Here is a 57,671-nt window from a genome sequence, read left to right as displayed (position 1 = left end):
TAACGTTTCAGGCAAAAACGAATATTCGCGTTCATTCAGCATTTTTTCGGAAATTTGCAGCAGCTGCTCGATCGAATAGTCCGGAAAATGAACCTGGATCGGGAAACGCGACGGAAGACCCGGGTTCGTCATCAGAAAGTTCTCGATTTCATCCGTATATCCCGCAAGAATTAAAATAAAGTCGTGCTTGTAATCCTCCATTCCTTTGACGAGGCAGTCGATGCATTCTTTCCCGAAATCTTTCTCCCCGCCTCTCGCAAGGCTGTACGCCTCGTCGACGAATAAAATGCCGCCCATCGCCTTCTTCATCATTTCCCGCGTTTTTAACGCCGTATGCCCGATATATTCGCCTACCAAATCCGCCCGCTCCACTTCGATTAAATGCCCTTTGCTCAGGATGCCCATCGATTTGAGAAGCTTGGCGATAATCCGCGCCACGGTCGTTTTGCCGGTACCCGGATTTCCTTTGAAAATCATGTGAAAAACATGCGAACCTCCCTGCAATCCGGCCTCCTCGCGAAATTGCTTCACCTGCAGCATCGCATAAATTTGAAAGACGAGCTCTTTAATTTCTTCCAAACCGATCATGCTGTCCAATTCCTTGAAAATATCCGAAAACGCCTGGTTATGGGTGAATTTCATTTTCGCTTCTTCCGGCAACGGCTTGGCAGCTGCATCCTGGGTTCGAAATACAACGCTGATTTGATGATCTTTTTGCGTTATTTTACGGTTTTCCGTGCCAAACATCGGATCACTCATGCTCTTCACCTCCGTTGCAACTGTTACACGAAGCGATTGCGCAGTCAGTTGGCAACCCATTAATCCATCATATGCGGCGATGGGCTCCATTCATGCCGTTCCAAATCCGTTCCATCGATTGAAAACATCCCCCGAGGAAACGCAGCCTGTACACATCCGGATTGGACAAACGCTTCCACTCGTCAAAGCCGAAACCGGGTTCAAAACGGTTCAACAGGAGCGCCATGAGATTGCCGTGCGTCACGGCCGCATAACCGGAATGCCCCAGCGCCAGCAGATTATGGATCGCCGAAACGGCACGATTGGCGGCGGTTAAGCTTGACTCTCCCCCCGGATAGCAAAGCTCCGGATCGGCAAACGTCCGTTCCAGACAGGTCAGCCAATCCTCCATCGGCTTCGCGCTCAAAACCCGCTCCGACAGTCTGTCGTCTGTATGAACGTACAGCTTGGCGGCTGCCGCAAACGGCACAATCGTCTGCTGCGCGCACAAACGGACTGGATACGATATATCGAATCGGATAACGGCTTAGCTCGTCCGCAAGCATGTCCGCCTGTTGTCGGCCTTCCGCGGTTAATGCGGCGTCAGCCGCCTGGCCTTCCGCCCGGCAATGACGGATTACATATACGTTTTGCACAGCTCGGGTCAACCTGCCCTTCCATATCATTTATGTATCGCTATAATTTGGTCAGCGCATCCTCCGGTATCATCCCCTCGACGAGCACTTCCTTCGTGCGAATGACGTCGAGCAAAGCCTGCCATTCCTTCTCCGACAGTTCCTTATGATCCTTGGCCATTTTTTGCGAGGACGGCCCGGACTTTTTCTGCTCCTGCTCCGCTTTGCCGACGGCGTCTTTACGATCGCCCTCGAACACATCGAGCATAAAATAACGCATGCCGAGCGACGTGTAAATAGCGGAAATATTTTCGGGATCGATATACGACAGATCGATCAAATACGTGGCGAGCGCATCGAATTCCTTCCCCTGCGGGTTCTTGGCATTGCCGGTGTCGGCCGTGACCGATAAATAATCGGACGGCTTGTGGCCCTGCACATGATGCATTTCCGGGCTCTCGTTTTTGATCTTGTTGCTGCCTGTGCCGCGCGCCTGCTGCTTGTCTCTGGCTCGCGGAAAAGGACTAAGATTGGAAGGATACATTCCGCGTTCCTCATCGTGCTTATCCCCCTTTATTTCATCCCGGTTGTGGCTGGAAACATTACGACGCGTAAACCTCCGGACGAGCTGACCTAGCTTGTCCAGCACAAATTCGTCATTGACGCCGTTGACCGTAATGACATATTGCTTGCCGTTATTTTTGGAGCCCGCATATTTGATATCGTCGCGGGCCAGCGTATCCTGGCGGGCTTTTGCTTCCAGTTCCAGCCGCTCGGCGAGATTCTTCGGCCTGTCGAACGTTTCGTCCGAGCGCTTGGCGGGTTTCTCGCTGCTCTCATCCGCTTCATATTGGCTGAAATCGAGATCGAAATCCCCGCGCTGCCTGCGCAACGCCAGCTTCGCCTCCCGAAGCAGCTGGCCCAGCTCCCGCAGAGCTTTGAAGGTGGCTTGCGAAGTCGGATCATTTTCGCGCATTTTGAGATAGCTTTTCTTCGCTTTGCCGATCCCGAAAGTATCCAGAGTTTCCAGCTCGGCAAGCTCGGATTCACGTTCATTTATAAAGCTCTCGTCGACCTTCCTCACATTCGCTTCGTTTTGCTCCCTGATTTTCTGTCTGCGCGCTTCCTGTTTCTTCTGGTCCGCTTCGGCCCGACGCCCGGAAACGAGCTTGCTCGTATTCGGTCCGGCTCCGGCCGAGTCGCCGAAGACAAGCAGCTCCTGAATGCTTTCGTCAATGGCGTCGTCCGACAGTCCGTCAGCGACCAGCTTGCGCATCCCCTGAATACCCTTTTGCAGCTTCTCTTCGCTCTTTCGAACCCCGTTATGGTGAATCAGCAGCATCGACTCGAACAAACAGTCGCCTGATTTCGACGTCTTGAGCCACTCGGACTCTCCCCCTTTTTTCGTTCCGTCCTGTACGCCGCGGACCACCTCGTAATGGTTGCCCAAGTGAACGAGCGCGAGGCTGCCGACCCCTTTATACGCGGCGCCGACCTGCGTCACCAGACGAAACGTTCCTTTACTGATCACAAATATGGGAGCGTTTATATGCATAATTTCGGCCATCTTCTCCGCTTCCGCCTCGCCTGCCCAGGTGCCCATCCGCTTCATGTCGTCGCGGTAGCCCTGGCGGTCGCCAGGACTTACCTGCATATTCAATTCGGCAGGCGCGTGCTGTTCCGCACCTTTTCCACCCAGCTTGGCCAATTCGCGTGTGAGCGAGAAAATGACGTCGCGGTAAATTTGCACGGACGGATTATTACCGTTTTGATCCATGACCGATTGGGCTTCGGCCAGCTCCAGCTCGATTTTTTTAAGACCGGCGCTGTCTTCCTCGCTGTAGCTGTCCGGAGTTTTGTCCCGCAGCTTCGCGATTTGCGCGCTCAATTCGAACAAATGTTCGAGTTTGTCCTCATCTTTAATGGGAGCCGCTCCCCATTCCTTCAAAATAGCATCCAACAGCGCTTCGTTTCCTTCGGACTGCAGATCGATTACAAGCGCATTGCGCTCGGAAAGGCTCAGCTTGGACGTCTCGATAATGCTCTCCGGGCTATCCTTTTCATTTGCTCTTCGATGGACGTTATCCTTGACGATCGGCATCCGCCGGATCGGCGAATTGCCGCCGGCATGAAGCGACACGGACACAGGCCGGCTCTGCAGCAGCTTGGCCGCCGCGCGATTGCCGATTGTACGCTGAAGCTGTATACCCATATGAGGGGAGAATCCGCCTCCCGCTCCCGCCGCTGCAGCGGTGATGTCCGACTGCCCTGCGCCGGCGTTTGACCTGGCGGCACCGCCGGGCCAGGTCTGTTTGGGGACAGATTTATGTGACGGCTCTGGTGCTGATCTGGACACTAAAACCCCCTCTTTCGACATCAAAATTTCGGATTTTCGGCAATCCGGATCCATCAGCCAAGTCGGGCAGCTTTGGCAATCGTTTCTGACAACGGCATATCGCTCATGGCGGACAGCCGCAGGTCATGCTCTCCGAAGACAAGCGTCGCAGTGACGTCGTTCGGTACGATGACGCAGTACATGCCGGCTGTTTTGGCGGCCAGCGATCCGTTGGGCGAATCCTCGAACGCTACCGCCTCCTCCGGCTGTACCCCCAAACACGATAATGCCTGTATATAAAGAGCAGGATCCGGCTTCACCTTGGCTACATGCTCCTTCGTCCGGATACATTTGAAATAATCAAGCAGGCCGTATTGCTTCAAGTATCCGGTTACCCATGCCTGCGACGAGCTGGACGCCAGCCCGATCTGTAAGCCGAGCGTCTGTGCTTCCTTTAAATAATCCGTAACTCCGGGCCTCGGCTGTACTTCGCGCATACGCTCGGCATATCGCAGCCTGCGCAGGCTGCGGGCCGCTTCACGGTCGTAGGGAGACCCGAGACACTGCTCCAAATGCGTATACGGTTCGAATAAGGAGCCGTCCGTTCCTACACATTGCCCCCATACGTCCAACGTCAGCTCCATGCCGTAATCCGCATACATCGCACGAAACGACTCGTACTCCGGCGTTTCCGTATCGATGATTAATCCGTCAAAATCAAAAACAATCGCTTTGATCAATTCCAGTACACCCCCAACGTATTAATCGCAAGTCTCTCTAAAGCTTCGGCAAAACTTATATAAAATGCCTACCATAAAATGGTACAACGGGATCGCAGAAAAAGGAACACTTATTTGAAAAACGGATCGGCTGTCAGGAAAATATAAGGAAAAGGTAAATTTTGATAAAAGAATTGTATTTTAATGCATTATAATGTATATTTATTCAAATTTATAAATCATAATTTCATCATTAATGAAATGGAAGGTGTCCCCTTATGAATGTCAATCTCCCCTTCGCCGCGGTATCGGCAGCCGAGCTCATTATTCAACTCGAGCGCCTTGCTCTGCATACATGGCCGGCCTCTTCGACTGTTGTCTCCGGCCCCTGGATGTATCGGGTCTCCGGCGGCATTACCAAGCGGGCCAACAGCGTATGGACGGCTGCAGGCCCATCGTTCCCGGACGGAGACTGGCTTGCCGAGGCGGAGCAATATTACCGTGAACGCGAGCAGCCTGTCCTGTTTCACATTAGCGACGCCTCGCCGAGGGCGTTGGACGAGGCGTTAGCCGCGAACGGCTATGCAAAAGAGGTGCCTTGTTCCGTTCTGGTCGCCCGGACCGATACGGTCGTCGCGAATACCGGCACGGACGATGCACATCCTTTTCGGGTAACCGTCCGTCCGCAATATGATGAGGCGTGGTTGTCCAGCTTTTTGCGGATGGAAGGATTCGGCGAGGAACGCCGCGCATTTTACCGCCAGCTGTTCGCGCAGCTTACCCCCTTGGCCGGATTTTTCATGCTGGAGCTGGATGGGCGCAGCGCCGCTGTCGGCACCTCCGTCGTCGAAGAAGGCTGGGCCGGATTTATTAATATTGCCGTCGACGCTTCGCTGCGCGGTCAAGGCATCGGCCGGAGGCTGCTGAACGAAATGGCCGTATGGAGCCGGTGCAGCGGTGCGGAGGGGCTGTATTTGCAGGTGGCGGATGACAATGAGGCTGCGCTCAGGTTATATGCCAAAGCCGGGTATACGAGGCTGTACCGTTACCATTACCGCTGCAAGAATATTTAATGGCCCTTGTCGCATCCTATTGGGGAACGAAACATTTTCCTCAAAAGGAGCGATTATGAATGAGCCCAACGACCCTTACGCCCCAAACGTTTCCGCCGCAGCATCAGGCGCAGAAGCCGGGGATCGAATCGCAAATGAATCCGCTGCCTGCCTTCGAGGACGGACGTTATAAGCCGGCAGGCAAACTAAAAGACAAGGTAGCCATCATTACGGGAGGCGACAGCGGAATCGGCAGAGCCGTGGCTGTAACTTATGCCAAAGAAGGTGCGGACGTCGTCATCGTATATTTAAACGAGCATCGGGATGCGGAGGATACGAAGCGTCAAGTCGAAGAGGAAGGCCGCAAATGCGTGACCGTTGCCGGCGATCTCGGTTCGGAGTCGTTTTGCAGGCAGGTTGTGGAAGAAACCGTGAAGCAGTTCGGCAAGCTGGATATTCTCGTCAACAATGCGGGAGAGCAGCATCCGCAAAAATCATTGGAGGATATCACTGCCGAACAGCTGGAACGAACGTTCCGCACGAACATTTTCGCGATGTTTTATTTGACGAAAGCGGCGCTCCCCCAATTGAAGCTGGGCAGTGCGATCATTAATACGGCATCCATCACCGCCTATGAAGGCAGCGAGCAGCTGCTCGATTATTCGGCGACCAAGGGCGCCGTCGTTTCTTTTACGCGCTCGCTGTCGCAATCGCTTGTTGCGCAGGGCATTCGCGTAAACGGCGTAGCTCCGGGCCCGATCTGGACGCCGCTCATCCCTTCGACCTTCGACGAGCAAAAGGTCGCCAAATTCGGCGGCGATGTGCCGATGAAGCGGGCCGGGCAGCCGGAGGAGCTGGCGCCGGGTTATGTATTCCTCGCCTGCGGCGATTCCTCCTATATGACCGGTCAAATCATTCATATCAACGGGGGCGTCATTGTCAACGGTTAATCCTTATCGACTGCAATTTGTCGCCGCGAAAATCGGGGGCGATGACGCTGCGCGGCACCGCAGAGAGGAAATAGGGTCCGATTACTTTTAGGAGAGCCCCCGGTTATCCACAGAAATGAGTTGCACAGCAATTCTTGACAATAAGAAACCGGCCTGACAATGTCGTCCAGTCCATCGAACGCCACCATGTAGCTCTAACGGACATTATGAGCCCTTAACTGCAGTCAAACGAATAACTTTCAAATATAACGGACCCGGGAGACTCTATTCCGCAGCAAATGGGGCAAATGAACTTCCCGCGCGCCATCATAAGGCTCTCCGGTCCGTTAAAATTTAAAAAGCCCGAAATCAAGGTGAATAACGTCGCTTATGTCCGTTACGCCCTATTTCGAATCGAGCGGCATCTGGGCCCATTACTCCCTGGTTCGAACAAGCGGCATCTGAGTTCGTTGCGCCGCGAATCGGCGGTGTACCTCAGTGTTTTGAGCTTCCGTACCAAAGTATTTTATGACTTAATTCTGTAACAGCTTTACACATTCATACATGTTAAAAAAAAGGGATTGTCCCAAAAGGATATCAGCGAATGAGCCAGTTCCAAACAATCAAGGATAAACGGCTTCGCCATCCCTTAAGGGACGAGCGCGTTTGTCAAGGTTGTGAGAAGCCAAGTATGAGAAACTTATACTTTCGATTCAATGTACAAAGACGCCTCCAAAATCACTATACAAGTGGGATGGAAGCGTCTTTTTGCATGTAGATTCATGTCAAGAGTGGGAGGCAGGAAAAATACGAAAATCGGCTATTGGGACAGCCCCTTTTTCCCGTTTAGCGTCTATATGCCCGAGCTGCAATCAGCTTACCGCCAGTCTTTCATGCGCTCGGCAAGAGTTCCCGTGAACAGCTCCAGCTGGATGCCGTCCGGGTCCAAAAAATTCACGCTCCAGCCTCCCCCGCGTAAGACGGGCCCGCGCACGATCGGCACTTGGAACTGCTTCAGCCTTTCCACGGCATCCGAAAAATCCGCATAGGCGATGGTAAAGGCAGCATGATCCAGGCCCGGACCGTCTGCCGCCGCAGCGTCATGACCGGAACCGTATACCCCGGTTTCAGCATTCTCGCCGCCGGAGCCGGAATGCGGCGAGCTCAAGGCGGAGTTTGCCGCGTCATCAGATGAATTCGATGCCGCCAAAGCGGCTGCGGACGGAGCAGCGGACCGTTCCAGCAAACAGATCCAAGCCGACCCCCATTCCAAATAACTGTCCGTCCTTCCCCGGTGTACCAGCGTCATGCCCAAAATGTCCGTATAGAACGGCAACGAGCGGTTCAAGCTGGTTACGCGCAGCGTCAAATGATTAAATCCGCTAACGTTCATCATGCTTGTATAAGAAGCGCTCCACCGAGTCAAACAGCTCGGGCGCCTCCGCCTCCAGACAGATCATATGCCGCGTGTCACGGAAAAGGTGAAGCTCCTTCTCCCCCCGGAGCTGGCTGTACAGGAACCGGGCGCTCTTGGGGTGTATAATATGATCCTGTTCCCCCTGCGCAATATATGTGGGTACGGTAACGTGCGGAATCTCATGGCGCATCCGTTTGTTGAGAGCGATAAATTGCAAGGTCGCTTTCCACGGCGTCTTCTTCATTTTACCGTTCCATTTATACCAATCGTTGCTGCGCGCTCTTCGCGCGACGTCCTTGATGAGCCGCAGCGGACTCGGATAATAAACGGCCGCATTCAGCAGCACAAGCTTGCGTACCGGAAACCGGTTCGCTATGTACGCGGACAGTAGTCCTCCCATCGAGAAGCCGATCAGATCGATTGCGCCGTAACGTCGGGTCAAGTCGTCAGCAGCCTCCGAAGCCGCGCTCAGCCAGTCGTCCCATTGAACCTGCCCCAACGTCAGCAGCTCGGGATCATGTCCCGGCAGCTCGGGAACGTGACAGACGGTGCCGCGTTTGGATAAATGCTCTGCGAGTGGAGTCAGCTCGTAAGGCCCTCCGGTAAAGCCGTGAAGCATCAAGCAATGTCGTTCATCCACAGCGCGTCACCTCTCCGGCCGCCTGCAGCAGCCGGTCAGCCGTTTCTTCCAGATAACTCCGCAGCGATAGAGCGGCCAACCAATGCTGGGGAATGGCGTTCACTCCGTAATAGGCTCCGGCCAACTGTCCGTAGATCGCTGCCGTCGTATCGGCGTCATCGCCCAAATTAGCGGCCAGCAGGCAGCCTTCTTCAAAGTCGGAGCTCCGGTAAAACGCCCACAGCGCCGCTTCCAGCGCTTGAACCACATAGCCGGAGCCTTTAATGTCCGGCGGCTGCAGCCGTTTGAACGACCCGCGGGCAACCTCCTCGACTTCGGAAACCAGCACGTGCTTTTCCCAGAAGGCTGCGGACGGCGAAAAGCGTTCGGCCAGCAGCTGCTCTTTGGTCGAGCCCTGCAGTGCGCCAATGATCAGCCCTCCGTAATAGCGGCAGGCGTCCACGCTCAAGATTGATCCGTGCGTAGTGAGCGAGCTGTCACCGGACCGGATCATCGCTTCGCGCGGATTGTCCGCAAAATAAAGAGGAACCGGGGCAAGCCGCATGAGCGCGCCGTTTCCCGATGCGCGTCGGCTGATCGAGCCGCTGAACGGTTCGCCCGTCCGCTCGAATCGCTCCAAAGCGTCGCGGACCGTATTGCCGATGTCGAAGCAGACGCCGGTGCTGCTCAAATAGCCTTCCCTGTACCATTTGACATAGCGGCGCATCTGGTCCAGCGGGTGAAACTTGCCGCATTCGAGCAAGCTTTCAGCCAAACATAGCGCCATCGAAGTATCGTCCGTCCATTGTCCCGGCTCCAATTGAAACGGTCCCCCGCTCGCGAGCCCGCGAACCGGTTCAAACGAGCCCGGCGGCTGAAACTCCACCGTCGTACCTACCGCATCCCCGGCCGCCAAGCCGAGCAGACTGCCGCGGTATCTTTCCTTAGCCGATAGTTGAAGAGCCATGCGAACCTCCTCCTGATGACAACCGGATTACTTCTCCTTGATCGTTACCGATTGTATCGATATTTTTTCTTTCGGCGACTCGCCGTTTACAGGCGTATTGGCGATTTTGAGAACGACATCCATCCCCTCGGACACTTTGCCGAAAATGGAGTAGTTCGGCGTTTTGTTCAGACCGACGCTGTCCTCGCCCGTGCAAATAAAAAACTGGCTGCCGTTCGTATTCGGTCCCGCATTCGCCATCGCGACGATTCCCGGCTCGTATTTATGCGGGCTTTTCAACTCATCCTCGAATTTATAGCCCGGACCGCCGCGCCCTGTTCCCGTCGGGTCGCCGGTTTGCACCATAAAAGTAGATATGACGCGATGGAAAATAATATCCTTATAAAAGCCCTCTTTGGCTAAAAACACAAAATTGTTAACCGTTTTGGGCGCATCCTTGGCGAATAAATCGATCTTGAACGTACCCAGCGTCGTAGCGACCGTCGCTTGATACGTTTTGTTGGCGTCGATTTTCATGGCAGGCGGCGAGCTCCAGCTTTTCGGGGCGGCCGGCTGTTGCGCCGTATCGTTTGCCGGCTGCTGCGCCGGCTGACCTGCGGGCGTCTGACCGGCGCTCCCCGAAGTGCCCTGCTGACCGGATAAGGCCGAGCCCTTATCCGCATATTTCGTTCCGCAAGCTGAAAGCAGAAGCGTACAAACAGCGGCGATAGCTGCCCATTTCGCGATTGTTGCCGTTTTGGTTGCTCTCATGATCCACTCTTCAACTCCATTTTTTGTATTTTATGGACTAGCCATATCCCATATTATACTACGTCCGGCTAAAATATAACAAAACGTCCGGATTCGCATTATCCGGACGTCCCGATGAAGGCCCGGCTTCCGCCGCTGTGCGCGGGCGGGGGCCGGGCCGGATAGTTGCGGCTGTGCGACGCAACCTGGCCAGCGCCAGGCCGGGCATGCGCCCCGGCCTAGCGCCCGCCGGAGCCCGGCTTCGCCGCGGACTCCGGCGTTCCGGTGCCGGCGCTCTGCCCGGCACCGGCGGCGGCGCCACCGGTACCCGCTGTGGCGCCGCCGCTGCCGCTGCCCGTTCCGGCAGCGGACGTTCCGCCGGGGGACGATGTCCCCGGCGCGGTTGTGCCCGGCTGGCCGCCCGTTCCCGGTGCGGTCGTGCCGCTGCCCTGTCCCGGCGTCGCAGAGCCGGGACTTCCGCCGCCGGGCTGCCGGTTGCCCCCCGGTGTCTGCCCTTGACCTTGACCCGACGTCTGGACCTGCCCCGGCGTCTGCCCTTGACCTTGACCCGGCGTCTGGCCTTGGCCCTGTCCCGGCGCCTGGCCTTGGCCCGGCGTCTGCCCTTGGCCCTGTCCCGGCGTTTGGCCTTGGCCCTGCCCAGGCGTCAGGCCTTGACCCTGTCCCGGCGTCTGGCCTTGGCCCTGCCCCGGCGTCTGGCCCTGGCCCTGACCCGGCGTCTGGCCTTGGCCTTGCCCCGGCGTTTGGCCTTGACCCTGTCCCGGCGTTTGGCCTTGGCCCTGACCGGGCATTTGCCCTTGGCCTTGACCCGGGAGCTGTCCTTCGCCTTGCCCCGTTCCCGGCAGCCCGTTATCCAGCGGTATGGAGACCGTCACGGCAGCGGACATGCCGCCGGAAGCCCCGCTGCCCGGATTGACGGAGGCGACGGCATATTGATAAGTTGCGCCCGGGGTCACCGTAATGTCTCTAACCTCCGACACGGTGGTCGACAGAAGCGGTTCGGCCGGGAAATCTTTGTCTTTATCCTCTTTGCGGAACACCTGGTACGAGACGCCTTCTCCAGCCGCCGTCCAGTTAACAATTACGGCCCGGCTGTCCTTCACGTATTCGGCCTTCAAATCGGCCACGCCTTTAGGCGGGGCGACCGGATCTTCGACCCCGTCCGGCTTGTTGAATTTCGTCATCGTCCGTTTGGCCAGCGCTTTCTGCATGACCTCTTTAAATATAATTGCCGGCGCGCCGCTGCTCATCGTCACATAATGCTTGGCATCCGGCTTGTCGAAGCCGAGCCATACCGCAGCGCTCCATTCCGGCGTATAGCCTGTGAACCAAAGGTCGCGGTTGTATTTTTCAAGCCCTTTGATCACATTTTGCGTCGATCCGGTTTTGCCGGCGAGCGGCCGCTCGAACTTGGCCGCCGCCCCGGTTCCGCCCGGCTCGACAACCGACTGCATGAGCAGCGTCATGTAATACGCGGTTTTGGCGCTCATCACGGGCGCATTTCTCTCCTGCTTAAACGCCGCTACCTGCGTTCCCTGATCGTTGATGATTTTCACGATGGAATGCGTCGTATTCAAGTAGCCGTTATTGGCAAACGCGCCGTATGCCGCCGCCATTTGAACCGGCGTCGCCCCGTTTGTCATGCCTCCGAGCGAGATCGCCAAATTCGCATCCTTGACCGGATCGAGCGGAATCCCCATATTTTCGGCGAATTTCATACTGTATTTCAGCCCGTTCTCCTTCAGCAACCAGACGGCCGGGGCGTTAATCGACCTTTTGACCGCCTCGAACATGTTGACCTGTCCGCGGTACACGCCGTCGTAATTTCGCGGCGTATAGCCGTTGTAATTGGCCTCTTTGTCCTCCAGCATGCTGTACGGCGTAAACTTGCCGCTTTCAAGCGCGGGCGCATAAACCAGGATCGGCTTGATGGAAGAGCCCGGCTGCTGCATAACGGTCGCCCGGTTTAAGCCGCGCACCACATAGTCGCGTCCTCCGGAGATGCCAACCAGACCGCCGTCTTTATGATTGATAATCGCCATGGCGCCCTGCATTTTTTGCTCGGGGCCGTCCTTTTGAAAAAATTTATCGTTGGCGAACGTTTGCTCGATCAATTTTTGCGCGTTTGCGTCCATGGTCGTATAAATTTTATAGCCGTTGCGCAGCAGATCGTCCTCAGACATGCCGTACAGGTCGTTCGCCTCATTAATGACGTAATCCAGAAACGCCAAATAATCTTTGGAGCCCGCCGTCTCCTTCGGAGGCACATACTCCACCGCATCCGCCTTTGCTCTTTCTTCGGCGGTAATATATTTTTGCTCCTCCATCAGCTTCAGCACGACAGACCGGCGCTCCTTCGACCGTTCCGGGTTGGAAATCGGATTATACGCGGTCGGCGCTTTAGGTATCGCGGCCAGCGTCGCCATCTGCCACAGCTCCAGCTTTTTCAAATCCGATACGCCGAAATATTTTTTGGCGGCCGCCTTGACTCCGTAAACCCGGTTCCCGAAAAAGATCCGATTCAAATATTTCGTCAATATATCGTCCTTGCCGTAATTATTTTCCAAAGCAACCGCGATGGACATTTCCGTCGCTTTGCGGAAAAACGTTTTGTTCGAGCTTAAGAAAACGTTTTTCGCCAGCTGTTGGGTAATCGTACTACCGCCCTCCACGGCGCTCCTCGCCACGATATCCTTGACCAGCGCCCGACCGATCCCGAGAAAATCAATTCCCGAATGCTCGCCAAACCTTTTATCCTCCGTAGCAATGAAAGCTTGCTTCAGCTTGTCGGGTATATCCTCGGGCTGTACAATTTCCCGGTTTTCCCGGTAAAGCACCGCCACTTCGTTTTCGTTCACGTCGTACACGTGCGACGCTTCGTCCATATCCAGCTTGTCGATGTTTTCTTTAAGAATTTTATCCCCGTTAATAATAATGAAAATATAAACGCCCAATGCGCATATAAGTGCGAGTACTGCCGATACGAACGCAAACATCAAAGCTTTGCCGACGCTAAATTTTTGCTTTTTCTTTTTTGGCTTTGTTTTTCCTGCAGTCGTTTTTTTGTTGGTCGCCATCTCTTTGTCACCCCTAGTCCTATCCTGCTAAGCTCAGAATTGTTAAAGTCCGGTGAACCCGTGCCCGGGCGGGAGAATCGTTCAACCGATCTCCATGCCGAAAAGGCTTCGACAATAAAAGAACAACCCTGACGAACAAGGTTGCTCTTATCGTACTTATTCTTCTAAACGCAGCCTGATCCGAAAAAGTTGCATATGCCGATGCCGTTCATCCTTGAACTTAATTGTCCGCGCCGTTCTCCTGCTGCATTAACGAGACGGAACGCTGCGGCGTAAAGGTCGAGATCGCATGCTTGTAAACCATTTGCTGACGGCCTTCGCTGTCAATGATGATAGTGAAATTATCGAACGCACGGATGACACCGCGGATTTGAAACCCATTTGTAAGATAAACGGTCACCGGAATATTTTCCTTGCGCAGCTGGTTCAAAAATGTGTCCTGAATATTAATCGACTTGTTCATCGTGGGCCCCCTCAAATGAGTTTAACGTCCAATTTTAATCTATCTGCTATTATAGCATGAACCTGGTCCAAATGGGCAGAAAAATTTCCCATTTCGCTCACATCCACCCAATGAATATCCTTCATATGGCGAAACCAGGAGAGCTGGCGTTTGGCGAATCGGCGGGTATCCCTTTTCAACAGTTCCACGGCGGCTTCCCAGGACAAATTGCCCTGCAAATAATCGATTATTTCCTTGTAGCCAAGTCCCTGCATCGATATGTATTGTTTGCCGTAGCCTTGCTTCAGCAGCCCCTCGACCTCATCGACCAATCCTTCCGCAATCATCTGATCGACCCGCTCTTCAATACGTTTATATAGTAAAGCTCTGTCCATTGTCAACCCGACGATACATAGTTCGTAAGGCGACTGCTTTTTTTGTACCTTCAGCATGTCGGATAATCGTTCACCCGTCAAGTGGTAGATTTCAAGCGCCCGAATAATGCGCCGTTGGTCGTTGGCATGCAGCCGCTCTGCGCTGTCCGGATCGATCTGCCGCAGCCGCTCCAGCAGCGCTTCGGCACCGTATTCGGCGGCATATGCAGCTTGCTCGCTGCGAAAGGCTTCGTCCGAGCCGCTCTCGCTGAATTGAAAACTGTAGCAAACCGACTCGACGTAAAGACCCGTGCCTCCCACTATAAAAGGCAGCTTGCCTCGCCCATGGATGTCAAAGATCAACGCGGTGGCCCGTTCCTGAAATTCGGCTACGGAAAAAGGGTGATCCGGATCATGAATATCGATCAAATGATGCGGGACGAGCTGCCGCTCCTGCGGCGTCGCTTTGGCCGTCCCGACATCCATGCCGCGATAAACCTGCATGGAATCCCCGGAAATAATTTCAGCCCCGTATTCGGCGGCGAGCCTTAAGCTCAGCCTCGTTTTACCTACTGCGGTCGGTCCGACCAGCACAAGCAGGCATGGCTTATCGTCAGCCTGTGTCACAATCGTATCACTCCGTAAGCTATTTTCGTGGTGGAACGGTGTATCTCGCAAAAGCCCAGACGGTCAAATTCCTTGCTCCCGCGATGCTCCTTCAAAATGACGCATCTGCGGGCCGCCCGCACCGCTTCGGCGATCGCGTCCGGAGTCACCGCCCGCGGATCGGCCAAATCCCGAATAGCGCCGATCGAGCTGGATTCGCGAATCGGCCTGCGAAACATCGGATCGAAGTACACCACGTCGAACGACTTGTCCGGCAGGCTCTTCAAATAATTGTAATGATCCGTCTGGCGTACCCGAATCCGGCGCATCGCCTCGTCCATTCCCGGAATTTCCGAGCGGTAAGACTTGAGCCCTTCGCTTAGCAGCAGGTAAGGCAGCGCCTTGCTTTCCAACGCGGTTACCTCTCCATTACCCGCCAGTGCAAAAGAATAAACAATCGCGTCCGAGCCCAGTCCGGCGGTACAGTCAAGTATCCGGTCGCCGGGCATCACGGCGGAAAGCTGCATCAACGTGTCCGGTTCGCCGTTCATAAGCCGCTTTACGCGGATGGCCGCGGTGCTCGGATGAAAAAACATAACCGGCTGTTGATCATGATAATACTCCAACCGTTCGCGCGATACAAGCAGCACATCCTGGCTTCCGTATCGTTTGCGCAGCTGCGGAATGGAAAACTGCCTGCGGGATACGATGCGAACCGGCTCTGCCAAGCCGGAAAGCTCTTGAAGCTTCTCTGTCACATGAGCTGCCAATTCGAGCTGTTCGGTCTGTGGATCGTATGAGGTCGTAATCAGCAACTGCATCACCCGTTTAACTCATGAATTTTATAAAACAACCGGAACAACTGAATTTTAACAGTTTTTTTTCGCTGCGTCCATGTATCGTTCAATTGGCAAGAAAAGCCTCCCGAATATCATTTAAATGTGCTGCGAGCATTACGACGCAACCAAGGATAAACGGCTCCGCCGTCCTTAAAGGACAGGCGCGTTTGTCATGGTTGTGCAAAGCAAAGTATAAAACTTATACTTCTAATCAACAAAAAAAGACCGTCCTCGCTTCTTCCCGCAGCCAAGCGCAGGAGAGCACAGGGACGATCCGGTTATGACATGGAACAAGCAGCCTCTCGACTAATAACGAAAAACTCGAATAAGTACGTTGGCAACGAATGAGCCTGCATCGGCTACATAACCCGTTTGAACATTTTTTCCAGCTCGTAAGTGGAAAAGCTGATGATGATTGGCCGTCCGTGAGGGCATGTATACGGGTTGCGGCATATACCGAGCCGGTCGAGCAAGGCTTCGATTTCCACCGTGCTCAGACTTTGATTCGCTTTGATGGATGCCTTGCAGGAGCACATAATGGCCGCCTTTTCACGCAGCTTGCTCAGATCGATCGCCTTTCGCTCGGTCAGGAGCCACTCCGTCATTTCCTCGACCAGCGCTTTTTCATCGCCTTTAGGAAACCAGTGCGGGTATGCCCGGACCAGAAACGAATTGCCCCCGAAAGGCTCGATATAGACGCCCGCCTGCTCCAATACGGGCAGCTTGTCCTTTAACCGTTCCGCTTCCGACGGCGTGAATTCGAGGGTGATCGGCAGCAGCAGCTCCTGGCTCGCCTCCGCCGGCTTGCCGAACTTCTCGTAATAATACTCGTAATTTATCCGTTCATGGGCCGCGTGCTGATCGATTAAAAACAAGCCTTCCTCGTTTTGCGCGACGATGTAGGTGCCGTGCATTTGACCGATCGGCGACAGTCTTGGAAAAGCGGGCAGCGCAGGCGCTTCCTGATGCCCTCCCGCAGCAAGCGCGCGCAGCAGAGCTTGACTCGAAGCGGTCTGATCCGCTGCGCTCCGCTCCGGCGCCTCCTGCATGCCCGAAGCTCCTGCGCCGCGTTGCCGGCTGCTGTTGTATGGCTGCCGCTGCATGTCGGCGCGGGACGGATAGCCCCCGTCTGCCGGAACGGCTTTGTCTCCTGCGGTATAACCGCTGCCGCCTGTAGGGTTGTATCCGCCGCCAGACGGGCTGTAACGGCCGCTGCCGGCCGTAAAAGCGCCGCTGCCGCCGGATACTCCCGGCTCCGGCTGATGGCTGTAACCGCCGTTATCTCCGCTTCTGACGACGGAAGCGCCCGCGGTCCCGTCCCGATCCGTAACGCCTCCCGCCGTCGAACGGGAGGCGGAGTCCGGCTGGCTTCCTTCCCGCTGCTTGTCCTTATCGGAAAGCAGCTCCCAAGCACCTGCCGGCGCCTCCTGCTGCGGACGGTACAGCTCCAGCTGCTCCTGGATGACGGCTTGCGGCTTCGTCTTGTCCGCCGCTCCCGCGGGAGCGGGGATCAGCACCTGCCGGTTCAGCACCCGGCGCACCTGCTGCTCCACGAACTGGATCAGCTCCTGCTCCTTGCTGAACCTGACCTCGAGCTTGGCCGGATGGACATTGACATCCACCAGCGACGGATCCATCCCGATATGAAGCGCAGCCAACGGATACCGGTTGATCGGCAGCAGCGTATGATACCCCTGCAAAAGCGCATGAATGAGCGTAAAATTACGGATATACCGACCGTTAACAACGGTCGAAATGCCGTTGCGGTTGGCGCGTGTCGTTTCCGGCTTGCCAATAAAGCCGCGGATCGAATAATCGAGATGCTCGCCTTCGATCGGCAGCATCGTTTTGGCCGCGGCCGTCCCGTAAATGGCCGCAATCACCTGCAGCATATCGCCGTTGCCCAACGTCTGAATCAAAAACGCGCCGTTATGCTTTAAAGTAAAGGCGATTTCGGGATGTGCTAGCGACAGCCGGTACATATAATCCGAAATATGACCGAGCTCGGTTTGTACCGTCTTCATGTATTTCAACCGGGCAGGCGTATTAAAGAATAGCTCCCGCACCTGAATATCCGTTCCGCGTACGGCGGCCGTTTCTTCCAATGCTTTGACCGTACCGCCCTCGATCACAAACCGGTAACCGAGCCCGGACTGTTCCGTGGAAGTGACGCAGGTCACTTTCGAGACGGCCGCAATACTCGGCAGCGCCTCGCCCCGAAAGCCGAGCGTACGAATCGAGAATAAATCGTGGCTGCTGGCGATTTTGCTTGTCGCATGGCGGTAAAAAGCGACCTCGCAGTCGTCCCGCTCCATGCCGCTTCCGTTGTCGGTGACGCGGATCAGCTCCAGTCCGCCCTCCTCCACCGCAACGTCAATCCGCGTACTGCCGGCGTCAACCGCATTTTCGACAAGCTCCTTGACTACAGAGGAAGGTCTTTCCACCACTTCGCCCGCCGCAATCTGATTGGCGATATGCTCGTCCAGTACTTTTATTTTCCCCATAAGCAGCTCCTTATTTGGACGCGGTCACCGTAAACTGCGCTTCGTTATCCGACCATTCCAATTGACGGAACGTCTCGGCAACCCGGCCGATCTGAATATAACTGATGCCATGGTCCAGCTTAAGCTCGCCGGCCGCCGCCGCATAGGTGCCGGTTGCGCCGCCGGCTGCAAGCTGTACCGATTGATCGTCCCCGTTCCAGACGATCGTCCCGCCCAGCAGCGTGCTTAGCAGGCGCGACGGGACAAATACGGCACCGTTCTCGCGAATGACGCCCATATCGTCATCGACGGCAATCCCGTTGATCGTCACGCCTTTTTTCGAACGGCCGACGCTGATTTTACCGATGCCGGCTTCGCGCAATGCCGTGATCAGCTGCGGAACCTCGCCGTCCACTTCAATATCCGGCGTAATGCCGACCTTGTTGACCTTGCGCATCTTCGGCGTCAAATACTCCTCGATTGTAATCTTGATCGCGTCGCCCCCCGATAGCGGGAACAAAGTTTGAACGCTGCCCTTGCCGTATGTTTTCATGCCGATGACCTTCGTCGCGACGTTATAATCCTGCAGTGCGCCGGTCAGCACCTCGGATGCGCTGGCGCTGTATTCATTGACCAAAATATAAACCGGGAATGGCTGGGTCGTGCCGTTGCTGAATTTAACGGGCTCGTCGACGTCATCCCGATCCTTCGTATGAATAAGAACGCCTTCCTTCACGAACAGCTTCGCCATGTTGACGGCCGTATCGACGAGACCGCCCGGGTTGTCGCGAAGATCCAGGATCAGGCTGTTGATGCCCTGCTGCTTCAACTGGCCCAGCTGCTCCGCCGCCGCTTCCGCCGCATCGCTCGAGAAGCTCGTCACGCGAAGATAACCGACGCCCGGATCGAATCTTTTGTTCACAACGACAGGAAGCTGGATCGTTTGCCGGGTCAGATTGAATACGATGCTTTCCCCTCCGCGCTTCACCGTTACCGATACTTTGGTGCCCTCGACACCCATAATTTTTTTCGTGATGTCGTCGATTTTGAGTCCTTCCACCGATTCGCCGTCTACGGCCGAAATCAGGTCGTCCTCTTTCATGCCCGCTTTCTTGGCGGGTCCGTCCATCACATCGAACACATATACGCCGTCATCCTGCTGAACGACCCGCACGCCGACGCCGACATAGTTGTTTTGGAGCGAGCCTTCGAACTTTTTCAGCTCCTCGGCAGTGAAATAAACGGTGTACGGATCGTTCAGCGATGTGACCATCGATCTGATGGCGGTTTCGGACAGCTTCTTCGCATCCGGTTTGCTGACATGATTTTGCTGAATCAAATCGAACACTTCCTTCAGGCGTGCCGAATCGCCGGACGCTTTATCCGCCGCCAGCGCGGAAGACGCCGCAGGGAATAAAAGCGTGAGCGATAAAACGGCAGCCGCTGTCCGCTTCCAGACAGTCCGTTTGCTTTTTGTTGACATATTTTGAGTCATCCTCTCGCCGAAAAGATTTATAATTGCTTTTTCAGATCGAATAAAAAGTTCATCGCCATCATCGGCGTCATGTTCATCAAATCAGCAGCCTTCAGCTGCTCGAGCAGCTGCTCGGCGCGGGGATCCGTCTTCTTCCTGCCGCGATCCTGAACAGGCTCGTCCTGAAACAAGCTCAGCTGCACGATAGCGCCTTCTTGAACCTGCTCCGGTTTCCTGGACGGTTCAGCCCGCTCAGCCGCCCCGGGATGCCCGTTCATGGTGGTCGAAGCCGCGTCGGTCGGACCGCTTTGCGGCTCTTGCTGCATGTCATGAGCGTACCCGGACGCGGCATGTTCCGGCACTTGCTTGAACGGTGCGCCGGCTTCCGCGAACGCTTGCGCCGCAGCCGCCGTGCTGCGATCCGTAATTCCGGGTGCTGCCGATGCGGGAGCCTCACCGCCCGCGACCGACTCGAACGCCCGTTCGCCGGGCTGCAGTCCGGAAGCCCCGGCTTCGGCAGGCAACCGGCCTGCGGCCGTCTGCCCCGTTCCCTGCAGCAGCTCGGCCCGCGCCTCGAAGCCGTTCAGCAGCTCGTAGGAACGGTCGATAATGCCGGCCGGCAGACCGGCGATTTGCGCGCAATAGATGCCGTAACTCGTACTCGCCGCGCCTGGAATGAGCTTGCGCAAAAAGGTGACCGTGCGGCCGCTCTCTTTGACCGCCATACAATAATTGCGCAGCGATCCGAGCGATTCCTCCAGATGCGCCAGCTCGTGAAAATGCGTGGAAACGAGCGTTTTGCAGCCGATCCGGTCGTGCAAATATTCGATGACCGCCTGGGCGATGGCCATGCCTTCGCCCGTCGACGTGCCCCGGCCCAGCTCATCGATGATGACGAGGCTTTTGCTCGTCGCCTTCTCGGTCATAACCTGAATGTCCATCATTTCGACCATGAATGTGCTTTGACCGCCGATTAAATCGTCCGCTGCGCCGATGCGCGTAAATATGCGGTCGATGATCGGCACCTGCGCCGATTTGGCCGGCACGAAGCAGCCGATTTGCGCCATCAGGCAAATAATCGCAACCTGCCGCATGTATGTACTTTTTCCGGCCATGTTCGGACCGGTAATGAGCAGCATGCTGCCGTCCCGCTTGTTTAACGCCGTTTCATTGGCGATAAAGACGCCGTCCTGCATGACCGCTTCAACGACCGGATGGCGGCCTTCCTCGATGCGCAGGTCGTAAAACTCCCCGACCTGCGGCCGCGTATACCGGTTGGCCGCGCTGACGGCCGCAAGCGACTGATAGACGTCGATGGAAGCGATCTGCTCGGCCAGCTGCTGCAGCCTGGAAATATGCGCGGACAGCTTGTCCCGCAGCTGCATAAACAGCTCATACTCCAGATCGACCATTTTCTCCTGGGCTTCGAGAATAAGTCCTTCCTTCTCTTTCAGCTCCGGCGTAATAAACCGTTCCGCGTTCGCCAGCGTCTGCTTCCGTTCATACCGCCCTTCCTCCAGGGAAGAAATATTCGCTTTCGTCACTTCGATATAATAGCCGAACACTTTGTTGTAACCGATTTTGAGCGACTTCACGCCCGTTCGCTCCCGCTCCTGCTTCTCCAGCTCGGCGATCCACTGCTTGCCGTTCGTGTTCGCCTCGCGCAGCTGATCGAGATAGGCGTGATATCCCGCCTTGATCATGCCGCCGTCCCGGATCGAGACGGGCGGCTCCTCCGCGATGGCGTCCCCGATCCACGCCATCACATCGCGGCACGGGTCCATCCGTGCCGTCAGCCGGGCCAGCGTCGCGGAGCCCGACGCTTCGCACACCTGCTTCAGCAGCGGCACCTGCTGAAGCGAGTTCTTGAGCGCGACCAGGTCGCGCGCGTTGGCGCTGCCGTAGGCGATCCGCGCCACGAGCCGCTCCAGGTCGTAAACTTCCTTCAGCGACTGCTTCAGCTCGTCGCGCACGATCAGCTGGTGGTACAGCCGATCCACCGCCTCCAGCCTTTCCTCGATAGCCGCAGCGCTCATCAGCGGCTTCTCGATCCAGCGGCGCAGCAGCCGGCCGCCCATTGCCGTGACGGTCTTGTCCAGCAGCCACAGCAGCGTCCCTTTCTTCGTCCGGTCGCGCACGGTTTCGACCAATTCCAGATTGCGGCGCGTGAACGGATCCATAATCATATGCTGATTTTGCTCGTAGACGCGAATATGCTTGAGATGGCCGAGCGAACGCTTCTGCGTCTCGATCAAATAGGCCATTAATTGGCGGATGCACGCCTCGCCGCCCTTCGGAAGCACTGCCAGCTCGGCCTCGACGAAATAATCGGCCAGCTCCGGCTCCGGCTTGCCCCGTTCACGTTCAACGGGCGTCAGCAACGTCGTTCCCGCCCAAGCGGGAGCGGATTCCTTCAGCCGCTTCAACAGCTCGGGAGCAGCCAGCAGCTCTGACGGATGGTAGACGTTCATCTCATCCGCAACGAGCGTCAGCGTCCCTTCCAGCCGGGTGACGAACAGCTCGCCGGTCGAAATATCGCAGGCGGCGAAGCCGTAGCCTCCGTCCTCCGTCCCGGTTACGGAAACGATGTAATTGTTGGTCTCTCCGAGCGAGCGCGCGTCCATTACGGTTCCGGGCGTTACGATGCGAATGATTTCGCGCCGGACGATGCCTTTGGCGGCGTCCGGGTCTTCCACCTGCTCGCAGATCGCGACCTTGAAGCCTTTTTCTATTAATCTGGCAATATAGTTATCCGCCGAATGATAGGGTACGCCGCACATCGGTATACGCTCCTCGGCGCCCCCGCCCCGTCCGGTCAGCGTAATTTCCAGCTCGCGCGACGCTTCGATCGCATCCTCGAAAAACATTTCGTAAAAATCGCCCAGACGGAAAAATAAAAAAGCGTCCGGCACCTCCGCCTTGATGGCCAGGTACTGCTCGATCATCGGCGTATATTTGGTCATGCCCCCATCCAACCTCCAGCTGCTTGACTATTTTTTCCGGAAAAGATCCGATCCGGCCTGCAGGCCCATCCGGACGGGACGAATCCGTATACGTCTTCCGACATTACGGAGAAATCCCGTCCGGCCAGCTGCTTCGGCCGATCCGCTGCGCTTCCATCCGCGAAGACGAAAAAGCTGCAAGTTCCGCCATTTCCCGCTGTAATCTCTCTCATTTCTACACTAGTAATCATTATATCATGAATTGATAGACGAATGCTCCTTTATGCGAAAAGGACCGATCTTCCACCCGCGGCGTATATCGTTCCGTTCATCCCAGCCTTCCATCCGCAGCAAAATCGACTTTAACGGCGCTGTATATTTTTCATATTTGCGGTAGCCCGGCAGCCTGACGATATCCCTCCACAAGCCGGGAAGGAGGGAGCGGATTTGCGCTTTGTCGCCTTCGTAATACGCCTTCTGAACCGCAGGATCGTTGAGCGGCCGGGCGGTCAGCAGAGTATAATGATCCGCGATCAGCTTGGCTAACGCCAATACCCCTTTGGCGACTGTCGGGGATACCATCCAGCTCGGCAGCACGCGATACTCGAAGCCGTGTCGCTGGCGGCGAAAATCGCCGAGAAAGCCGTATTTCGGCTTCCGGGCGCCTGTCGTCGCAGCCTCCAGCAGCACAAGCGGCAGCGCCAAATAGTTGTCCAGCGCCCGCAGCAGCTCGCTGCTCAGCCAAACGCCGCTGAAATGAATGTGGCCGCCGAGCGGGAAGCCTTTGACCGGCATGCCTCCGGCCAGCCATTGCAGCGATTCGTCGGGTATGCGGCGCGACGCCAGCTGCATCGTGCGGCGCAGATTGACGATCAGCTGCGCCATATCTCGGCTCGGCTCGGGCCGCAGCTCCGCCAGCGGATATATTTTGCGGAAGCTCGGCAGCACAATCGCGTCGCAGCCGATCGGCCCGTCTTTGTCCAAAAAGCGCGAAGCGAATGTGACCTTGCCGCGCTCGTCCAGCAGCAAAAATTCGGGATCCGCGCCGAGCATCGCATCATGCCTGACCTCTTGCACGGCAGCAAGTTCTTCCGTAAACCGGTGCATCGCAGCGGCGAACAGCTCCGCAAGCCGCGGTGTCAGCACAGGCACGGCCTGCAGCTCCAGCACATGCAGCTCTCCGTTCGGCCGCACCCCGATCCGAACGACTCCGTAATCAAGCCCCAGCGCATAGATGGCTTTCACCGCCTCGCGCTTGGCCCGGATCGCATGGTAGGGGGTCGTCTCGTCCGTCAGCTCGGCAAACGGTTCGTTCTCCTGCTTTTGTGGCGGCTTGCGGTCTCCGTAGTAAACCTTCGCGCCGGACGGCCTCTGAAACAGCGTCAGCGTGTTCAGATGAAATACGGGAACCATGTATTCATGGGCGTAGCTCTGCTTGTGCGGAGCCAGATCGCAGCGGATGCCGTGCAGCCGAAGCAGCTCTGTGATTTTGGACGGCGCCGACGCGCGAAGCAGGCTCTTGACCGGCTGCAGCGACTGCCGGCCGGGCCGCTCCGTATGATAATTCCCCCAATGAATCGCGTAGGGGGATTGCTGCCCCTCAGGCAGCTTGGTGCCATGCGGCAATTCCAACCGCTCAAGCAATAAATGCAGCGTAGGTTCATTCGAGTGAAGCAGCCAAACGCGCATCGTACCACCTCCTGTTAGCTTCGTTGAAACGCATTCCGAGCGGCGCCCGCATTATGCCGTTTACGCCGGCTCTTGTTCGGTATGATGCATCTCCTGTCCGACCTTGTACGTCTCCGGCGGTTTGAGCCCATTTTTTCCAAAAACCGCCTCTGAAACAAAAAAGAGGGCTCTCGCCCTCTGCCGAAATGAACCTTAGTGCATATACTGTAAGCAGATATCAGTTCAATTCGTCATCCAACAAATCCGGATCGAGATCCTCGAAATCTCCATCGTCGGCCTGGTCGAAGTCCACCTGCTTGTCGTCGTCATCGTCGCAGCCGTTTGCGCACACCACTACGCAAACCTTCGTTTCGGCGATCATTTCAACCTTGAACTCGCGCTCGACACGGATGACCACACTGTCTCCCCGGGAGGAGATGCCCGCTTCCACGCAGTTCGGCTCTTGGGTAGCGACAGCTGAAACTTCCGCGGACGACGGTCTGTGCTTCTTATCGAGATAAGAAAGCCCGACCAGTTCCGAATACGAAACCGTTTCTTTCGCAACATCGGTTTTGGTATTTTTGTCGTACGAATACCAAATGTTGATGTCGTAAGTACCTACTACTTCCACGCCATCGCCTGATTTTACCGCATCGTACTGGTTGTTGATAATCCAAGCACCCAATATACTCGTCGGAGCATGAGGCGGAGTGACCGTGTTCGTTACTTGTGAAAATTTGCGACCTTTGCCACAGACAGCCTTCGTATAGATCTCTCTGCACTGCAAATCTTTATCTAATGACATCCTTTCAACCTCCTCCATACAATCATTCATTACAATTGTATGCAGGACATTCGTCTAGGGTGACAAAAATTTTGCGCTCTTTTTGGTGATTTTATTGAGATCCGGCACCCGCTGCCGGTTCCATTTGTTTTTTCTCCCGTTTGGCTACAGCCAAATACGATTTGAGCTCTACCATCAGCTGCAGCAGCGCGGAGCGCACCTCGAACTCCTCGCGGGTCGCAGGCAAATTCATAAGACGGAAGCCCTGTTCCAGCGTCTCCAGCTTTTTCTCCGAACGGCCCGTATAATAGTCCGACTTCACATCCTCGCTCAGCTCGTCGAAGACGGATGCCATCAGCTCGCCATGAGGCAGCGTTTCGTACGCCTGCGCTACATACTGGACCATCCGGTCCACCGAATCCATCTGCTGCTTCCGCATTGAAAAGTAGACCGCCCAGGCGGCGTTTCCTTGAAACAGCATGTTTTCCTCGGAACGCCGGGCCGCGTCCAGCGCTTCCTGCAATATACTCCCGGCCTCCAGCAGCTCGCTGCCGTTCCATATGTACGTATTGTCCCTCAGATGATTGGCGATTTCTTTAAAAATTTGCGAGAAGCACGTTTCCAGCCGTTCCCTCAGCTCCTGCAGCTCCCGGTCCGCATTAGGCATATATACGATATTAATAACGGTCGCGGTGCCCAATCCGATCAGCAGCAATCCGATCTCGTTCAGGATCAGTCCGGGGGTCAGCTGTTTTTCGTTGAACAGATGAAACATGACGACCGCGCCGGTTACCGCGCCCTCCTTCAACTGAAAACGGGCCAATATCGGAAATAAGATCAAAATATACAAGCCGATGACCCACAAGTGAAAGCCGAACAGCCAAAACAATGCCGCAGCCAGCAGCAGGCCGAGAAGCGACGCGGCGATTCGCTGCAGCGAGGTGCGCAAGCCTTTCCGCTTCGTCACATCTACGCCCAGAATAGCCAGCAAGCCTGTTGAATTAGGCGAATGCAGTCCGGCGCATTGCGCCAAAAAAATCGCCGCGACTACAGCTACCGCCGTTTTTATAACGCGAATTCCTACAATTCCCATCATCGTCTCCACATGTATGTTTACCTTTATCTTAGCCGTTTTATGCCGCTGCGACAACCGTCTGCGGCTGAGCGGCCAGCCTTCTGTCACCGCGATGAGTTTGTCCGGCTGCCAAACTGCAATCAGCCCGGAGCCGGCGTTCGCCGCAGTCCGGGCCGTTGCGCCGGGCTGGCATTATTTTTTACGGGTCAGCAGCTTTTCCAGAAAAGCAACCGCCTGATACATCAACGTTGCGGCAACTGCAATCAGAAACACACTGCCGATAACGAGCGTAAAATTAAACACCTGAAACCCGTAAATGATCAAATATCCCAACCCTTCCTTCGATACGAGAAATTCGCCGACAATGACCCCGACCCAGGATAAACCGACGTTGACTTTCAAGGTCGATACGATGGTCGGATATGTCGCGGGCAGCACCGCCTTGGCGAATATTTGCCATTTGCTTCCGCCGAAAATCCGGACCACCTTCGCGTAGTTCGGATCCACTTCCTTAAAACTGTTATAGACGACAAGAATCGTAATAATAACGGTCAATGACAGCGTCGTCGCGATAATCGACAGTGCGCCGGGGCCGAATGCGACGATAAACAGCGGTCCCAGCGCCACCTTCGGCAAACTGTTCAGCACGACGATATACGGGTCCAGCACCCTGGACAAAAATCCGAACCACCAGATCAACGCGGCCGCCGCCGTGCCGAGCAGCGTCCCCAGCACAAACCCGACCACCGTTTCCCAGAGCGTAACCCCCACATGCAGCAGCAGACTGCCGTCCGTCCATTTGGTATACAACAGCACAGCAATCCGGCTGGGCGAGCTGAACAGAAGCGCATCGATCCACAGCATCCGGCTTGCCAGCTCCCACATAAATAGAAAGACAACCAACAGCGCCAGCTGTGTTATCCGGACCTGCCATGTCAACACGCGTTCTTTCGACTTAAACTGCCGGTACTCACGCTGCCCCAATGTTTCCGTGGCGTAAGGGTCCGTAGGAGTGAGGCCGTCCAGCTGCAGTCTGCCGTCCCCGCGGCTACCGTTCATCGCGTCTCCCCTCCTTCGTTGTCCATTTGCTCAAAATATCCCCACAGCCTGTGAAACAAATCGTGGAAGCCCGCTGCCTCCCTCGCTTTTAGCGGCAGCGCCTGGCGGATTTGGGGCGGAATGTCGACTGAAGCGAGAATACGTCCCGGATTCGGCTGCAGGACGACAATTCGGTCGCTCATCGCAATCGCCTCGGTAATGTCATGCGTGACCAGGACGGCTGTTTTGCGGCGGGAAAGCAGCGTGACAGCGACCAGGTCTTCCAGCTGCAGCTTCGTTTGGTAATCGAGCGCCGAAAAAGGCTCATCGAGCAGCAGGATGTCCGGTTCGGTCGCAAGCGTGCGCACCAGCGCGACGCGCTGGCGCATCCCTCCCGACAGCTGATGCGGATAACGGTCGGCGAATTGCGACAAACCCATATCGCTCAGCAGCTCCAGCACCAGCTCTTTGCCGGCGGAGTCGAGCCGCCCCATCAGCTCCAGCCCGATCGAGGCATTTTCATAAATCGTGCGCCATGGAAACAAGTAGTCCTGCTGCAGCATGTACCCGACCCGTGGCGTCGGCTGCCCGATCGTCTCGCCGAGTACGCGCACCGTTCCCGATGTCGGCACAAGCAGACCGCTGATGAGCGAGAGCAGCGTCGTTTTCCCGCAGCCGCTTGGTCCGATCAAGCTTACGAATTCCCCCCGGTTCACGCTAAAACCGATGTGTTCCAACGCAAGATAAGCGCCCGAGCTGTTCACATAAACATGGGAAACGCCTTCCAGCTGAAGCGCCGTTTGTTTCTGCATGCCGATCCCTCCCCGAGTCTATCTGTTCTTGCATATTCACCGGCCGGTTTCCGGTCCAGCAGCGCAGCCTCGCATGACTGCCTATTATTTCACCGACTGCTTCGCCTTCTCCGCAAACTGATTATTGACAAGCGTTTTATAATCGGCGCGTGTTTTCAGTTCCCCCGCCGCTTCCATCACATTTTGCAAATTGTTCCATTCCTGTTCGTCGATAATGCCGTCAGTGGCAAACGAGCCTTGATCTTTGTAGCGTTGAACCGAGCCTTTTAAAATATCTTTATCCGTATCGGGAAAATAGGAGCTGATCGCTGCCGTAATGTCGTCCGCGCTCGATGCCTGCACCCAGTTTTGCCCCTTTTGCATGGCATTGGCGAATTTTTGGATCGTCGCGCCGTTTTTGTCGATATAGCTCTTCTTCGTCATAAATGCGGTATAAGGCAACCTGCCGCTTTCAACGCCGAACGAAGCAACGACATAACCTTTGCCCTGCTTCTCAAAAATGGTCGCCTGCGGCTCGAACAGCTGCACATATTCCCCGGTGCCGGAAGCGAATGCAGTCGGAATATTGGCAAAATCGACATTTTGAATCAGGTTCAAATCTTTCTGCGGATTGATATTGTATTTCTTTAACGTAAATTCGCCGGCCATTTGCGGCATTCCACCCTTGCGCTGGCCCAGAAAAGTACTGCCCTTCAAGCTCGCCCAATCGAACTTGCCGCCGCCGTTCAACGGCTTGCGAGCCACCAGAAAGGTTCCGTCCGTTTGCGTAACCTGGGCGAAATTGATGACCGGGTCGCCGCTTCCCTGCTGCTGCACATAAATCGACGTCTCCGATCCGACCAGCGCCACATCGATTCCGCCCGACAGCAAGGCGGTCATCGTCTTGTCGCCTCCAGGAGTTGTTGTCAGCTCGATATCAAGCCCCTCCTCCTTGAAAAATCCTTTACTGATCGCGGCATACTGCGGTGCGTAAAACAGCGACCTCGTCACCTCGCCGATCCTTACCTTCACGGCCTCCTCCGCTTTCTTCGGTCCGCAGGCCGTTGCCAGCAGGATCAGTGCCGCCGCCATTGCCAAAACGGCAACCATGCTTTTTTTGAACATTGGCCAGTCCCTCCATCTTACTTGCGTTGTTTGTTGACACAGTTTATGCATCAGCCCAAAAAATGGTTAATAATGGAGTGATGTCTGTTTGTCAAAAACGCTGCGTTGAGACGGATGTTTTTCATGCGGCTATCCTTTATGATAGGATGTATGGACATCCGGTTATTGCCGGCGCAAAAACAAAGCGTATGCTTCCGATGCCAGTTTTTGCTGGCGCAAAAACTCTTAGGAGAGGTGACAATGTCGTTCGGAGCGAGAGTATTAAAGACGGGGATCGCGGTTACCTTGTCCTTGTATATCAGTATGCTGCTTGATTTTTCATTGCCGGTCATTGCCGCGGTGGCCGCTATTTTCGCCATGCAGCCTTCGATTTACCTGTCGTGGCGCAATTTGCTCGACCAGCTGCAGACAAACACGCTCGGCGCCGCGATGGCGATGCTTGCCGGCATGTTTTTGTCCAAAGACCCTTTTGCGATCGGAATTGTATGCATTCTTGTCATTATGATCTGTTTGAAGCTGAAAATGGAGGAAACGATCGGTCTTACGCTCGTTACCGTCATTGTCGTCATGGAGGCTTCGGGCCAGTGGGATTTTGCGCTCAACCGCTTTTTGCTCAGCCTGATCGGAATCGGCTCGGCTTTCTTGATCAACATTTTGTTTTTCCCGCCCAAGCCGAAGGAGCAGTTCGTGAAGCTGATTCATACCGTCTTCCAGAAGCTTTCGCTGCTGCTGCGGACGGTCGTTTCCGACGAAATTAAAGAAAATGTTTTCCGAGATGAGAAACGCAGACTGGAAGCGGCGGTGAAATTGCTCGGGGAAAAATATTCGCTGTTCGAGGAAGATTTGAAAAAGCTGAACAAAGCGAAATACAGCCGAATCCGCCATATCGTCGTTTACAAGCAGATGCTCACTACGCTGCACAAGGGGGCCGAGGTGCTTGACGCCGTGGAGCAGCATTATTTCCAGGCCGACCGAACGCCGGAAATGGACGCCTATTTCGACCGTCACCTGGAAAGGCTTATTAAATATCATGAGCATGTCATGCTTAAATTCGACGATAAGCTGAAGCCGGACAGCTCGGAAGCGGACCGGATGGAGCGGGATAACGAAGCGTTTATGAAAAAGATGATCAGCGATTATTCCGAGGAGCGCGAAGGGCTGCTCCGGTTGTCGATTGTCGCGGCGGCCATGTACGACTATGGCTACCAGACCGGCAGACTCGACCGGCTGGTAGAGCAGTATAATAGAGGTCCGGAGGAGAAGGAAGCGGTCGAGTCGCTCATCGCCTGGTTTAAAAAACAATTTCCGTTGGACTAAAAAAGCTGCCCTCTCGCACCGTAGTATTTACGCGCGAGCGGAACAGCTTTTTTTAATTTATCCGATTACGACTTTATCGGGTTAAGACCCCCACCTTTAAGGCGGGCCTTGAATCAGGTGGGGTAGAGTCCCCATCTGATTCCCCGATGTTCAGCTAAGCTGAACGAGTTCACTAGGCTATGGCAGCGAAGCAGCGGGTACCGGTTCCCTGTTGGCGGACGAAGCGCCTGGAACGACCGTTCTGCCTTTGCCGAAAGGGATGCACATCGGCGTGCCGTAATACGGATCCGGCAGCACCTGGCAATCCATATCAAATACGGAACGGATCATGTCCGACGTCACAATATGCTCCGGCGCGCCTTCCGCCCAGATGCGGCCTTCTCTAACCGCGACCATATGATGCGCATAGCGGCAGGCCAGATTGATGTCGTGAAGCACCATCACAATCGTCCGGCCTTCCTTCTCGTTCAGCTCGTACAACAAATCGAGCACCTCGATTTGATGCGTCACGTCCAAATACGTGGTCGGCTCATCAAGCAAAATCGTGTCCGTACCCTGGGCCAGCGTCATGGCGATCCATGCGCGCTGCCGCTGCCCGCCGGACAGCGCCTCGACCGGACGTTCGGCGAACGTCTCCATCCCGGTCGCCTGCAGCGACGAGCGAACCATCCGCTCGTCCTCCTCCGACCATTGCTGCAGCCAGCTTTGGTACGGATAGCGGCCTTGCTTGACCAATTGCAGCACGGTGAGCCCTTCCGGAGCTGACGGCCCCTGCGGTAAAATCGCCAGCCGCTTGGCAATCTCCTTCGTCGGCAGCTTGGCCAGCTCGTGACCGTCCAGCACGATCGTCCCTTTCTGCGGATTCAACAGCCTGGCGAGCGAGCGCAGCAAGGTCGATTTCCCACAGCCGTTGCTGCCGATCAGCACAGTAATCTGCCCCTTCGGGATACTGATGTTCAGATCGCTGAAAATCGGCGCTGCGCCGTAGGACAGGCTTAAGTTTTTGGCTTCCAGGGTGTTCATCCGCAGTCATCTCCTCATAGATTCATCGGGTTCATCAGGCTTGTCGGTTCCGGTATAACAAGTACATGAAAAATGGCGCGCCGATTGCAGCGGTAAATACCCCCGCAGGTATGTCGAGCGGACTGAATAAGGTGCGCGCTGCCAAATCGGCCGCCAGTAAAATGAGGGCGCCGATCAGCGCGGATACTGGCAGCACGCCGCCAAAGGCGGGACCGACGAGCTTGCGCGCGATATGCGGCGCCATCAAGCCGATGAAGCTGATGGCGCCGCCGATGGCAACGGCCGCCCCGGCCAAAGCTACGCTAATCATCAGCAGCAAAAACCGGTTGCGCTGCACGACGCTGCCGATGCTGACGGCGATCTCCTGCCCCAGCTCCTGCGCGTTAACTTCCCTGGCCAGGAGCAGCGCGATCGGCATCAATACGATGATCCAAGGGGTCAGCACCCAGACGTCCTTTTCCCATGAAACGCCGTAAATGCTGCCGGTCATAAACGTTAACGATTTGTTGGCCAATATAATCGGCCCCGAAATCATCAGCATATACGAAACGGAACTGTATGCCGCCGACATGCCGATGCCGATCATGACCATCCTAAGCGGCGATACTCCATGCTTCCAGGCGAGCGTATAGATCAGCAGTGTAGATATAAAAGCCCCGGCGATCGCGCAGAGCGGCAGCCAATGAATGCTGACCTTGTCGCCAAGGAAGAAGAAAAAGCTGACGGCGCCGAGAGCCGCGCCTCCGGTAATGCCGACAATGTCCGGCGAAGCGAGCGGATTGCGGATCATGCCCTGCAGGATCGCGCCGGATACGGCCAGCGCGCTGCCGGCCAGCACCGCAATGATCATCCGCGGCAGCCGCAGCGTCTGCACGATGACGGCGTGCGTCTGTTCGCCTGCGCCGATCAGCACCTTAATGACGTCGAGCGGCAATATCCGCACCGAGCCGACGCCTGTACTAATAATGAAAAGAGCCAAAGTCGCGGCAGTTAAAATGACGATGCTCCAGACGGTTTTTTTGCTTATAAGAAAAGAAACTTTACCTGCCCGAAATGCGGTATATTTACTCATTTACGCTCCACTCCCTTGCGCGCTATGTACACAAAGAAAGGAACGCCGATCAATGCTGTGACAACGCCTACCGGCACTTCCTTCGGCATCGCGATAAATCGTGCGCCAAGGTCCGCCGTCAGCAGGAGCAGCGCTCCCAGCGCCGCGCAGTAAGGAATCAGCCAACGGTGATCGGGGCCGACCAAATAACGCGCAATATGCGGAATGATGATCCCGACGAAAACGATCGGCCCGGCCGTAGCGACAGAGCCGCCGGCAAGCGCAATAATGACCACCGCGGCGGCGCATTTCACGTATGCGGTCCGCTGTCCGAGTCCTTTCGCCACGTCATCCCCCATCGACAATACATTCATATGAGGCGACAACAGAAGAGCGCCGATCAGAGCCGTCACGATATACGGGGCTACCGAAGCCAGCATGTGCAGCTCACGGCCCGCCACCGAACCGACCAGCCAGACGAGCACCTGATCGAACGCTTTGCCGTTCGTCAGCAGGATGCCCTGCGTCAGCGACGAAAAAAACGCCGTAACGGCCGACCCGGCTAACGTAATTTTAACCGGCGTCATCCCGTCCCTGCCGAGCGATCCCATCAAATAAACGATGCCCGAGCTGACAGCCGCGCCTGCAAAGGCGATCCAGACGAGCGGGATACGCTCGGCCATCGTTTCCAAATAACTGACGGCCAGGACGATAAAGAATGCCGCGCCTGCGTTAACCCCGAACAGGCTGGGCGAAGCCAGCGGGTTGCGCGTTACCGCCTGCATCAATGCGCCTGCCACCGCCAGGCTCGCGCCAACGGTCGCCGCAATCAATGCGCGGGGCACGCGCGACGATTGAATGATAAGATGTTCGTTGGAGCCGTTGAAATGCAAATAGGCATCGGCAACCGTGCTCCATGAATAAGTTGTCACTCCGAACATCACGCTGCAGACCATAAATAGAGCACATAAGAGGACGAAAATGATAAGTCCGATGACTTTGCTTTGCTGCGAGAGTAATAATGCGTTCATACTAACCTCAGATCGACGAAATTGTCCGCTAGTTTTCCTTTTATTTTCCTTCCTTATTCTATGAGAATCATTATCAATTGTCAATGACTTTGAAAATCATTTTCATTTTAGCCATTTCTAAATTGGACATTGACAGACTGCGAAAAATTGATTAAGATTCTTATTGGTAATGAGAATCATTATCACGATACATATAGGAACCGGGAGGCTTTATAGATGCTGCATACTTTTTTCAACAAACGTAAATTCAGAAACGGGTCTTGGCTCGCTGTCATGATGGTGATGGTTATGCTGACGGCCGCATGCGGACAATCGGCGACAGGCGGTTCGAATGCCGCTCAGCCGGACAATGGAGCCGCGGGCGCATCCGCGGAAGCGTCGCGAACGATAAAGCATGCCATGGGAGAAACCGTCCTGAAGGGCACCCCTAAACGCGTCGTTATTTTGACCAATGAAGGTACGGAAGCGCTTCTGGCTCTCGGTATCAAACCGGTCGGCGCAGTCAAATCGTTTACCGGCAATCCATGGTACGAGCATATTAAAAAGGATATGGAAGGCGTTACGGTGCTTGGCGAGGAATCCCAGCCGAATATCGAGCTGATCGCCAGCCTGAAGCCGGACTTGATTATCGGCAACAAAATGCGCCAGGAGAAAGTTTATGACCAACTGAAAGCGATCGCCCCAACCGTATTTTCCGAGACGCTGCGCGGCGAATGGAAAAACAACTTTGCCCTCTATGCGGAGACGGTCAACAAAAAAACGGAGGGCGACAAAGTTATCAGCGATTTCAACAGCCGGATCGAGGATTTCAAGAAAAAAGCGGGACCGAAGCTGAATCAGACGGTATCGGTCGTCCGGTTCATGTCCGGCAAGACGAGAATATACTTACAAGATACGTTTACAGGCATTATTTTTAAGGAAATCGGTATCGCGCGTCCGACGTTAAAAACGAAGGAAACGTTCGCTGAAGAAATAACCAAGGAGCGGCTGCCCGAGGCAGATGCCGATATGATGCTGTACTTTACCTATGAAACCGGTGACGGCAAAGCTACGAAAACCGAACAGGAATGGATGAACGATCCGCTTTGGAAAAACTTGAACGTGGTCAAAAACGGCAAGGTGTACAAGGTCGATGACGCTATCTGGAATACGGCCGGCGGCGTTAGAGCGGCCAATCTGATGCTCGACGAGCTGTACCAGCTGTATGAGGTCAAACCCTGACTCACCGTTAACCTATGACCGGCGCCCGAACGGGCTGGCCGCTTCAGTAGCTTTTAAACCAAAAGCCCCGCATGCGGCAGCGAGAAACGATTCGCTGCCGTGCCGGGGCTTTGTTAGTTGAATGAAAGTGATTCTATACTTTGTTTCGCACAGCCTTGATAAACGCGCTCGTTCCCGAAGGACGGCGTAGCCGTTTATCCATGCGCGGTAAAGCTGCTCATGGTTATACGTTACAACTTATATATATCGCCGAATTTATGCTCGAAGTACTGCACCAAATAGTCGGGATTCAGCTCTTCCCCCGTTACCGAGGTGATGATTTCCGTCGGCGTGAGCGACTTGCCGTAGCGGTACACCTTGTCCGCCAGCCAGTCCTTGATCGGCAACAGGTTGCCCGCCCCGATCAAGCCGTCGAAGTCAGGCAGCTCCTTGCGGATCGTGCGCATCATTTGAGCCGCATACATATTGCCCAGCGCATAAGATGGAAAATAGCCGAAGGCGCCGCCGGCCCAGTGCACATCCTGCAGGACGCCTTCCCCGTTGTTGGACGGAACGACGCCCAAATAGTCCTTGTACTTCTCGTTCCAAACTTCCGGCAGATCGGCGACGGAGACCGCTCCGCTGAATAGCCCCTTCTCGATTTCATAACGCACCATAATATGCAGGTTATAAGTCAGCTCGTCGGCTTCAATCCGGATTAACGACGGCTTCACCTCGTTCGTCGCGCGGTAAAAATCTTCAACGGCCACACGGTCGAACTGGCCCGGATAATTGGCCTGCAAATCGCGGTAATACCGGTTCCAGAACGGCCGGCTGCGGCCGATCATATTTTCCCAGAATCGCGATTGCGACTCGTGGATCCCCATCGATGTGCCGGTGCACAGCGGGGTGCCGATCAGCTCCGGCGATATGTTTTGCTCGTACAGCGCATGGCCGCCCTCATGGATGGTGCCAAACAGGGCGCTGTTCACATCATCAGGCAAATAGCGCGTTGTGATTCGCACATCGCCCGGGTTAAGACCCGTTGCGAACGGATGAACCGTCTCGTCCAGCCGCCCGGCTTCGAAATCGTAGCCCATCTGCTTGAGTATGTATAAACTGAACGCTTTTTGCTTGTCTTTCTCGAAGTTTTGCCGTAAGAAGCCCGACTCCGGTTTATGCGGCGACGCCTGGATCGAGGCGAGCAGCGGTACGACCTTTTCACGCAATGCTCCAAACACTTCGTCCAGCTTGGCAACCGTCATCCCGGGCTCGTACATGTCCAGCAGCGTGTTGTATTTATGTCCCTCGTAGCCCCACAGCTCGATAAATTCAAGATTGGTTGCCACGATTTTTTCCAGGTACGGCTGAAATTTGGCGTAATCGGCTTCATGCTTCGCTTCTTCCCAGACGGATTCCGCCTGAGAGGTCAGAACCACGTATTCCTGATATTTTTGCGGCGGTATTTTTTTGCTGCGGTCGTAGTCTTTTCTGCATTCCGTCACCATTGTTTGCTCGGTCCGCCCCAAAGCGGAGAACTTATCTGCTTCGGACAAAGAAGCGAGCAGCTCGCCCATTTCGTCGGAAACGGACATTTTGAACAGCTCCCCGGACAGCACGCCTACGACTTCGGACCGCGCGGGGATCCCTTTTTTAGGTGCGCCGGTTCGCATATCCCAATACATCAAGCCAACCGCTTCCTCATAGCTTTTCATTTTTTTCAGCAGCTCTTTAAACTGTGACAGCTCTTGCTCCAACTTGGTGGTTGTCATGGACAGGCACTCCTTTCAATCGTATTGATTTGATCATACTGTGTATGCAAAAGAGAAGCAAATATTATACCGTTTGTGGTACAATATATGGATGTAAAGGAGAGGGTACACATGCATATCACGTTTACCGATCATGCGGTCGAGCAGATCAACAGCCGCTTTGCGCCCGGGGACGGCGAGCTGAAGCTCGTCTTTGATTCGGAGGGCTGCGGCTGCGCCGTGAGCGGCGTTCCGGTATTATGGATTGTCGATCAGGCTGCCGACAAAGAGCTGCGGGCGGAAGGAACACCTTATCGGATCGTGTATGAAAAAAGGCATGAGGTTTATTTCGAGGACCGGATGGTTCTGGATTTCGAGCCGAAGCGCGGCAGCTTCATCTTGAAGAGCGACGGCCAAATTTACAATGCGCAGATGCGGTTAATAGACAAAAGAGCGCAGTGAGTTAAACAATAAACCGCAGCGCGGACGGGATCGTTCGGAAGGAGCGTCAGCTTCTCCGGGCTTCCAGGGTAGGAGTATCCAAAGAGAAAAAATACGGAGGTTTTCTATGTCAACATTACTTTCGAGCATTGTCGAACATAACCAGCATTTCGTCGATTCCAAAGAGTACGAACCGTTCCTGACCAACCGGTTTCCCGACAAAAAAATGGTCATTGTCACCTGCATGGACGCCAGACTGACCGAGCTGCTGCCGAAAGCTATGGATTTGCGCAACGGCGACGCCAAAATTATTAAAAATGCCGGCGCAGTCGTCTCCCACCAGTTCGGCTCCGTCATGCGCAGCATCATCGTCGCCGTCTACGAGCTGGGCGCCGAAGAAGTGTTCGTCGTCGGCCATTACGATTGCGGCATGACCGGATTGAATCCGAGCTCCGTTCTGGATAAAGCCGAGTCCCGCGGCGTTTCGAAGGATACGATCTCCACGCTGCGCAATGCGGGCATTAACCTGGACAATTTTTTGACCGGATTCGATTATGTCCATGACGCGGTCGTCAACAGCGTCAACCTGATTCGTAAGCATCCGCTGCTGCCGAAAAGCCTGATTGTTCACGGCTTGATTATTAATCCCGAGACGGGCCGACTGGACGTCATCGACTGCGGCGATGAATAGAGGAAGCGCCGGTTAGCTAACGCAAAGAAGCCGCAAAATCATTCTGATCATGGTTTTGCGGCTTCTTTGCGTTTTTTTAGGGTATGGCGCTGGAGCGGACGCAGCGGCAAGCGAGGGGGACGGCAAGGCGTCAAGCGGGCGGAGACGCGATCCGGGCCCGCCTCGGCACGACAGCCGGCCGCGCGGCGGGCAAAGGAGCAATTTGGCGCGGCCGTGGCTGTACCCGGGCCAGCATATCGCGCTGCACGGCCGGCGCCGCAGCGCCCGCTTATTTGCCGCCCCCGCGGCTGCGCAGCTTGGCTTCCAGCAGATCGATAAGCTGCTGCTCAATATTTTTGCCGCCCGGTCCGGCCGGTACGGGCCCGGCGCCGGCTCCAGGCAGAGCCGGAGCGCCTCCGTCCTCGCGATTATGATGCGGCGGCGGCTGTCCGTCTCTTTCCTGCGCGCGCTTGGACAAAAATTCGCGGATCATGCGCTCGCGTTCTTCCTCGCTGATTCCTTGCTGCTCCTTAAGCTCCTTAAACTGCTCCTTGCGGAGCCGGGTCTCCTCCAAAAATTCATCCACATACCGCTTTTGATCTTCGGTCAGCAGCGCCGTTATCACCTTTTGATCGGAGGTTTCGAGCTCGCCTACGCTGCTGTTTCTTTTAATCAAGGGGAGTAGGCTCTCCGCCTGGGCCGCGCTTATTTTCAAATTTTCACGCTTGTTCATTTGCAGCAGGCTTTGAAACAACAGCACCATATCCTTTTCGCGGCTGCTTTGAAAATCGTCCTGCCGCTCAACCACGGAAGCGGGAGAGACAGGCTGGACCGGAAGGGGCTTCTGGGTAGCCGAAGCTGCGCAACCGTTTATCAACCCCGCCATGACAATGCCTGCCACCGACATTCGTACAATTTTCACGAGCCACCCTCCATCCCAACGTCCGCCGCTTGTTTTCTTGCTGCAATAACTTCTCCGTACAAAGCTTAGCTTAGTGTCAGAATAGCCCTAAACTTTGATGAAATTATGTGTCATTTGTGAAAAATATGTAAAATCATCAATAGTCCCAGCTTTCGCTCAAAGGAAAGGTCAGCGTAAATTCGGTGCCCGCCCCAAGCTCGCTCGTGACCGCGATCGTCCCTTTCATACCGTTAACCAGATGCTTAACGATCGTCAGGCCGAGTCCCGTCCCTTCCGACAAGGAGGCGCGGGAATGCTCCACCTTGTAGAAACGGTCCCAAATGCGGTGCAATTCTTCCTCGGCCATTCCGATCCCCGTATCGCGAATGACAATGACTGCGCGCTCCCCCTCCGATCGCAGCTCTACTGTAATGGTGCCGCCGGCGGGAGTGAATTGGATGGCGTTATAAAGCAGATTTTGCAATATTTGCGCAAACCGGTCCGGGTCCAATTCCGCAATGACCGGTTCGTCGTCCTCGTCCGGCATTCGTTCCTGAAGCGCGATCCGTTTATCGTTCATCGCGGTACGGAGCAGCTCCAGCGTTTCCCCGATTTTCTCCTGAAGTAGCAGCGGGCGCGTCCGGAACACATCCATCCCGTTTTGAATTCTTGCCAAATCAAGCAAATCGTTGACAAGCCGCTGCAACCGCTGTACCTCGTAATCGCATATTTTCAAATAATGGCCGTAGCGCTCCTCGGGAATCACCTTATCGTTCATGGCGATGATCAAACCGCGCAGCGAGGTCAGCGGCGAGCGCAGCTCATGGGAAACGTTCGCCAGAAATTCCTGCCGGGCATCCTCCCATTGCACCAACTGGTCGACCATGAAATTGAAGCTTTTGGCCAGCTCTCCGACTTCATCCTCCGAGGTTATGGGTACCCTCGCCGTGAAATCGCCTCCCGCCACCTCCAGGGCTGCCCTATTCATCTGCTGCAGTGGTCCGGCGAGCTTGCGCGACAATATGTACAGGATGATGCCGACCGTCAAGAGCGAAAACAACAGCGGCACTACGATATTCCAGCGGACCGCGGCCAGCGCCTCGCTCACTTCCACCGCAGGCACGTTCAGGAAAATGACGATCGGCTGGCCGTTCATCTGCGCCGGCGCATAGTAGGTCAGCAACCCGTCTCTCGCCCGCGGGTCGAACCGGTATTGTCCGGCGATGAATCCGGAATATCCTTTTAACCCTTCGATAAATAAAGGATCCATCGCTTTCGGAATGACGGAGCCCTCGCGCTCGGAGGAGCCGTTCAGCACAACGCCCTGACCGTCGACCAGCCACACGCTTCCGTTGATGCTGCGGGCGATAATCCGGACGCCGAACCGCAGCTCGCGGGTGGAAATGGTCCCCTCCTGCACATTGGGCAGCAGCTTGGATACCTCAGCGAACCTCGAAGAGAGCAGCTCCTTTTTATCCTTATAAAATAAGTCCGTGAAATATGCGTTCCAGAAAAGCGCCAAACCGACGAAAAATAAAATACAGGTGACCAAAAAAGATAAAAATATTTTGATATAAAAGCTTTTGTACCAACGGTTAAGCATGGCGCGCGACCTCGAAGGAATAGCCGATCCCCCAGAGCGTCTGGATAGACCACTCCGGACTCGCCCCCAGCTTTTTGCGCAGGTTTTTGACGTGGGCGTCGACCGTCCGCGTGCCGCCGCTAAAATCGAAGTTCCAAACATAGCCGAGCAAATCCTCGCGGGAGTACACCCGGCCGGGATTGGAGGCGAGAAAATGGAGCAGCTCGATCTCCTTCGGCGTCAAATCTATTCGTTCGCCGTTCATGGTTACCCGGTATTGGTACGGGTCAATCACGAGCGAGCCGATCCGCAGCGTCTTCTTGTCCGGCTCTGCCGGTATTTGGACTGCGGCGATCTGCATCTGGGTGCGGCGCAGCACCGCTTTAACCCGGGCGATCAGCTCGTTCGGATCGAAAGGCTTGACGATATAATCGTCCACGCCCAGATTAAATGCGCGCAGCTTGTCGATCGACTCGCCTTTCGCCGTCAGGAAGATGATCGGCGTCTGCGCCAAAACGCCCGATTCGCCCCGGATGTGTCCGCACAGCTCAAAGCCCGAATAATCGGGCAGCATCACATCAAGCAGCACCAAATCCGGCTGCTGCTCTCTCAGGAGCTGCAGCACTTCCCCGCCGCGATAGGCGATGACCGGTTCATACCCGGCATGCTCCAGGTACAGCCGAATCACTTCCACAATATTCGGTTCGTCGTCCACGACGACGATTTTCCCCAGCTTCAGCTTAGCCACAGTGCTCATGCTTTCCCCCTCTTTGTCCCGTTTTTCAGCTGCCTGCTCCGTTCCCGCTCCTCGATTACCGGGCTGCGGTCCCGCAGTGTGTGCTTATGAATCAAATACGTGTCGGTCAAATCGCTGGGGCGCTGCCAGCCTCGTCCCTTAGCTTCGCACTCCTTCGTGCACCGCTCGATCAGCCGGGGGTCCGCCAATGGAATGTTCAAATCCGTATATTGAAAATTCGGACCTTCCAATTGCGCCAGACGTTCCGTCAACCTGGCGCGAAATTCATCCGGCTGTATGCCGAGCTGCGCCAGATCCGGATCGCTGAAAAGCAGCAATGCGGATTGCAGCATTTTTAAGGCACCGGCCACATTGCCGCGGCGCTGATGGTACATCGATACGGCAACCTGAATGCAGCCCACATAGGCCCGGGACAATGGGTCGCCGGGATGTTCTTTCCAATATTGTTCCATGACCTCATGGCATTCGAAAAAATCCCGGTCGGCATGAAAATAAATTAAGTAATCGATATAAGCTTGAGGATATGTCGACATGATTTCCCGCCTCTGCATATGCTTGAATCGTGAAATATTTGCTAGCTCCAGCTATGAATATTCTTATTGTATCAAGAAGGGATAAAAACTGAAACCTTTGACCAGATTATTCGTAGTGAAGGTATGTGGGTTTTTACTACACAATAATAAATGGAGGGTTAAACGAATGTGGAAAAAATTATCCATGCTCATGCTGGCGTGCACGATTGCCTTTTCGTTTAGTGCCGTCGGTGTTGCAGATGCTGCAAAATCGTACAAAGCGCCTAAGAAAAGCTTCAACTCGAACACGACAACAAATCAGACGCCTAACAGCGGCGTCAACAAGGCGGATCCAAGCGCCTCGAAAGCCCCAAGCTCGGCAACGACTCCGAACACGGCTGCAAAGCCCGGTCTTTTCGGCGGCGGCTTAATGAAAGGCATGCTGATCGGCGGTCTGGCCGGTATGCTGTTCGGCGGTTTATTCGGAAACATGGGTGCGCTCGGCAACATTCTAGGTCTGTTGGTCAATGTGCTCGCCATCGTGGTATTAGTTATGGTTGTCGTCCGAATCGTGCAGTATTTCCGCAACAAGCGCAAATTGGACGAAGAACCGAGACGTTCCTAATTCCTAGTATCAGGCGGGTGTTATCGAAGCATGAGATTAACCGAGCAGGAAATTATTAATGCCATATGTATGCATATGGCCGAACGAAAACGTCTTCAGCCCACGCAGGTCGAAGTGGAGATGATGTGGGATGAGGATTACGGCTTTTCGGCGGAAGTGCATGCCGAAGGCCGCAGTCAAATTATTATCGCCGCCAATATATTGGAGGCAATTGAACGTTACTTGCTGAACCAGCATAACATGCGCGTATTCCGCGATCAGATCCAGCTGCAGCTGGAGGAAGAAATCGTCGCGGATATTCATTAACCGGTCATACCCGTCCTCTGCTCCGTACAAACGGACAGAGGATTTTTTTCGTGCGAAAAACCGAAAGTTGTTCACCGCTTTGCTACAAAACGCCGGCAAATCTTCTTTCTACTATTTTCCTACGCAACTTAACAGTCCCTATTTGCGTTTATATTAGTAGATATAGTAGAAAGAGGATGATCTATGTTGAAGCGATCCACCCTAATAATCTCGACCGTCCTGGCACTTCTGCTGTCTAGCTCAGGCACGGCGATGGCCGCGGATAAAACTTCGAAATACCGTGTCTATCAAGATAATAAAATGTTGATGGAAACCGCAGATTACAAGTCAGCCGAAGCTTACGCCCAGCAGTTTTCCGGCAGCCATGTCGAAGATATCGCCAGCCGCAAGTGGCTCTGGAGCAATTACCCCCGTTACAAAGTGTACCAAAGCGGGCTAAGCAGCTCGTCATGGGAGTTTACCACGCTCGATCAAGCGGTTCGCGAGGCTTCCAAATGGGGCCATGCAAGCGTCCGCGACCTGCAGTCCGGCGGCTGGGTATGGAATAACTATCCGAAATACCGGCTGTATCAAGGAGAAGCGACGCTGGACAGCTGGGAATTCGCCACGTTGAATGAGGCTGTGAACGAAGCCAAGCGATGGGGCAGCGCTCATATTGTCAATCTTCGCGACCATTCCTGGGTATGGGATAACATTCCCGCTTCGCGCAAGGCCGAGCTGCGTTCGTCGGGTGAGCGAATCTATCAAGTCTATCAGGGTACGAATACTAGCGATGCCTGGTCGTTCGCCTATTTGGAAGATGCCGTCAACGAATCGTTGAAATGGGGCAACTCCACGATTGTCAACAGTCAGTCGAACAAGGTTGTTTTTTCCAATGTGAAAAACTATCAAGTCTATCAAAACGGCACTTATTTGGATGCTTATCTTAATCTTGACGATTCAATCAATTATGCCAACCAGTTTGCGCATTCGGAAATTATAACCGCCGATTCGAAACGAAGCATTTGGTCCAACTATCCTTATTATCAGGTTTATCAAGGCGACAACAGGATCGCCGATTATTCCAGCATTGCGAATGCGCTCAGCTATGCGATGGGCTACAGCAATGCATCGATTCGGCTGCTCGATAACAACACGATCATCTGGGACAACTTCCGCAAGCTGCAGTTCTGGGGTTGGAACGGCAGTTCCAGCAATGATACGATCCGCAGTCAGGTTAATAACACAGTCGGGCTTGATGTTGTGTCGCCTACATATTTCAGTCTTGCCGACAGCTCGGGAACTTTAGGCGACACGTCGAACAAGGATACCGTCGCCTGGCTGCAAAAGCAGGGCCACAAGGTGATGCCGCTTGTCAACAATCAGTTTGACTCGGCGCTCACTTCACAATTTCTATCCAATGCCGAAGCGCAAACGAAATTCATTCAGGCATTGGTGGACAAAGGCTCCGCACTCGGCGTCGAAGGGCTTAACATTGACTTTGAAAGCATGGCGGCGAAAGACCGTGCCGCTTATACAAGCTTTTTGAAAAATTTGACCGCTGCCGCGCATGCGAAAGGTTTGCTCATTTCCGTCGATCTCCCGCGGGGCAGCGTCAAATGGAACGCGCAGACCGCTTACGATCACGAACAGCTGGGCGGGATCGTGGATTATATCATCACGATGACTTACGACCAGTACTGGAAAGGAAGTACGGAGCCGGGCTCCGTTGCCGGGTTGCAGTGGGTCGAGGAAGGCATTAAAGAGTTTTTGGCGTATGGCATTCCGCGCGACAAGCTGATCATGGGCATACCGTTCTACGCCCGCGAGTGGCAGGTGGACAGCAGCGGCAAGCTGGTCGATAACCGGGCGCTGCTGATGAAGGACTTGCCAGCGCTCATCTCGAGCAAGAAGGCAGCTTTATCGTTCGATGAAAAATTCGGCCAATACAAGGTTGAATACACCGACACCGATAGCGGCAATAAACGCGTCTTTTGGCTGGAGGACGAGACGACGGTGAAAGCCCGGCTCGAGCTTGCCAAAAAGTATGATCTCGCCGGAGTGGCCGTATGGCGGCTCGGCTACGATGCGGCTGATTTGTGGAACATGATGCTGCAGCAAAAATAACGGCTGTACGTTAAAAGCCCGACACTTCCATATGATGGAGGTGCCGGGCTTTTGTGCGTGATGCGATTACATTGCATTTAAGCATAGCGGTTGGCTGTTGTAGTGCGATATCGCGTGCGCATGCTGTAGCCGTTAGTGCGATGCAATAACGAAATCACGATGTCATAGCCTCTAGCGAGTCGCGATGGCGATATTACGCATCCATATGCCCACATGCCGCTTGGTTTAGTCGGATACTCTTAATGACGGTCAAAGCTGCATCTCATCGTCCAGCTCGTCCAAATCCGTAACCGGCGAATGGCAGGCGAAATTTTCGCAAATATACGCTGTCGCCCGACCGCCCAGCTGCACTTTATCCTGCACAAGCGGAATCAGGCTGCGAACCGCATCGGCCTGACCGTCCATCGGATGAAGCATCATGATCGCATTCGGTAAAAACTTGGTTTGCAGCTTCGCGATCATTTGCTGCATATCCGGTTTCCGCGGATCGCCGGCAAGCACGATCTCCATCGGAGCGCTTACCGTGAAATCGAGCGCCATCAGGAAGAGCGCATGCCCGGACGGATACTTCTCGACCGATCCGGCGAATGCCTTCAACTGCTCGTCGGCTTTCTGGGACAACTCCGCATTGAACGTATATCTGGCCAGCTTGGCCATGTTCAAGGCGGCCGCCGAATTGCCGGATGGCATGGCTCCGTCATAAATTTCCTTGGGCCTTGTAAACAGCTGCTCGCCGTCCGAGCCGTAGAAGAAGCAGCCGCCCTTCTCTTCGTCCCAGAACAGCCGCAGCATGTCCTCGTTCAGCTCGACCGCTGTTTGCAGCAGCTCCAGCTCAAAGGTCGCTTCGTACAGCTCGATCAGCCCCCATACAAGGAAGGCATAGTCGTCCAAATAGCCGAGATAAGCGGCTTCGCCATCGCGGTAACGGGCCAGCAACCGTCCGTCCTCGCGGCGCAGCTCCTGCAAAATAAACCCGGCCGCGCGCCGGGCAGCCTGCGCATATTCGGGCTTCTGCAGCGCCTTGGCCGCTTTGGCCAGCGCCATAATCATCAGACCGTTCCATGAGGTCAATATTTTATCGTCCTTATGCGGATGAATCCGTCGCTCCCGATGCTCGAACAGCTTGTTTCTCGACGCTTCTAACCGCTCTACAAGCTCGGCCAAAGGCATATTCATCCGCCGCGCTGCATCCTCCACCGTCATTTCGATCAGATTCGGGATGCTGTGCCCTTCAAAATTGCCTTCCTCCGTAATATTATAGACACGGCAGTATAACTCACTCTCGTCTTCCCCGAGCACCTCCCGAATTTCCGAAGGCCGCCATACGTAAAATTTGCCCTCCTCACCCTCGGAATCCGCATCCTCCGCCGAATAGAAAGCGCCGCCTTCATCGGTCATATCCCGAACAATATATTGGATAATTTGCTCCGCTACTTCGGCGTAAGCTTGCTTGCCGGTCAACTGATACGCTTCGATATAAGTCATCGTCAGCAGCGCATTATCGTACAGCATTTTCTCAAAATGCGGCACCAGCCATTTCTCGTCTGTCGAATACCGAGCAAAGCCAAATCCGATATGATCGTACATTCCGCCTCGTGACATGCCTTCCAGCGTCTTTTCGACCATAGCCAACGCTTGTTCGTTGCCCGTACGCTTGTAATAGCGGAGCAACAAGGACAAATTGTGCGAGGTCGGAAACTTCGGGGCGTCTCCGAATCCGCCATGCTCCGCGTCAAACAGCCGCTCATAAATGCGAAATGCCCGGTCCAGCAATTCCGCGGAAATTTCCCCTTCCAGATTCGCAATAAGCCTGCTTTGCGTCTCCGACACCACCTGGTGGCTGATTTCGACGATATTCTCCCGTTCTTCCTTCCATTTATCGGCAATTTGCGGCAGCAGCTCCATCAGCCCTTTGCGGCCGTATTTCCGCCCTTTCGGAAAATAAGTGCCGGCAAAAAACGGCTTCTTCTCCGGAGTCATGATAATCGTAAGCGGCCACCCGCCTTGCCCGGTAAGCGCTTGACAAACGGACATATACAGATGGTCGATATCGGGCCGTTCCTCACGATCTACTTTAATGGAGATGAAATCATGATTCAGCAGTCCGGCAACTTCTTCATCCTCGAACGACTCGCGTTCCATGACGTGACACCAATGGCATGTTGAAAAGTCACTTTTCCTATTTTTTTAGCCGAAGCTAGGAATAGCCTATGGACAGAAATACAGGTTTACTCTCCCTTGCTGCTTTTGAGAACGCTTCTTCTCCCCATGCGTACCAGTCAACGGGGTTATAAGCGTGTTGGAGAAGGTATGGAGATTTTTCATGTATTAGTCGGTTGGCTTTCCGGTTTCGGTTATCAAGGAATTCTTTCATTCAGGAAGCACCCTCTCGTGGTTAATTTAGGAAACAAAAATTTGCTACCTCCATTATAACCATTAGTGCTATCTGAAATCCAAAAAAGAATACTTCCGATGAAAAAGCCATAACACAGACTCAACAAATCCGTGGATTTGTTCTTTATACTCGTCAGACCCCTATAGAAAATTTATTTCGATGCTGGGAGGTCCGTTGTCTTCCCTTTTCCATAGAATGGAGCTTATAACCTCTTTGTAGCATTTGTTTAACTCTTCATGATTATCTTGTTCGCTTAATTGCATTGTTCTCCAGAATTCTCGAATTAAGAAGAGTCTTTCTTCATCCGTTATAGATGCTGCGGACTTGCTCTGCTTTTCCAACACCGCCAGTTCCTCATGAAGAGAATCTAACTCTTGCTCGATCTTAATTTTTCTGCTTCTGGCCCGATCCGCTGTGTATAATCCCGCCTCAAACCCTTCTTCAATACGTTCAACCGCTTCCTCCTTCTGTTTGATTTCCCGGTACTTTTGCTGAATCGCATCTTGGATTACTTTGTAATCGTCGCCTTCCTCATCCTTTATTCTGTATACTATTTGATCTTCTAACTGTTCAAGTTTAACCTGTACTTCTTGAATGATAAGTTTTGCACTACCACCCTTATTGGTGCATTTGTTTCCGTAATGGTCACGATGCTGACATGATCTAATCTGGGATGTTTTTATCGGAGACCTGAATATTCGAAGAGACGAATTACAAATCGAGCACCGAACGAGTCCCGACAATGCATGTTTTCCTGCTCGGGCGGCAATCGGTATTTTCCTCCTTTTCATCAGTGAATAAATCAGTTTGTCGTGTTCTTCTTGTGTTTTCACAGGCTCGTGGCAGTTCTCTACGACAACCCAGAGATGTTTCGGTATTTTTTTTAATTCCTTTGCGTTCGGCCTTTTCTTGGCATGACCATCGCCTTCCGATTTGTTCGAAATGATTTTACCGAGGTGAGTTTCATCTCTTAGCATTCGGCTAATCGTCGTTCCAGTCCACTTTTTGTTTCGTGGCGAAGGAATTCCTTGCTTATTTAGCTCCCATGCAATCTCATCACAAACATGCCCCTCCAAAGCGGCCTCAATGACAAATCTATACAACGTTTGTTTGTATTCATTAACGACAAGGCCTTTTCGCTGGGGATCATAATCGTAAGGAAATGGAGGAATTCCATTAGTCCATCTCCCTAATCTTGCACCTATTTTTTTACCGCGATTCAAGCGAAACTTGATCATCTTGTACTCTTGCCGGGCGATAAATGCTTTGGCATCGACATTGAAGTCATCATCATCATCATCATTTAGGTCGTACCATTTTCCAGGAGTAATAACCAGTGTATTCGATTTTTTAAGAGCTTTCTTGATTCGATCAGTATCTCCCATGTCTCCCCGACCGAGCCGATCCCAGTCTACTACGAGAACCGCATCGAACAAACCTTCTTCAATATCCTGTAAAAGCCTCTGAAAAACAGGACGAAATTCGATAAATCCCCGCTTCCGATTTCAGGATACTCGACAAACCTCCATTTATTCCGTTTGCACATTTCCGTTAAAATGTAGTCGTGTTTGATCAGGTCCTCTTCTGAGTCTCCTCTTGATTTCCGGTTGTATTTCGCTACAACTCGCACATCATGCCGAGGATTCTCGCCCATAAACGCAAGATTCAAAAACATCACCTCATTCTTTTGGATTTGTATCAGGTGACATTTTAACTCCGCTTCAACACGTAAGCAAGTTACTTTTCTCGTAAGGATTCTGCTTCGTAGGAGCTAAAAAGAGTTCCGACAGCGTCTATTGAAATAACGGATTCGGTCGCTCCAGTATCAATGACTACATCACTTATAGTAATTGAATCTCCACGATGATCAATAAAAATGGACGAAAACAGTAGTCCATTCGAATAATTAAGATTCATGTGAGGGAATTCTCCTGATCATTGGCTTTGCGCGGACTTCTATGATGATGTTTTCATTAGAAGTATGGTAAACGAATCGTTCGTTTTTCGCAGTAAACAATTCTTTCATTGCTTCTTGGGCATCTTGTATCGGTTTGATAACCGCTACTTCCTCTATATGAAGTTTACTGTCTTCGTAATGTGATTTTAACTCTTCCAACAATACAAACTGATCCGGAAATAGGTTCCGCACTTCCGTCCACAGCATGCTTACCACCTTCTTTGAATGATTTATGATAATTATACCAACCGTTATTACCATCAAACAAGCTGCAATTTTGGAATGCTTTTAATGATTCACACAAACATTTCACTAATGACAAGTAAACTTAAAAAAATTTGTACCCTCTCGGGATACACGGCTTCGCCGTCCTTCAGGAACGAGCAAAATTATCAAGGTTATGCGAAGCAACGTATAAAATCTTATACTTTCAACTAAAAAAAACACCGCCCAAAACCCAAAAGGCGATGTCTTAACATAAAAAATCCTTTTCAATTAAAGAGCCTGAATAAGCAAAGGAATAACCTTCCCTTTATTTACGTCGATTAAGCCGTAATCGGTAATTTTAAGCGCTGGGCTTACCGCCAACGAGTGGGTGCTGAGCGACATAATCGGATTATAATGACGATAGCCTAGCGATTTCATAGCACCGAGCAGCCGCTCTACCTCTTCGGCCGTTTGCTCAAGCGGCACCTCGGTCAGGATACCGCCTACAGGCAGCCGGAGACTGGCCAGCACCGCTCCCGCCTCAACCACGCAAAAGCCTCCCTGACTTGCAATGACCTCGTTGGCCGCGAGCATCATATCCGCGGGATTATGGCCGACGACAAGCAGATTATGATTATCGTGGGAGTACGTTGTCGCCACCGCGCCCCGCCGGATCGTATCTCCACCGATCAGGCCATAGGCGCGATTGCCGTTTTTCCCGTAACGTTCGAACGTGGCAATCAGACCGTAGCCGCTTTCCTGCCACATCAGCCGCCCGCCCCGAACCTCGACTTCGGCTTGCTGCTCCTCGATGAATGTCGAACCGTCCTTTACCATCATAACCCGGCCGATATACCGCCCGTCCCCGGATACTTCCGCTTTAACCTGGAAATCGGATTCGGCAAGCTCTGTCAGCTTCACGCTTTCGTAAAAGTGCTGTGGGAAAGCCCGCTCGCTTGCTTTCGGCTCATAAGGCTCGGTCACGTCATAAACCTTGCGTCCGCATTTATATACTTGCTCCACTGTCAATTCACGAACATCGGACACAAGTACAAAATCTGCAATTTTCCCCGGCGCAATGGCTCCACGGTCATGCATCCGCATTCTTCGGGCCGGTGTAAACGTGCTCGCATAAATCGCCTTCTCCGGTTCCATGCCCATACGGATCGCTTTGCGTACGATATGGTTAAGATGTCCCCGCCGCTGGAACGAGTCGGGCATCACATCATCGGTTACGAAGCAGAAATGCTCGGAAACGTCATGCTGGATCAAATAACCGATCACTTCCGAAGTCATTGATTTTTCCTGGAGCTCAATGAACATGCCGGCGCCGATCCGGGCCTCTATCCCCTCGATGGTTTGATGGGTGTGGTCGGAGTCAACTCCGCTGAAGATCATCTGATGAAGCTCCAGATCGAGCAGCTTCGGAACATGGCCCTCTATGATCAGCTGCGGATAGCTTTCGCGAATGTGCTTCAGGATTTGGTTCGTCTTGCAGTCCGGATCGGTGATCACATCCACATAGTTCATGATCTCTCCGAGGCAAACGATGCGCTCCGTACGAAGCAACTCATCGATATCGGAGATTTCTACGGAACCGCCCGTCGTTTCCATAGACGTCGCAGGCACCGAGCTCGGAATGGCGTAGAACATGTCTGCCACGCAGTCCCGGCTCGCCTTGATCATTTCCTTGACCCCGTCCGGTCCGAACACGTTGGCCATTTCATGGGGCTCCGGAACAATCGTGGTCACGCCGTTTCGAATGAGCGCATGGGAGAACGCTTGGGGGGTAATCATCGAGCTTTCGATATGAAGATGAATGTCGATCAGGCCGGGGATCATGTAACGTCCTTGCCCGTCCACCGTTACTCCCGGTTCGAAGCTCTCGCCCCCCCGCTTACCGATATATATAAATTTCCCGTCCAGCACAGCCGCATTTCCAGGCATAAACCGCTTAAAATAGCTGTTAAAAATCTGTACGTTTTCGATCAATAAATCCACGCGCACGCTGTCTGCACCTCCAAGTAAGCTACTCCACCAAAATCAATTTCTCCACGGGAAAGGAGACTCGAACTTCTTGGGAGCTAGCATAAGGTTCTTCCATTTCTTTGTTTACGGTAAAATCACCGAGCTCCGTTTCAATAACATACTGGTGGCTTCGGCCAAGGAAGGTGCTTACCTTCACGCGTCCGGGCAGCACATTCGAGCCGGACGCCAGTTCTTCGGGCGTGCCCAGCTTCAGATCGTCCGGGCGGATTGCCCCTTTCAGACCCTTTTGCGCCCCCCGGCCCACACCCTGGATGGCACGGAAGGAGTGACCGTTTACCTGAAGCTCAATCTCATTGCCGTTTTCTTGTCTGTGATCAAAGGAAATAAAATTGTTAAATCCGATGAAACGAGCCACGAACTCTGATTTAGGGTACTTGAATATCGTCGACGGTCGATCCAGCTGCTCAATAACTCCCTTGTTCATGACGGCGACCTGATCGGAGATCGAGAAGCATTCCTCTTGATCGTGGGATACATATACGGTGGTGATACCCAGCTCCTGCTGAATGCGGCGGATCTCCACCCGCATATTGACGCGGAGATTGGCGTCCAGATTGCTGAGCGGCTCGTCAAAAAGCAGCAGGTCCGGCTCGATGACCAGCGCCCGGGCAATGGCGACGCGCTGTCTTTGGCCGCCGGAGAGCTCCTTCGGATACCTCTTCTCAAAGCCCGACAAGCTGACGATGTCAAGCATGCTGCGAACGCGGCGGTCGATGTCCGCCCCGCTTACCTTCCGTAAGCGAAGGCCGAACGCTACATTGTCATAGACCGACAAGTGAGGGAACAGCGCATAGCTCTGGAACACGAAGCCGAAATTGCGCTTATTGACGGGCACGCGCGTGTAATCCTTGCCGTTCAAGGCGAACCGGCCTTCTTTTGCCTCCAGGAAGCCGGCAATCAGGCGCAGCGTCGTCGTTTTGCCGCAGCCGCTCGGACCGAGCAGCGAAATCAGGCTTCCTTTTTCAACGGACAGGTTGAAGTCTTTCAATATATATTGCTGATCATAGGCTACAGCTATATTTTCCAAGGTTAGCATGGCCATGGACGCAAGCCTCCATTATCGTTTGGTAAAGTAGGAAAAACCCATCAGACGTTCAATAATAAACATCAATACCGCAGTAAAAAGCATGAGTAAAACGGAGATGGCTGCAACCGTCGGATCAAAGTTGTTCTCGACATAAAGCAGCATTTGGATAGGAAACGTGCTGACTCCCGGACCGGTCATGAAAACCGAAATATCGACGTTGTTGAACGATTCCAGGAAGGCGATAAGGACCGCAGCAATAATGCCCGATTTAATATTCGGCAGCACGACCGTAAAGAATGTCTTTAACCTTCCGGCTCCGAGGCTTAACGAAGCCTCCTCCACGGCAAAATCGAAATTGGCCAAGCTGGAGGCGATGACCCGGATAATAAACGGGAGCATGATGACGGTATGACCAAGCAGCAGCGCCGCGTAAATCGGCAGCTGATAGGTGATGATGACATACTTCAGCATTGTGAACCCTAGCACGATTCCCGGGATCAGCACCGGCGAAATAAAGATGGCGTTCAGCGTATCCTTCCCCCGAAATTGAAACCGGCTTAAGGCATAAGCAGCCGGCAGTCCGAGCAGCAGCGCGAGCAAATTACCCGCCAGCGATACAACTATGGAGGTGATAAAGGACGTCTTGAACATCGTGACTTCGAAAATATGATGATACCACTTGAACGAAATGCCTTGGGGCGGGAATTTCAGCGCGCTTCCCGGCTCAAACGAGGCGAAGGCGATAATCACCAAAGGTCCAAGCAAAAACAAATATATAAGAAGTGTAAACAGGCCGAGCCCACGATTCTTCTCCTGCATGCCTTCTACCCCTTCGGATTTAATTTGTTGGCTAGCTTATTCATGAGCGCGATGATGACGAACGTAATCGCCATCATAATTGTGGCGACGATCGAAGCGAGGTACCAATCGTTCAGTGTAATCGCGTTCTGATACAGAAACGTCGAAATCACCCGCTGCTTGCCCCCGAGCAGCGCCGGCGTTGTGTAAGCCGTGAGGCTTCCGACGAACACAAGAATGCCGCCAATTATCAGCCCCGGCACGCTGAGCGGAATGATGACCTTGCAGAACGCCGAGAATCGGCTCGCGCCCAAGCTTTCCGCCGCCTTGAGCAGGTCGGGATCGATGTTTTCCATGACGCCGACCAAGGTAATAATAATGAGCGGCAGAAACAAATGGATAAGGCCGATCATCATTGCCGTCGGCGTATAAAGAATGTTTAATGGCTCCTGAATCAGCCCTATGGAAAGAAGCGTGTTATTCAGCAGTCCCTTCTTTCCCAATATGATCGTCCAGCTAAACGAGCGAACGACCGAGCTGGTGAGCAGTGGAAAGATCGCGAGCGCCAGCAACAGTGCCTTTTGCCTCGGGTTTCGTCTGGAAATATAGTAAGCAGCAGGAAAACCAAGCACCATGCACAGCGCCGTCGTCACCAAGCTGACGCGCAGGGTGGTCCATAATATTTTCAGAAAATATGGATCCTTAAAAAAGTAAAGATAGCCTTCAACCGTGAAGCGACCCTCATGGTAAAAGGTCGAGCCTACCGTCAGGAGAATCGGTATCACCATAAAAGCAGCCAAGAACAGCAGCCCCGGCACAAGCAATAAAGCCAAATATGTTTTCTTCATATCACTGTTCTCCTGTTCCTTTAGTTCACTATCTGCGCAGCACGCGGATAAAAAGCCGGAGAAATGCGTCCGCCGCCACGTCCAGACAAACATGAACGTTCGCTTCTTGCGACAACCGGTTTTGGAAATCGCATACCGTTTGGCCGTCGCAAAGCTCGCTTCTCGTCTCGACATCGACATAGTATGACTTGACGGTGACAAGCTCCCGGTTCAGCACTACGCCTACCGCCAGCGGGTCGTGCAGCGCACAGGCCCAAACACCGTTGCGCTCATAATAACGCTGCATATAATCGGCCGTACTTTCTCGAACATAGCGGGCCAGCGGCGAATCCCCCAAGGAAGCGATATGCTCCTCGGTCAGCAGCGCCTTGCGGGTCACATCCAACCCCACAAGCGTGAGAGAGGAAAATCCCGCCTTGAATACAAGCTTAGCCGCCTCCGGATCGACGTACATGTTATACTCTGCCGTCGGCGTCACATTTCCGAAGCCTTGAACGACGCCGCCCATCACGACGACCTCTTTTACTTGCCGTACCAGCTCCGGATATTTCATGACGGCAAGGGCCAGATTAGTCAGAGGTGCAGTCATGACAAGCGTCACTTCTCCGGGATACCGCCGAACCTGCTCAATGATAAAATCAACGGCATGCTCGTCCTCCGCTTGCTTATGTACCGGCATGTCCTTCAGCGCCCCGCCCAGTCCGTCCTTCCCGTGCACCCGATGCTCGAAATGCGTGTTGCGCAGTATTGGCCGGTCTGCACCTTTGACGACAGGAATATGCTCCCCTCCGGCCAGCTGCAAAATTTTGCACGTATTGACCGTCGCCTGCTCCAAAGAGACGTTGCCGTTCACCGTCGTAATGCCGAGAATGTCCATCTCACCGCTACGGATGGCCAGCAAAATACCAAGCGCATCATCTACCCCCGTATCCACATCGAGAATGACCTTCATGTTCATCCGTTCGAGCCCCCTATGCTTGTAATGAAATAAGGGTACATGCCGCAACATATACCCTTGTCCACCTCGCCGCGTCTTATTGCGTAACTTCACGGTTAAAGCGATCGATCCATTTTTTCAGGTTTGCGTTGACAAACTTCATATCCAGCTTGTTCAGTTTGCTGATGGTTTCCTTACCGTACGTAATGCCCGTCGCTTCTTCCGGCGTCAGCGTCAGCGTCGTATTTACCGGGGAATCGACTTTGACCTTCGCCGACTTCTCTTGAACCGTTTTGCTTAAATGCCAGTTGATGAAGTCTTCCGCAAGCTGCTTGTTTTTGCTGCCTTTGACGATATTGACCGTATTCATGATCGCATATCCGCCTTCTTGCGGAGTAATGAACTTCGTTTCGGGAACGGCTGCCTTCAAATCCTTCACATACATCTCCATAATCGGTCCCGCGGCGATCTCTCCTTGAGAGAACATAGTCACGAATTCGGATGTTTGGCTGTAATATTTCACGACACCAGGATTTAGCGCCTTCAGTTTCGCCATCGCCTGATCCTCATTGAATGCCGTATTGCCGGCTACACGGGAAGCCGCATCAAGAATCATCGGACCGCTGGTCGATGTGATATTCGGCATCGTCAGTTTCTTGGCGAGTTCGGGGCTCCACAGGTCGCTCCACGACTTGATCTCTTTCCCGCCGGTTGCTTTCGGGTTATAAGCGATCCCTAGTTGACCGATGGTATAAGCCGGACCGTAGTCCTCGCCAAGCGGAGCCTTGGCCACTTCGTAAATATCCTTCAAGTTCGGAATGCGGCTGCGGTCGATCTTCTCGAAAAGACCTGCCTCAATTCCTTGCTGAGCATAATAATCCGACAAATAGATCAAATCGACGGAAGAACCGCCCTGTTTTACTTTGTTCAGACGTTCCGCATTGTTCCCGGCTTCGACGACGATCTGGGCATTATGCTCCTTCTCGAATGGCGCATACACTTCCTTTTTAAAGAAGTCGTCAGAGAAGCCCCAAGTGGAGATGACCAGCTTGGTCGGCTGACCTTTTGGCGCTTCGGTCGATGCGCCGGCATTCCCCTGTTCTTTTGCTCCGCCGCAGCCGGTGGCCACCATCCCCAGAATCGTTAAAGAGGCCAAGCCTTGTACCCATCGTTTTTTCATCATTTCGTTCCTCCCCTTAATTATCATGATCTATAATGGTGAATCGTGAAGCTCCTGCCGTTATGAATAGATTTCAGATAATCTACGTTTTTTAAAGTTCGAATGCGCGTAGAACGCTTGATGAAATCGCAAGAAAAGAAACCTTTCAACCAAGAATGAATCTTCATCGAAGAGGCTTCGATGAGAAGCTTTTTTTCTATGTATTATCCGTTTCAGCTCCTAAACTATACATTTCCCCCCATTGTTTTCCAACATAAAAAGAAAAGTCCCCTTGTTTTAGAAAAAAATCTCTAAACAAGAGCACTTTTCGTTGTAAACAACGTAAAGAGACATCCGTTTCGCTTACCCGGTTTCCTCTTAAGATAAATCAAAAGAGAAACGCCGATCATTAATCGTTTTCATGAAGAATAACATTCGTTATGGCCCATTGGGTGGAAGGGTCATAATCCCTTAATACCGCTTCAATGGACAAGCCCAGCTCTTGCTCCAGTCTCTCACGGATTTTCCTCTTGTAAATCGAGGACATGTAGTAATCCACTTCATACTTCAAGGAAGGAACCTCACCTTCAAGCGCAGCGGAGCGTGGAGATCGGCGGTGCTTGGCATGAACCGTAATAATATTATGATCGATTGACACCTTCAACATCGTCGTACCGAACCCGAACAGCTCTTTCGCAATTTCATTATAGATGTGACTTAGCTTCTTCCTGTTCTCGTTAGAATCGATCAGGGGCATGAGTTCACCTTCCGGCATAATTTAAACCGAAATTTATAATCTAGCATTATTCATAATACATAAGATTATTGAATAAATCAAGCAATAGTTCGGCTTTTGGATACGGAAAGTAGATAATTGCAGAGTTATCCATGCAAGATCAAGCAGATATACGAAATATCCAATAGGTGTATACCGATTCCTCTATCGCATTGCTTCATTACCCTTCGACCACCCTTCACGTCGCTCTAAAATTGTACAGGAGAAGGTCCCATTCCTATTGAATGGTCCCTTCTCCTTTATATTGTCAAGCTATGCTAAGCACGGAAATCCGGGAGCTTCACAAGTTCGCCGTTTCTCATCGAAGATTCATGGGCGCACAGACCTGCACTGGTCCAATTTGCGGATGTTAGCGCGTTTGGAAAAGCCTCTCTTTTTTCGATAATGCTCATGACAAACTCATGCACCAGATGGGGATGGGAGCCTCCGTGGCCGGAACCTTGAATAAACGATAAATGCTGATTGCTCTCCCCGTCGTATACGCCTTTTGTTGTGTATTTCCGGATACCGGGCGGAAGCAGCCGGGCATAATCCGGCACTTTGACTCTCGTTCCTTGTTCTCCGTTAAAAACTACAGGCTCGTCAGCCTCAAGCTGTTGCCATTCAAAGCTCATCTTGTCCCCATACACATCGAAACTTTCGATATATTCTCTCGATGTTTCAAACAGGGAGCGTGTCACCTCTGCCGCCAAATCGGAGTCTCTCAAGCGGAATAACGCCGACTCCACCGCAAATGGAGAACCGTACTTAGCGGTTAATTCCTCCGCGATTTTACCTGAACCCAAGCAGTAGACAAAGTCGGCTTCCTTCTCAGCCAATGCCAGCAGCGGACTAACTGCATGAGTAGCGTAATGCATCGGCGGAAGACCCTCCCAATAGCCCGGCCATCCGGCCATTTCTTGCTGATGCGAGCCGCGCAAAAACTGAATCCTCCCTAAGCGGCCACTATCCCTCAGTTCTTTGGCATACAAAAATTCGCGTGTATACACAGCCGTTTCCATCATCATATAATTTTTACCGGATTGCTGCTGGGCTTTGATAATATTGCGGCATTCCTCCACAGTTGTTGCCATCGGAACGGTGCATGCAACATGTTTACCTGCTAGGAGAGCAGCAATGCTTTGTTCCGCATGAAGATGAATCGGAGAATTGATATGAACCGCATCCACATTCGGATCGGATATCAGTTCTTCAAATGATGTATACCGCTTGTTCACACCGAAATAATCCGCGATTTCATGGAGCTTGCTTTCCGTCCTTTGGCAGACTGCATACATATTCGAATCCGGGTGATCTTGATAAATAGGAATGAATTCAGCCCCGAATCCGAGCCCTACAATCGCAACATT

Annotated in this window: 49 protein-coding genes and 1 pseudogene (2 of these 50 only partly in view); 9 read left to right on the top strand and 41 right to left on the bottom strand. The window is 53.6% G+C overall.

From position 1 onward, the window contains the following. The 4 genes and pseudogenes from E1757_RS06890 to E1757_RS06875 all read right to left on the bottom strand — a co-directional run. Positions 1-759, bottom strand: partial view of an AAA family ATPase gene (locus E1757_RS06890; protein WP_133226102.1) — the 5' portion only. 252 nt of this gene lie to the left of the window's left edge; the window shows 759 of its 1,011 coding nt (coding positions 1-759); it begins with the start codon at positions 757-759; its stop codon lies off the left edge, out of view. Between the two features lie 67 nt (positions 760-826). Then, positions 827-1,424 (bottom strand): annotated as a pseudogene (locus E1757_RS06885) (histidine phosphatase family protein). A gap of 10 nt (positions 1,425-1,434) precedes the next feature. Further along, a complete protein-coding gene (locus tag E1757_RS06880; protein ID WP_133226100.1) occupies positions 1,435-3,729 on the bottom strand; it encodes an OTU domain-containing protein in 2,295 nt (764 codons plus the stop codon). A 53-nt stretch (positions 3,730-3,782) separates the two neighbouring features. Continuing rightward, the gene (locus tag E1757_RS06875) at positions 3,783-4,448 is read right to left on the bottom strand and encodes an HAD family hydrolase (RefSeq protein ID WP_133226098.1); all 666 of its coding nucleotides are present in this window, start codon (positions 4,446-4,448) and stop codon (positions 3,783-3,785) included. 257 nt (positions 4,449-4,705) lie between these two features. Here E1757_RS06875 and E1757_RS06870 point away from each other — a divergent pair, with 257 nt between their 5' ends. Then, positions 4,706-5,500: a GNAT family N-acetyltransferase gene (locus E1757_RS06870; RefSeq protein ID WP_133226097.1), complete on the top strand. Its 795-nt coding sequence runs from the start codon at positions 4,706-4,708 to the stop codon at positions 5,498-5,500. A gap of 59 nt (positions 5,501-5,559) precedes the next feature. Next, the gene (locus E1757_RS06865; protein WP_133226096.1) at positions 5,560-6,429 is read left to right on the top strand and encodes an SDR family oxidoreductase; all 870 of its coding nucleotides are present in this window, start codon (positions 5,560-5,562) and stop codon (positions 6,427-6,429) included. Between the two features lie 856 nt (positions 6,430-7,285). Here E1757_RS06865 and E1757_RS06860 read toward each other — a convergent pair. The 17 genes from E1757_RS06860 to E1757_RS06780 form a co-directional block, all read right to left on the bottom strand. Next, positions 7,286-7,801, bottom strand: coding sequence for a VOC family protein (locus tag E1757_RS06860; protein WP_246079082.1), 516 nt, complete (start codon positions 7,799-7,801; stop codon positions 7,286-7,288). After that, positions 7,791-8,465, bottom strand: coding sequence for an alpha/beta hydrolase (locus E1757_RS06855; RefSeq protein WP_246079049.1), 675 nt, complete (start codon positions 8,463-8,465; stop codon positions 7,791-7,793). Before E1757_RS06855 ends, E1757_RS06860 begins: the two co-directional genes overlap by 11 nt. Beyond that, complete coding sequence (locus E1757_RS06850) at positions 8,458-9,411, bottom strand: ADP-ribosylglycohydrolase family protein (protein WP_133226094.1); 954 nt, start codon at positions 9,409-9,411, stop codon at positions 8,458-8,460. The genes E1757_RS06855 and E1757_RS06850 overlap by 8 nt, the downstream gene beginning before the upstream one ends. 27 nt (positions 9,412-9,438) lie before the next feature. Next, positions 9,439-10,161: a peptidylprolyl isomerase gene (locus E1757_RS06845; protein WP_133226092.1), complete on the bottom strand. Its 723-nt coding sequence runs from the start codon at positions 10,159-10,161 to the stop codon at positions 9,439-9,441. A 218-nt stretch (positions 10,162-10,379) separates the two neighbouring features. Then, positions 10,380-13,235, bottom strand: a complete 2,856-nt coding sequence (locus tag E1757_RS06840; RefSeq protein WP_133226091.1) for a transglycosylase domain-containing protein — start codon at positions 13,233-13,235, stop codon at positions 10,380-10,382. 220 nt (positions 13,236-13,455) lie between these two features. After that, positions 13,456-13,698, bottom strand: coding sequence for an RNA chaperone Hfq (hfq, locus tag E1757_RS06835; RefSeq protein ID WP_133226090.1), 243 nt, complete (start codon positions 13,696-13,698; stop codon positions 13,456-13,458). An 11-nt stretch (positions 13,699-13,709) separates the two neighbouring features. Next, positions 13,710-14,681, bottom strand: a complete 972-nt coding sequence (gene miaA / locus E1757_RS06830) for a tRNA (adenosine(37)-N6)-dimethylallyltransferase MiaA (RefSeq protein WP_133226630.1) — start codon at positions 14,679-14,681, stop codon at positions 13,710-13,712. Continuing rightward, positions 14,675-15,478, bottom strand: coding sequence for a class I SAM-dependent methyltransferase (locus tag E1757_RS06825; RefSeq protein ID WP_133226632.1), 804 nt, complete (start codon positions 15,476-15,478; stop codon positions 14,675-14,677). The genes miaA and E1757_RS06825 overlap by 7 nt, the downstream gene beginning before the upstream one ends. 377 nt (positions 15,479-15,855) lie before the next feature. Beyond that, entirely contained in the window at positions 15,856-18,000 is a 2,145-nt protein-coding gene (gene mutL / locus E1757_RS06820; RefSeq protein WP_133226088.1) for a DNA mismatch repair endonuclease MutL, read from the bottom strand. Between the two features lie 10 nt (positions 18,001-18,010). Beyond that, positions 18,011-19,462 (bottom strand): S41 family peptidase, encoded by a 1,452-nt coding sequence (locus E1757_RS06815; RefSeq protein ID WP_133226087.1) that lies wholly within the window; start codon positions 19,460-19,462, stop codon positions 18,011-18,013. A 29-nt stretch (positions 19,463-19,491) separates the two neighbouring features. Beyond that, positions 19,492-22,416, bottom strand: a complete 2,925-nt coding sequence (mutS, locus tag E1757_RS06810) for a DNA mismatch repair protein MutS (RefSeq protein ID WP_133226086.1) — start codon at positions 22,414-22,416, stop codon at positions 19,492-19,494. 234 nt (positions 22,417-22,650) lie between these two features. Beyond that, positions 22,651-24,084 (bottom strand): putative amidoligase domain-containing protein, encoded by a 1,434-nt coding sequence (locus tag E1757_RS06805; RefSeq protein WP_133226085.1) that lies wholly within the window; start codon positions 24,082-24,084, stop codon positions 22,651-22,653. Between the two features lie 217 nt (positions 24,085-24,301). Beyond that, the gene (locus E1757_RS06800; protein WP_133226084.1) at positions 24,302-24,868 is read right to left on the bottom strand and encodes an outer spore coat protein CotE; all 567 of its coding nucleotides are present in this window, start codon (positions 24,866-24,868) and stop codon (positions 24,302-24,304) included. Between the two features lie 91 nt (positions 24,869-24,959). After that, positions 24,960-26,030, bottom strand: coding sequence for an aromatic acid exporter family protein (locus E1757_RS06795; RefSeq protein ID WP_342774518.1), 1,071 nt, complete (start codon positions 26,028-26,030; stop codon positions 24,960-24,962). An 84-nt stretch (positions 26,031-26,114) separates the two neighbouring features. After that, positions 26,115-26,981, bottom strand: coding sequence for an ABC transporter permease (locus E1757_RS06790; protein ID WP_133226083.1), 867 nt, complete (start codon positions 26,979-26,981; stop codon positions 26,115-26,117). Then, on the bottom strand, positions 26,978-27,772 hold the full coding sequence (locus tag E1757_RS06785; protein ID WP_133226082.1) for an ABC transporter ATP-binding protein: 795 nt from the start codon (positions 27,770-27,772) through the stop codon (positions 26,978-26,980). Before E1757_RS06785 ends, E1757_RS06790 begins: the two co-directional genes overlap by 4 nt. A gap of 84 nt (positions 27,773-27,856) precedes the next feature. Beyond that, positions 27,857-28,876 (bottom strand): ABC transporter substrate-binding protein, encoded by a 1,020-nt coding sequence (locus E1757_RS06780; protein ID WP_181956617.1) that lies wholly within the window; start codon positions 28,874-28,876, stop codon positions 27,857-27,859. A 240-nt stretch (positions 28,877-29,116) separates the two neighbouring features. Here E1757_RS06780 and E1757_RS06775 point away from each other — a divergent pair, with 240 nt between their 5' ends. Further along, the gene (locus E1757_RS06775; protein ID WP_133226081.1) at positions 29,117-30,193 is read left to right on the top strand and encodes an FUSC family protein; all 1,077 of its coding nucleotides are present in this window, start codon (positions 29,117-29,119) and stop codon (positions 30,191-30,193) included. Between the two features lie 177 nt (positions 30,194-30,370). Here E1757_RS06775 and E1757_RS06770 read toward each other — a convergent pair whose 3' ends face one another. The 3 genes from E1757_RS06770 to E1757_RS06760 are packed head-to-tail and all read right to left on the bottom strand — an operon-like array spanning position 30,371 to position 33,298. Next, entirely contained in the window at positions 30,371-31,216 is an 846-nt protein-coding gene (locus tag E1757_RS06770) for an ABC transporter ATP-binding protein (RefSeq protein WP_133226080.1), read from the bottom strand. 34 nt (positions 31,217-31,250) lie between these two features. After that, complete coding sequence (locus tag E1757_RS06765; RefSeq protein ID WP_133226079.1) at positions 31,251-32,288, bottom strand: FecCD family ABC transporter permease; 1,038 nt, start codon at positions 32,286-32,288, stop codon at positions 31,251-31,253. Continuing rightward, positions 32,285-33,298, bottom strand: a complete 1,014-nt coding sequence (locus E1757_RS06760; RefSeq protein ID WP_133226078.1) for a FecCD family ABC transporter permease — start codon at positions 33,296-33,298, stop codon at positions 32,285-32,287. Before E1757_RS06760 ends, E1757_RS06765 begins: the two co-directional genes overlap by 4 nt. A 216-nt stretch (positions 33,299-33,514) precedes the next feature. Here E1757_RS06760 and E1757_RS06755 point away from each other — a divergent pair, with 216 nt between their 5' ends. Next, positions 33,515-34,519, top strand: a complete 1,005-nt coding sequence (locus E1757_RS06755) for an ABC transporter substrate-binding protein (RefSeq protein ID WP_133226077.1) — start codon at positions 33,515-33,517, stop codon at positions 34,517-34,519. Positions 34,520-34,749: 230 nt separating this feature from the next. On the opposite strand, the gene E1757_RS06750 is transcribed toward E1757_RS06755, so the two are convergent. Then, positions 34,750-36,270 carry a carboxypeptidase M32 gene (locus E1757_RS06750; protein ID WP_133226076.1) on the bottom strand — a complete coding sequence of 507 codons (1,521 nt, stop codon included), beginning with the start codon at positions 36,268-36,270 and terminating at the stop codon, positions 34,750-34,752. A gap of 111 nt (positions 36,271-36,381) precedes the next feature. Between E1757_RS06750 and E1757_RS06745 the strand changes: the two genes are divergently transcribed. After that, a complete protein-coding gene (locus E1757_RS06745; RefSeq protein ID WP_133226075.1) occupies positions 36,382-36,711 on the top strand; it encodes an iron-sulfur cluster biosynthesis family protein in 330 nt (109 codons plus the stop codon). Between the two features lie 106 nt (positions 36,712-36,817). Further along, positions 36,818-37,381: a beta-class carbonic anhydrase gene (locus E1757_RS06740; RefSeq protein ID WP_133226074.1), complete on the top strand. Its 564-nt coding sequence runs from the start codon at positions 36,818-36,820 to the stop codon at positions 37,379-37,381. 268 nt (positions 37,382-37,649) lie between these two features. Here the strand turns inward: E1757_RS06740 and E1757_RS06735 are convergent, their stop codons facing one another. The 4 genes from E1757_RS06735 to E1757_RS06720 form a co-directional block, all read right to left on the bottom strand. Then, positions 37,650-38,282 (bottom strand): hypothetical protein, encoded by a 633-nt coding sequence (locus E1757_RS06735; RefSeq protein WP_133226073.1) that lies wholly within the window; start codon positions 38,280-38,282, stop codon positions 37,650-37,652. 136 nt (positions 38,283-38,418) lie between these two features. Further along, positions 38,419-39,864 carry a sensor histidine kinase gene (locus E1757_RS06730; protein WP_133226072.1) on the bottom strand — a complete coding sequence of 482 codons (1,446 nt, stop codon included), beginning with the start codon at positions 39,862-39,864 and terminating at the stop codon, positions 38,419-38,421. Then, positions 39,857-40,600: a response regulator transcription factor gene (locus E1757_RS06725; RefSeq protein WP_133226071.1), complete on the bottom strand. Its 744-nt coding sequence runs from the start codon at positions 40,598-40,600 to the stop codon at positions 39,857-39,859. Before E1757_RS06725 ends, E1757_RS06730 begins: the two co-directional genes overlap by 8 nt. Continuing rightward, on the bottom strand, positions 40,597-41,133 hold the full coding sequence (locus E1757_RS06720; RefSeq protein ID WP_133226070.1) for a DUF309 domain-containing protein: 537 nt from the start codon (positions 41,131-41,133) through the stop codon (positions 40,597-40,599). The genes E1757_RS06725 and E1757_RS06720 overlap by 4 nt, the downstream gene beginning before the upstream one ends. Before the next feature lie 166 nt (positions 41,134-41,299). Here E1757_RS06720 and E1757_RS06715 point away from each other — a divergent pair, with 166 nt between their 5' ends. From E1757_RS06715 to E1757_RS06705, 3 genes are all read left to right on the top strand, one after another. Then, positions 41,300-41,737: a hypothetical protein gene (locus tag E1757_RS06715; RefSeq protein WP_133226069.1), complete on the top strand. Its 438-nt coding sequence runs from the start codon at positions 41,300-41,302 to the stop codon at positions 41,735-41,737. A gap of 30 nt (positions 41,738-41,767) precedes the next feature. After that, positions 41,768-42,043, top strand: a complete 276-nt coding sequence (locus E1757_RS06710) for a YxcD family protein (RefSeq protein ID WP_133226068.1) — start codon at positions 41,768-41,770, stop codon at positions 42,041-42,043. A 183-nt stretch (positions 42,044-42,226) separates the two neighbouring features. After that, positions 42,227-44,149, top strand: coding sequence for a glycosyl hydrolase family 18 protein (locus E1757_RS06705; RefSeq protein WP_165971985.1), 1,923 nt, complete (start codon positions 42,227-42,229; stop codon positions 44,147-44,149). A gap of 249 nt (positions 44,150-44,398) precedes the next feature. Here the strand turns inward: E1757_RS06705 and E1757_RS06700 are convergent, their stop codons facing one another. From E1757_RS06700 to E1757_RS06645, 12 genes are all read right to left on the bottom strand, one after another. After that, positions 44,399-46,291 carry a thioredoxin domain-containing protein gene (locus tag E1757_RS06700; RefSeq protein WP_133226067.1) on the bottom strand — a complete coding sequence of 631 codons (1,893 nt, stop codon included), beginning with the start codon at positions 46,289-46,291 and terminating at the stop codon, positions 44,399-44,401. 55 nt (positions 46,292-46,346) lie between these two features. Then, a complete protein-coding gene (locus tag E1757_RS37055; protein WP_133226066.1) occupies positions 46,347-46,523 on the bottom strand; it encodes a DUF255 domain-containing protein in 177 nt (58 codons plus the stop codon). Positions 46,524-46,684: 161 nt separating this feature from the next. Next, positions 46,685-48,031, bottom strand: coding sequence for a recombinase family protein (locus tag E1757_RS06690; RefSeq protein WP_281282483.1), 1,347 nt, complete (start codon positions 48,029-48,031; stop codon positions 46,685-46,687). A gap of 419 nt (positions 48,032-48,450) precedes the next feature. After that, positions 48,451-48,708, bottom strand: a complete 258-nt coding sequence (locus tag E1757_RS06685; protein ID WP_133226064.1) for a hypothetical protein — start codon at positions 48,706-48,708, stop codon at positions 48,451-48,453. Between the two features lie 288 nt (positions 48,709-48,996). After that, entirely contained in the window at positions 48,997-50,715 is a 1,719-nt protein-coding gene (locus E1757_RS06680; RefSeq protein ID WP_133226063.1) for an adenine deaminase C-terminal domain-containing protein, read from the bottom strand. A gap of 22 nt (positions 50,716-50,737) precedes the next feature. After that, on the bottom strand, positions 50,738-51,799 hold the full coding sequence (locus E1757_RS06675) for an ABC transporter ATP-binding protein (protein WP_133226062.1): 1,062 nt from the start codon (positions 51,797-51,799) through the stop codon (positions 50,738-50,740). A 15-nt stretch (positions 51,800-51,814) separates the two neighbouring features. Then, positions 51,815-52,603 carry an ABC transporter permease gene (locus tag E1757_RS06670; protein ID WP_133226061.1) on the bottom strand — a complete coding sequence of 263 codons (789 nt, stop codon included), beginning with the start codon at positions 52,601-52,603 and terminating at the stop codon, positions 51,815-51,817. Between the two features lie 5 nt (positions 52,604-52,608). Next, positions 52,609-53,430, bottom strand: a complete 822-nt coding sequence (locus E1757_RS06665; protein ID WP_133226060.1) for an ABC transporter permease — start codon at positions 53,428-53,430, stop codon at positions 52,609-52,611. 28 nt (positions 53,431-53,458) lie between these two features. Continuing rightward, positions 53,459-54,388, bottom strand: coding sequence for a nucleoside hydrolase (locus tag E1757_RS06660; protein WP_133226059.1), 930 nt, complete (start codon positions 54,386-54,388; stop codon positions 53,459-53,461). Between the two features lie 76 nt (positions 54,389-54,464). After that, the gene (locus tag E1757_RS06655; RefSeq protein ID WP_133226058.1) at positions 54,465-55,550 is read right to left on the bottom strand and encodes an ABC transporter substrate-binding protein; all 1,086 of its coding nucleotides are present in this window, start codon (positions 55,548-55,550) and stop codon (positions 54,465-54,467) included. A gap of 385 nt (positions 55,551-55,935) precedes the next feature. Beyond that, positions 55,936-56,283 (bottom strand): Na-translocating system protein MpsC family protein, encoded by a 348-nt coding sequence (locus tag E1757_RS06650; protein ID WP_133226057.1) that lies wholly within the window; start codon positions 56,281-56,283, stop codon positions 55,936-55,938. 296 nt (positions 56,284-56,579) lie between these two features. Continuing rightward, a protein-coding gene (locus E1757_RS06645) for a Gfo/Idh/MocA family protein (protein WP_133226056.1) crosses the window boundary here: on the bottom strand, positions 56,580-57,671 show its 3' portion. The gene runs 15 nt beyond the window's last position; only the last 1,092 of its 1,107 coding nucleotides appear in the window; its start codon lies beyond the right edge, outside the window; it ends in the stop codon at positions 56,580-56,582.

Origin of the sequence: Paenibacillus piri (genome assembly GCF_004354045.1) — a bacterium.
In the GTDB taxonomy this organism is placed as follows: Bacteria; Bacillota; Bacilli; order Paenibacillales; family NBRC-103111; genus Paenibacillus_S; species Paenibacillus_S piri.
This window is presented reverse-complemented; position numbering and strand designations above follow the sequence as displayed.

Excerpts from the sequence above, each read along its gene's own strand:
- E1757_RS06870 (WP_133226097.1), top strand. The coding sequence starts at position 4,706 with ATGAATGTCAATCTCCCCTTCGCCGCGGTATCGGCAGCCGAGCTCATT.
- E1757_RS06865 (WP_133226096.1), top strand. The coding sequence starts at position 5,560 with ATGAGCCCAACGACCCTTACGCCCCAAACGTTTCCGCCGCAGCATCAG.
- E1757_RS06860 (WP_246079082.1), bottom strand. The coding sequence starts at position 7,801 with ATGAACGTTAGCGGATTTAATCATTTGACGCTGCGCGTAACCAGCTTG.
- E1757_RS06850 (WP_133226094.1), bottom strand. The coding sequence starts at position 9,411 with ATGGCTCTTCAACTATCGGCTAAGGAAAGATACCGCGGCAGTCTGCTC.
- E1757_RS06845 (WP_133226092.1), bottom strand. The coding sequence starts at position 10,161 with ATGAGAGCAACCAAAACGGCAACAATCGCGAAATGGGCAGCTATCGCC.
- E1757_RS06840 (WP_133226091.1), bottom strand. The coding sequence starts at position 13,235 with ATGGCGACCAACAAAAAAACGACTGCAGGAAAAACAAAGCCAAAAAAG.
- hfq (WP_133226090.1), bottom strand. The coding sequence starts at position 13,698 with ATGAACAAGTCGATTAATATTCAGGACACATTTTTGAACCAGCTGCGC.
- E1757_RS06825 (WP_133226632.1), bottom strand. The coding sequence starts at position 15,478 with ATGCAGTTGCTGATTACGACCTCATACGATCCACAGACCGAACAGCTC.
- mutL (WP_133226088.1), bottom strand. The coding sequence starts at position 18,000 with ATGGGGAAAATAAAAGTACTGGACGAGCATATCGCCAATCAGATTGCG.
- E1757_RS06815 (WP_133226087.1), bottom strand. The coding sequence starts at position 19,462 with ATGTCAACAAAAAGCAAACGGACTGTCTGGAAGCGGACAGCGGCTGCC.
- mutS (WP_133226086.1), bottom strand. The coding sequence starts at position 22,416 with ATGACCAAATATACGCCGATGATCGAGCAGTACCTGGCCATCAAGGCG.
- E1757_RS06805 (WP_133226085.1), bottom strand. The coding sequence starts at position 24,084 with ATGCGCGTTTGGCTGCTTCACTCGAATGAACCTACGCTGCATTTATTG.
- E1757_RS06800 (WP_133226084.1), bottom strand. The coding sequence starts at position 24,868 with ATGTCATTAGATAAAGATTTGCAGTGCAGAGAGATCTATACGAAGGCT.
- E1757_RS06790 (WP_133226083.1), bottom strand. The coding sequence starts at position 26,981 with ATGAACGGTAGCCGCGGGGACGGCAGACTGCAGCTGGACGGCCTCACT.
- E1757_RS06785 (WP_133226082.1), bottom strand. The coding sequence starts at position 27,772 with ATGCAGAAACAAACGGCGCTTCAGCTGGAAGGCGTTTCCCATGTTTAT.
- E1757_RS06780 (WP_181956617.1), bottom strand. The coding sequence starts at position 28,876 with ATGTTCAAAAAAAGCATGGTTGCCGTTTTGGCAATGGCGGCGGCACTG.
- E1757_RS06775 (WP_133226081.1), top strand. The coding sequence starts at position 29,117 with ATGTCGTTCGGAGCGAGAGTATTAAAGACGGGGATCGCGGTTACCTTG.
- E1757_RS06770 (WP_133226080.1), bottom strand. The coding sequence starts at position 31,216 with ATGAACACCCTGGAAGCCAAAAACTTAAGCCTGTCCTACGGCGCAGCG.
- E1757_RS06765 (WP_133226079.1), bottom strand. The coding sequence starts at position 32,288 with ATGAGTAAATATACCGCATTTCGGGCAGGTAAAGTTTCTTTTCTTATA.
- E1757_RS06760 (WP_133226078.1), bottom strand. The coding sequence starts at position 33,298 with ATGAACGCATTATTACTCTCGCAGCAAAGCAAAGTCATCGGACTTATC.
- E1757_RS06755 (WP_133226077.1), top strand. The coding sequence starts at position 33,515 with ATGCTGCATACTTTTTTCAACAAACGTAAATTCAGAAACGGGTCTTGG.
- E1757_RS06750 (WP_133226076.1), bottom strand. The coding sequence starts at position 36,270 with ATGACAACCACCAAGTTGGAGCAAGAGCTGTCACAGTTTAAAGAGCTG.
- E1757_RS06745 (WP_133226075.1), top strand. The coding sequence starts at position 36,382 with ATGCATATCACGTTTACCGATCATGCGGTCGAGCAGATCAACAGCCGC.
- E1757_RS06740 (WP_133226074.1), top strand. The coding sequence starts at position 36,818 with ATGTCAACATTACTTTCGAGCATTGTCGAACATAACCAGCATTTCGTC.
- E1757_RS06730 (WP_133226072.1), bottom strand. The coding sequence starts at position 39,864 with ATGCTTAACCGTTGGTACAAAAGCTTTTATATCAAAATATTTTTATCT.
- E1757_RS06725 (WP_133226071.1), bottom strand. The coding sequence starts at position 40,600 with ATGAGCACTGTGGCTAAGCTGAAGCTGGGGAAAATCGTCGTCGTGGAC.
- E1757_RS06720 (WP_133226070.1), bottom strand. The coding sequence starts at position 41,133 with ATGTCGACATATCCTCAAGCTTATATCGATTACTTAATTTATTTTCAT.
- E1757_RS06715 (WP_133226069.1), top strand. The coding sequence starts at position 41,300 with ATGTGGAAAAAATTATCCATGCTCATGCTGGCGTGCACGATTGCCTTT.
- E1757_RS06710 (WP_133226068.1), top strand. The coding sequence starts at position 41,768 with ATGAGATTAACCGAGCAGGAAATTATTAATGCCATATGTATGCATATG.
- E1757_RS06705 (WP_165971985.1), top strand. The coding sequence starts at position 42,227 with ATGTTGAAGCGATCCACCCTAATAATCTCGACCGTCCTGGCACTTCTG.
- E1757_RS06700 (WP_133226067.1), bottom strand. The coding sequence starts at position 46,291 with ATGGAACGCGAGTCGTTCGAGGATGAAGAAGTTGCCGGACTGCTGAAT.
- E1757_RS37055 (WP_133226066.1), bottom strand. The coding sequence starts at position 46,523 with ATGAAAGAATTCCTTGATAACCGAAACCGGAAAGCCAACCGACTAATA.
- E1757_RS06685 (WP_133226064.1), bottom strand. The coding sequence starts at position 48,708 with ATGCTGTGGACGGAAGTGCGGAACCTATTTCCGGATCAGTTTGTATTG.
- E1757_RS06675 (WP_133226062.1), bottom strand. The coding sequence starts at position 51,799 with ATGGCCATGCTAACCTTGGAAAATATAGCTGTAGCCTATGATCAGCAA.
- E1757_RS06670 (WP_133226061.1), bottom strand. The coding sequence starts at position 52,603 with ATGCAGGAGAAGAATCGTGGGCTCGGCCTGTTTACACTTCTTATATAT.
- E1757_RS06665 (WP_133226060.1), bottom strand. The coding sequence starts at position 53,430 with ATGAAGAAAACATATTTGGCTTTATTGCTTGTGCCGGGGCTGCTGTTC.
- E1757_RS06660 (WP_133226059.1), bottom strand. The coding sequence starts at position 54,388 with ATGAACATGAAGGTCATTCTCGATGTGGATACGGGGGTAGATGATGCG.
- E1757_RS06655 (WP_133226058.1), bottom strand. The coding sequence starts at position 55,550 with ATGATGAAAAAACGATGGGTACAAGGCTTGGCCTCTTTAACGATTCTG.
- E1757_RS06650 (WP_133226057.1), bottom strand. The coding sequence starts at position 56,283 with ATGCCCCTGATCGATTCTAACGAGAACAGGAAGAAGCTAAGTCACATC.